Consider the following 57,671-nt stretch of genomic DNA (forward strand, 5'->3'; position numbering starts at 1 on the left):
CCTCATCGTTGCCATACAACTAAGAAACTCCTTTTTTGCTGTCTAATTTTCTTAGTCCATTATAATTGGTACCTTGTCTTACAATTTGTTTTTTGATCAAATTAAGCTCATGTGTTTACTACGTGCTTCTTTAGTCAGTGGGTAGCCATTATATTTCCATCCTTTTATTTCGCAGAATTCATGATTTGTTTTCTATTATAGGCTTTTTAACTTTAAATGTTAAAGATAAATCCCTTAGTACTTTTATGGGAATACAAGAATATACCTTAATCCGAAGCAATAATATAAATATTGCAGTTAAGGATGATAGTAGCTCTTAATTTCAAGCCTGCATACTAGATAGGTCTCATCTTTGCTTTTTTCATGTATTAGGCCTAACCTATCTTCTTTAGGCGGTCAGTATAGTATTTGAGGGGGATGCTCATCGTCATCGAATAGGCTCTCGTTAGTAAGTGTAAGAGTAGACCCGCCTTCCGATGCCTCCCCCAAAACAACCGCATGAGCTCTAGAAAACATTACTTCATCCCCTCACTTTATTTACAAGCCTTATTTTTAACGTGATTCCCCCCCTTGACACCACCAAATAATATGTTACCATTTAACCGACAGGCAGTCGGTCTACAAATTGGGGGTCTACTAATGAGAGTGGTAAAAGAAGCTGATGAGCGAAGGAACGAAATTCTTGATGCGGCGGATGAGCTATTTGGTCAGAAGGGCTTTGACCGCACGAGTACCAACGATATTCTCGAGAAGGTCGGCATTGCGCGGGGAACGCTGTATTATCACTTCAAGTCGAAGGAAGATATTATGGATGCGCTGATTGAGCGGTATAGTGTCCGTCTATTGGGTGCGGCTCGGGAAATTGCCGAAGACCAGAGCATTCCCGTCGTCGAGCGTATTATTCGCGTGGTTAGGGCTATGAACCTAAACGGCGGAAGCAGCCAGGAAATTATGGAGCACATTCACAAGCCGCAGAACGCGCTTATGCATCAGAAAATCCAAAAGGTCATCATTCATGGCGTTCCGCCGATCCTGACGGGCATTATCCACGAGGGAATTGAGCAGGGAATGTTCAGCACGCCGTTTCCGTATGAGTGCATGGAAATGGTTGTGATCTATGCGAATACCGTTTTTGATGATGATCTGGTTACCCCGACGGACGAGGAGCGTTTGTCACGAATGCTGGCATTTATTTGCAATGTAGAAAGGCTGCTCGGTGCCGAAAGCGGAAGCTTGATGGACGCTATGAAGATGTTTGGTACAGGCGATGGAGCAGGGAATGAGTAACTCCGGAAAATCCTTCCGTAAATTTCTTCTATTGTGGTCGGGTCAGTTTGTTTCTGCCATAGGCAACGGGCTTACGGCGTTTGGGCTGGGAATTTACGTTTTCCAGCAGACGGGCAAGGCTTCGGCCATGGCGCTTGTTACCCTGCTTGCGTTTATGCCGTCGCTTCTCTTAAGCTCCTTTGCGGGAGTGCTGGCTGACCGCTATGACCGCAGGCTTTTGATGGTGTTAGGCGACAGTCTTTCCGCCATAGGACTTGTTTTCATCCTAATTTGTATGCTCGGCGGAGAAGCGCAGCTATGGCAAATTTGTGTGGGAGTGACCATTAGCTCCGTGTTCTCATCGCTGCTCGATCCCGCATATAAAGCGACGGTTACGGATTTACTTAGCGAGGAGCAGTATACGAAGGCAAGCGGTCTTGTCCAATTGGCGGGCTCGGCCAAATTTCTGATTTCTCCTATCATCGCGGGATTTTTGCTCGCCGTTTCGGATGTAAAACTGCTGCTTATCATCGATATTTGCACTTTTTTTGTCACCGTTGCAACGACGTTGGCTGTACGCAGCGGCCTGGCTTCCAAGACATACGAACAGGCTAAATCGTTTATCCATGATTTCAGAGAGGGTTGGCATGCCGTTTCTAAAAACAGAGGCGTGCTTGTTCTTGTGATCATCACATCAGCGCTGACCTTTTTCCTCGGATTTATTGAGACACTTTCCATCCCCATGCTGCTGGCTTTTACAGACAGTACCGTCATTGGAACGATTGAAACGATCGTCGCTTCGGGAATGCTTGTGTCGAGTGTGGTCATTGGATTTCTCCCAATAAAAAAGGGTTATGTGAAAATTCTTTCTGCTGCGCTATTTTGTGAAGGGTTGTTTATGGCGGTATTTGGATTTCGCGAAAATCTGATTTTGATCGGTGTTTCCGGATTTCTCTTCTTTGCGATGATGCCTTTGGCCAATGTTAGCCTGGATTTCCTGGTTCGCACCAATATTGATAATTCCGTTCAGGGGAGAGCCTGGTCACTTATCGGAATCATCTCTCAGCTTGGATTCGTTGCCGCTTATGCGCTGTCGGGAGTGCTGGCGGATTATGTGTTCACTCCTTTATTAGTGGAAGGTGGCGTGCTTGCGGACAGTGTCGGAAGGATCATCGGCACGGGCACCGGCAGAGGAACGGGCTTCCTCATTATCATCGCTGGAATGCTGTTATGTGTGACCTCCATAATTCTGTATAACTTAAAGTCGGTCCAAAAGCTTGAATCCAGAGGTGACTTATGTATTACAGAATAATCCGTAATGATCTATCCAAGAGCAAGCTGATCACCTTGACCACTACAATATTTGTTGCTGCTGCAGCTATGCTAGTTTCGCTTGCGGCCATCCTGTTCGTAAATCTTTCAGGAGCGCTAAATGAACTCATGATAACGGCGAAAACGCCGCATTTTCTGCAGATGCACTCGGGGGAAATCGATACTGATCGGCTTCATGCTTTCGCGGAGCAACATCCCGATGTGGATGAATTTCAGGTGCTTGAATTTCTTAATATAGACGGTTCGCAAATTCGATTTGGCGACCGTACGCTTGCGAATAGCGTTCAGGACAACGGATTCAGCATCCAGAGCGAGAAGTTCGATTATCTCCTTGATCTTGACGGTAATGTTATCGACGTATCCGACGGGGAGCTTTATGTTCCTATTAGCTACTTTAAGGACAACATCACCAAGGTCGGCGACAAGGCCGTAATAAGCGGGAAGGAATTTACGGTTGCCGGTTTTCTTCGGGATTCGCAGATGAATTCCGCGCTCGCCTCTTCCAAAAGGTTTCTGATCAGCACCAATGACTTCGAGGAGCTAAAAAATGCCGGAAATATAGAGTATCTGATCGAATTCAGATTAAAGGATTTGTCGAAGCTCAAAGACTTCGAAACGGCTTATGCTGCCGCAGGACTTGACGCGAACGGCCCCACGGTGACCTATCCGCTGTTCAAAATGATCAATGCCATTTCCGACGGGATGATGATAGGGGTCATTCTTTTGGTCAGCGTGCTTGTCGTTGCCATTGCCTTGATGTGCATACGCTTTACGCTCCTGGCGAAAATCGAAGACGATTACCGCGAAATTGGCGTTATGAAGGCTATAGGGATGCGCATCTCCGAAATTAAGAAGATTTATGTGGCGAAGTACGCGGCGATGGCGGCGATAGGCTGCATGCTAGGTTTTGCCCTTTCTTTTGTGTTCCAGGGCACGCTTCTTGAAAATATCCGGCTTTATATGGGGGAGAGCGAAAATTCATCTTTTGCCATGTTTTTCGGAATCATCGGCATTTTGCTTGTATTCCTTGCCATCATTGCCTATGTAAATGGAGTGCTGAGACGCTTTCGGAAAATATCGGCCGCCGAAGCTATCCGGTTTGGCACTTCACAGGAAAAAGCCGCGGGCACAAAGCGTTTTAGCCTGAGTGGAAACCGGCTGCTTCCCCTTAATATTTTTCTCGGGGTCAAGGATGTTCTCGCCCGGAAGAAGCTTTACGCCACCATGCTTGCGGTGCTTGTGATTTCAACATTTCTCATTATAGTTCCGCAGAACTTGCACAACACGATTTCCTCCAAAAGCTTCATCAAATATATGGGGATCGGCAGCAGCGATATACGCATTGACCTTCAGCAGACCGACCAAATTTCGGAAAAAGCGGCTGAAATCATCGAGACTATGAAAAGCGACAGCGCCATTTCGAAGTATGCTGTGCTGACAACCAAAACATTCAAAGTCAAGACGGCGGATGGCTCGGAGGAAAGGTTGAAAATTGAGCTCGGCGACCATTCCATTTTCCCTGTAGAATATTCCGAGGGCAGGGCGCCTGCCAATGAAGATGAAATTGCTCTGTCCACCTTGAACGCTGATGAGCTGAACATAAAGGTCGGCGATGGGATTACACTGCTGATGGAGGGGAAGGAAAAAGATCTCACGGTAAGCGGAATTTATTCCGACATTACCAACGGAGGGAAGACGGCCAAGGCTGTTCTCACCGCTCCTTCGGCGGACATTATGTGGTACGTGATCAGTGCGGAGCTTTCAGATCCGTCTCTAATCGCGAGTAAGGTTTCGGAATATGCGGGTCGATTTGGTTATGCGAAGGTTTCGGACATTGATGAATATATTGCGCAGACCTTCGGCTCTACAATAAGCTCTGTCGCAAAGGCCTCCAATTCAGCCATGGTTGTTGCTTTGGTTATAGCGGTGTTGGTAACCCTGTTGTTTATGAAAATGCTTGTCGCCAAAGACAGATATTCCATTGCCGTCATGAAAGCGTTCGGTTTGACCAGCTCGGATATTCAGGCGCAGTACATTTCGCGATCGGTATTCGTTCTGGTTGTCGGAATTTTCCTCGGGACCCTTCTGGCCAACACTCTCGGAGAGAAGCTTGCGGGCGCGGTGATCTCCTCCTTTGGAGCATCGACGTTTCATTTTACGATCAATCCGCTTGCTTCCTATCTGTTTAGTCCGGTGATGATGATAGGCTCGGTACTGATCGCAACAATCATCGGCACGTTCGGTGCGGGACAAATTAAAATTTCCGAAAATATAAAGGAGTAGGCCTATGAAGAAGATCATTATCGGAGATCGTATCGTCAAAACTTTCGGCGAGGGTGATGAGAAGCGCAATGTTCTCGACGGGGTGTCCGCCTATATAAACGAGGGCGAGTTCGTGGCGGTGATGGGACCCTCGGGTTCGGGAAAATCGACGCTGATGTTTGCGCTGAGCGGGACGGACGGGATTGATGGCGGGAAAGTCGTTGTTGACGGCAGGGATTTATCGGAGATGGGGGAGAATGAGCTTGCGGATTTGCGCCGAACCGAAATGGGATTTGTTTTCCAACAGCCGACGATGCTGAAAACTCTGAATATCCTCGACAACATCATTCTCCCATCCATGCGGGGCAGCAGAAAAAACGCTGCAGCAATTACGAAAAAAGCTAGAGCGCTTATGAGAAGGGTAGGTATTGCGGAGCTGGAAAATCGCGACATTACACAGGTATCCGGAGGCCAGCTTCAGCGTGCGGGCATATGCCGTGCGCTTATGAACAGCCCGAAAATTATATTCGGCGACGAGCCTACGGGTGCGCTCAACTCCAGCTCCGCGCAGGGGATTATGGACCTCTTTACCGAAATCAATGCGGAGGGTACGGCGGTAATGCTTGTAACCCACGACGCCAAGGTTGCGGCCAGGACGGAACGTATTATGTTCATGCGTGACGGAGCCATCGTCAGCGAATTGCAGCTTCCGAAGTTTGATGGGACGGGCATGGATGGCCGGGTCGAGAAAGTCACGATGAAAATGAGGGAAATCGGAATCTAATCTCGCCTCCACCAATACAAACAGAAAAGCGACCGTGCCAGGTCGCTTTTTACGTTCGGATCTGTCTCCAGAGGAGGTGTGTTTACCTTAATTTATCAAGTAAATTATAATAATAGTATGTTTTATAACGTTGTTTTCCATCGGAAAAAATAATTCTGTTCGACTCTAAGATGGATAAATATCTCCTGCATGTTTGCTTCTGAGACTTCCGCTGCAGAGGAGATAGTGTGGACAGTAAAGATAGGCCTTTGGTAAATAGCATCGATGAGTTTGCCAATAAAATTTTGAATCTTTCTGTACTCCCCAGGTGAACGATTACTTCTACGCACTTCATTTGACATAAGGGTTAGATGAATGGATTTAAATAGCCTTGTTGATATTGGAAGTAGGGAAAGTTTAACCCAAAAATGATTATAAATACAGAATTATAGATAACAGCGATCAAAAATAATGAAAAATGCACATTAGATAATGGGTTAGTGGGGTAACTCCCTCTATTCTGGAAGAGTTATGATGAAGAAAGTGGATTAATAAAGGCGGTTAAATGGTAGTGACCGCAATTTTGTGGGAGGGGATTCGTTGGGGAAGAAGAGAAAGAAAAGCGCAAGTACACCGCGAGTCAAAAGAATGAACAGAAACAGCCGGCTGCAGTCAGCTGCAGCAAGTTGGCTCAAGTCTTATAACGGGACTTGCCACATCCGTGCTTATCGCAAATATTTTGGCGTTGACGCAGGAACGGCCATTGCAGAGCTCCGTATACTGGGAGTGCCGCTAACCGATGATGCCGTTCGGAAGGCTAAAGAAAGTGAGAAGGCTTCTACAAGAGCAAAACAAGCCCGCAAGGAAAAGAGGCTGCAACGCCGGCAAGAGCGACAAGGAGGCGAAGATCCGTGGTCTGACGAGACATTTGCATATATTGCCGGGTATACGGGATGGGGGTTTCCGTATGGTATTACATGGGAAGAAATGGAGAGGTTTGCCGATCAGGACAGCCTTGATGCTACTCTCCCTCCCCGAACATGGAAGTCACCGCACCCCCAAACGGATGAGATCTGGTTTATCGCAAGGCCGGAAGAGGAGGTGCCTTTTGACCTTGAAGAGTTTTTGCGGTATCACGCCGAGGCAGACAAATCAGTAACGAAGTTTTGACAAATTAAACGGGAAGGAAAGGAAGAACCTGAAAACCAATGAAAAAACAAATGAAAAATCAAATGAAACCATTGCCGGATCCTGAACTGCGGGCTATTCTGCGAGCGGCCGATGACATCATTGGCGAAGGCGGAAGGACGCTTCTCTCAAAAATTTTGAAAGGTTCAAAGGAACGAAAGCTGCTGGAACTTGGATTAGATCGAAATCCTTCGTATGGTTACTATAAGGACCTTACATTAGAACAGATCATGGATAAAGTGGATCATATGATTCGGACAGGCTTTCTGGCAACGGAGGTCTATGGCAAGTATTCTACAATTGTATTTACTTCGCGTGGATGGGCGATCGAAAGGGAAAGAAGGGCTGAGGAGTTCCTGCAGGAGTGGGATTACTGGCTGGAGAATAGCGTAGCTCCACTCAACATGGAGTACTTGAAAGAACGAAATCGGGGCATGATGTTCTTGTTTTTGTACAAAATTTTATGCTCCAGAAATAAGAAGTATATTCCGTTTTTAACTTTGTGGGAACGCATCGATTTTAAAAAAGTTCAGGCTGAAATTCGTAATGTGATCCAAGCACTGAAACAGAGCGATGATATGGATGATGTGGAATGGAACCAGTTATTGAAGGAACGGGCCCAATCACTAATTATTCGCTCACGCGACCCGATAATATTGGCGTGTCAGTCATGCGGCGGGCCATTTGTATTTGATGAGACGAATCCTGAATATTACACGAGTGAAGGTTTACGGTTTCCAGACGAGTGTCCAAGCTGCGTGGAAGATCGTCTTTAAAACGCCGAAATGATTACATTTTATCTGTCAGTGCTTCTATTTAACAGAAATTCAAGGACCGAATGATTGAATTCATGGGGCTCCTCGATAAATGGGAGGTGTCCGCAGTCCTCCATCATAATTTTAGACGATTGCTTTATGTTCTGGTGTAAGGTTTCAGCCGTCTTTATGTTAAATGGATGGTCTTGATCGGCAATGATGATAAGGGTCGGGATGTTAATCTCATGTAATCGGCTGATGGCGTAAGGTTTAGCAGGAACTGAGAGATTTGGGGAGAATCGACAGAAGTTGTTAGTGTTCCTGACATTGGTGAGGACTCTTCGTAGAGCCTCTTCTTTTTTCTCAGAAGGAAAGAAATATTGCCAGTAATCATTAGTGATGAAGGATTCGATAGCCTTCTCGCGTCCTTTCAGACGAACAAGGATATAATTTTTAATTCCTTGCCACATCATATTCCTGGGATAAGGATGACCGTTTATGGAGGGTGAGACCAGAATAAGGGCTTGAACTAGGTCAGGGTACGTGAGAGTAAAGTCTATAGCAACGCCTCCACCCAAGGAAGAGCCGATTAGAGTAACTTTATGCAGCTTTAAGGAATCAATAAGTGCTTTCAAGTCATCGACATTGGAGAATGAAGATTTTGGCGTGCTGGAAAGACCGTATCCCCGTAAATCATAACGAATGATTTTATAATATGTGGACAAAGCAGCAGCCTGCTCGTTCCAGATTTGAGAATCGTTGAAATTTCCGTGTATCAGAACAACAGAATCGCCCTTTCCCGAAACGGTATAATAAAGCTGCCCATCGTTTAAGTTTAAATAGTCCCTAGCCATAAAATTAATCCTCCCCCACCTAGGCTTTCTTCTATAATGAATAACTATATGATTCCATAGAACGATAGTTACGGTCAATTAATGCTACTTTAATCAAAAAAGGCGGCATTTTACAATGCAAAGGAGCCCGCTAAATCCCCTATTTAAACTGCGAATGTCTGCTTTATGTCCTCAGAAAGATTTGATAAAATGTAAGTATGTTATAAAAGTTATTACTGTTATAAGGTATAACTGTTTGAACGCTGATCATACTATAGAAGCGGAGAATATAAAATGAATGGTGTGGTCAAAATGCCAAACGATAAGCGGAAAATGACTCGTTATACCCGGAAGGTAGGGAGAATGGGAAACAGCTTGGGCGTTAGTTTGCCTAAAAGACTTGCTGAAAGGTTAGAGGTTTCCCAAGGAGATGAAATTGAATTTATCGAGAATGATCATGGTGAAGTTGTGCTAAAAAAAGTAAGGCAAAGTAAATTGCCTGAGAATGTCCGTCCTGAAGTTTTAGAAGCTTTCTTTGATGTATTTGAAGAAGACGAAGGTATTCTTGAAGACCTTAGGGATAGATGATATGACGAAGTTTTTGACGAAAGAAGAGATAATTACAGCACATTATTTCATGATGAAGAGGATGAATGACGCGGAGCAAGCGGGAGTAAAGGACCACGGTCAGCTGGACTCTGCGGTACATAGCCCCCAACAAAGTGTTTTTGGAGAAGATGCTTACCCATCCTTATTTGATAAGGCTGCTGCATTGTTGGAATCCCTGGTCAAAAATCATTGCTTTCATAATGGCAATAAGCGGACAGCCTATCTGGTCACAAAATCATTCCTGCTGTTGAACGGATATCATCTGCGAATGGAACGGAAATATGCAGTAGAGTTTATAGTCGATATTGCCAAAGGAGTGCATACATTAGAGGCTATCACTCACATTCTGGAAGAGCATTCCGTTGACAGGTGATTTTTAAAGGAGTAATGCCCAAGTGACCATCGGTAGAAAGCCTGTGGCATTGGGGCGTTCATTTGGTGCACCTCCGTTTTTAACGAGTTAAGTTTACTAACCGAGCTTATCTTTTGTTCATCACATCAAGCTAAAAAGCCGATTTTACCCTGCGAAAGTTGAGTTATTAAGACAATTTGGCAAAAGGTAATATCACGCATAACTTGAACCTGCTTATATATTTTTGGTGATGCCCTTTAGTCAAAAAAACTGTATCTTTTGGCGGGGGACGTCACGGTACTTTATTTGTACATGAAAAAACCGGCCTTTCGGCCGGCGCGATCTCGTGGAAAAGGTGCCAGGGTGGTTCTCAGACGGACATCTTCTGCAATTGCGCTTCGAGCCGGTCAAGATTTTGCTCGTTGGCTGGAAGTGCGATTTTCTTAATGGCGTTAAATACGGCAGCGTTTTCGAAAAGCTGGCGCCAAGTCAGTCTGGTTTTGCCGCCAATATCCTCGAAGGTTGCCGTGAGCTGATAATAGGGGGCACAAAGATGCCGCAGCACGATTCGTTCGGGCCCAATTTCGACGAATTCGCTTTTGTTGGGATAATTGACTCCGTTCGGTCCGTGCATCACAAACTCCCATATTCCTCCCGGCCGTAAATCAAATACGTGAAAAGTGTTCGTAAATCCGTCCGGACCCCACCACTGTGCCAAATGCTCGGGCTTTGTCCAGGCTTCGTAAACGAGAGCAGGGGATGCATTGATCACCCGCGTTGTTACCAATTCGTATTCTTCCGCTGCACTGCTTTCGTTGTTTGCCGCACGGTTTTCCGTCATGTCCGATCCTCCTTCGCATGTTAAGGTAGGCTAGCCGATCTCCAACTGCACACCAAGCTTATCCAGCATCTCCTTGGTACCGTGCTCGCGCAGATCCGGCGTATCGTGGCCGTCCAGGAAGACGCCTTGCTCGGTGAAAATCAGCTTGGTGCCTCCACCCTCCGGCTTGAACTCGACGGTCGTTGCGGATACGGAAATCCGCGTATCATCCATATCCAAAGTATAGGTGTAAACGATGCGCTCGTCCGGCACAATGTCGTGGTACCGGGCATCGAAGGTAAATACCGGTCCGCCGGGAGGCCCTCCTTGACTGCTTTCTCCACCGCCGACACGGAAGTCAAACTCATCCGCTTTCGAAAACCACTGCCCTTTCAGGCTGGAGTCCGACCAGTAGGCAAAAACCTTAGCCGGCGAGGCTTTATACACCCGTTCGACAACGAAAGTGTTATGAACGGCAGATCGTTCGTTCATGATTTTCAGCTCCCTTGATTCGATTCGTCGGGATCTATGTCGAGGAAGTCGCCCAGCAGGTCCAGGTGATGCTCCCAAGTCATCCGACGTTCGAGGATCATTTTTCCACGGCTCTTCTTCATCATTTCTAATAATGCTGTAAAATCTTCGACGGTCACAGGTTGTTTTAAATGCATCTGATTCGAAACATATTCCAGTTCGGCCAGAAGCTTTTGCTGTATCCGGATAGTTTCTTTCAGACGGGCAATTTGCAGCGACACGATTTCCAGCGGACTGAAGTGTCCGCCGATTACTATGGATTTAATCTCCTCCAGCGATAAGCCGAGCTCCTTTAACGATAAAATTTGCTGCAATCTCGACAGGTCGGCTTCGTTATACAGCCTGTGCCCCGAATCGGAATGTGCCGACGGAGAAAACAGGCCGATCTGATCGTAAAACCTCAATGTTCGTATCGTGAGCCCCGTGAGCTTAGCAAGCTCTCCCACCTTCCAAAGCGGCTTCATAATCACCTCTTTTTGGCTGCGCATCTGTTTACCGGTAACTATACTATAAAACATGACGTTACGTCACGTGTAAGTGTTAAAATACAGTCGCGATTTGCTAGATTTTGTAATAAAATAGGATAGACTGTCATTTTGAGAGAAGGAAACTACCGGATGGTGTGGAAGTATATAGCGAATAAGGAATAAGGGTTGCTACTTAACTAGAAATTTTAACTCTCGATAGAAATACCTTAAGCAGGCTTGTGACGAGGAGGGTTAAGATGAGCTTTTATTCAAGAAAATCAGTGTCGTTTGGTGGAGTTAGATTGACTTTTTCCAAGTCGGGAATAGGGGCTTCGGTGGGCATTAGAGGATTTCGTATTGGGACAGGGCCACGTGGTAACTACATTCGTATCGGTACAAATGGGCTTTCTTACAAAACCATGATCGGAAAAGGGAAAAGTCGGGAGGGGACACGGGATAATCCTGCCTCATACGGCAACGGAACTATCAACCAGCCTTCCGATGTTATCATGCATGAAATTGAAAGCAGGGATGCGCTAGAGATCTTTGACTCCAGTTCTCAGGAAATACTAAGTGAGATTAATCGGAAATATAAAAAGTTTCCTCTGTGGACATTAGGAGTAGCTATAGCGGCCCTGCTTAGCTCGTCATCATATATGTATTTAGGTCTGTTGTCGATTGTTGCCTCTATCTTGCTAGATAGATACAGGAAAACCACCACAATAATATATGATATTGATGAAGCAACAGAATCAAAAATACAAGCATTTTATGATTCGTTCAATGACATTATGAGTGCAGATAGAAAGTGGCATATATCGGCATCTGGGGATGTTACGGATAGGAAATATCATGCAGGAGCTTCTACACTCATTGCGAGAAGTAGTATTTCCATTAATTACTCCATACCCAAGTACATAAGAACGAACGTTAAAGTGCCTTGTATCCCGGTTGGGAAGCAGAAACTCTATTTTTTTCCCGACAAAATCTTAATTGTACAGAGAAGACAAGTTGGTGCTGTTAGTTACGGTCGTATTAGAGTGGAATGCACGGAAACCCGATTTATTGAAGAAGGCGCGGTACCCGGAGATACAACGGTTGTGGATCATACCTGGAGGTATGTAAATAAAAATGGAGGGCCGGATAGAAGGTTTAAAAACAACAGGCAGCTCCCTATAGTCCTTTATTCACAACTTCATTTTAGCAGCAATACTGGATTAAATGAGTTAGTTCACGTTTCGCGGCCTGGTGTAGGTAACGGATTAAAGCAGTATTTGAATGAGTATGACTTTTCTTATACAAAAGATAGATTAAGTTCAGCACACTCTTCGGTCGCGACCCATTAATCAAATCATCATTTATACTATCTATCCGCATCTATCTTCGGCTAGGCATTATGCTATACTGAGAGTATATACAAATCAAGTCTCCGGAGGTGGCCAAGATGCGATGGGAAGAGGTTCGTGAGCAATTTCCTGACGAGTGGGTGGTGTGCGAGGCGATAAAGTCCCGTTCGGAGGACGGATACTGGCTTATCGATGAGGTGGCTGTCATTGACCGATTTGAAGATTCAAGTGTCGCCATGAAACGCTACTATGAGTTGCATCGGGCACAGCCTTACCGGGAGTACGGTTTTTTTCACACATCTCGCAAAAAGCTAAAGCTTCGGGAGAAATGGGCGGGGGTTCGCGGGCCTAGATGAACATTCATGTGAGGTACGGACTACCTTTTATCGAAGTTACCATTTGTTACCGTGGTGAAGATCTTCGTTTAAGGAATGTATTGTTGGATACAGGGTCGGCAGGAACGATTTTCAACGCAGATGTAGTAGGTAACATTGGGGTTAAGATTGAGCCGGGTGACTTTTTAAACAGAATCAGGGGCGTAGGTGGAGTAGAAGTCGTTTATTCCAAATTATTTGATTTTGTAAGGATTGGGGAAGTTACTCTGGAAGGCTTTGAAGTAGAGATCGGAGAAATGAACTACGGCATGGAGATTGACGGCATCCTTGGCTTTGATTTTATCCATTCTGCCGGTTTAGTGATTGATTGCAGAGAATTGACAGTGGCTGAAAGAGATTGAGTTGAGCCACTCTCCAAAACAAAATAAACTACATGCGGAGGCGAATTGTGGATTTGTAATTCACAGATCGCCTCTATTCATAGCAAGAGATCTGTTGCAATTGCACGAAATCAATTCCATTTAGCTTCAAGAAAAAATGATAAGAGCAGTAAAGGTGGTTCTCTTATTTGCTGGAAGGGGTGCTTCTGTCCCAAGGACTCACTCAGGTCAACCACTCCCTACTCCCAAAAATCTAGTCGCAATTTGCTAGATTTTGTAATAAAATAGGATGGACTGTCATTTAGAGAGAGAATACCGGAGCCGATCTGGGAAATAAAAAAGGGTGGAAGTTGTGAGAGGAAAACTGTTTGTTGTTCTGTCGGTTGCTGCTTTGATGTTTACAGGCTGCTCGGAGCCGAAACAGAAGAGCGGGGAGAATGCTCCTGTTGTCGAGGATGGCGCCAATAAGGGGGAAACGGGGAAAGAGAAGGTGGAGAACAAATCCACTACTGTAGAGATTACATTGCCCGCATCCATGTTCCAAGGTGAACAAAATATCGAAAACACCATTGCCAAAGCTAAAGAACAAGGTGTTGACGAGGTAAAAAAGAATGATGACGGATCACTCACTTATACCATGTCGAAGGACACTCATTCCAAGATCTTGGGTGAAATGAGAGATAGTCTTACCCAAAGCATTGAGGAGTTGAAAAGCGGACAAGATTTTAAATCGATCAAAGATGTGATCCCTAATGACTCCTTTTCGGAGGTCACCTTTGTCGTAGACAGGGCTGCTTATGAAAAGAGCTTCGACGGATTCGCATCCATAGGCATTGCTATAGCGGCTATGTACTATCAAATATTCGAAGGCGCGTCAGACGAGAGTAAAGTAGCTATTAAGCTTCAAGACGAGAGTACTAAAGAAGTTTTTAAAACGATAGAGTATCCGGATGCCCTCAAAAATCCGGGTAAATAAATACATTAACCATGTTGAGACGCTCTCTTGGGCGTCTTTTTCCATGTGCTTGCATGAATTTCGGAAGCTGTGCGGAGTTCAATGTTATCATAAATGTTTCATTGACCACAGAAAAACAAATGTTTAACCAGATATCATTCTGCTAAACTATAAGTATATGTTTGAAATCGAAAGAGGGTTTGACTGATATGAAGTTAATGGATGAGCTTGTTGATGCCTACCTGGATAACAACTTCGAGCATCCTTATTACCTGGATCTGTATACCGGACAAGTTATTTTGGATATAGACGAAGCTTATACAGGGGAGCCTGGCATCGACTGGGATGACGAGGAGAATGAAGAACGTTATATCGACATTCCAAAGATCGATTCGAATGAGGCATTTTATGTGATGACGAAATTTGCCCAGCGTACCGAATCCGATCCCGAGGACAGGCTGTTCGACGCTCTTAATGGCCATCGACCTTTTCGCAGGTTTAAGGATGTGCTTTACGAATTGGATCTATGGGACGAATGGAACAAATTCGAATACAAGCATGCGGAAGAAATGATTAAATCCTGGATGGAGAGGCTCGATATCGACTATAATGAACTGAACGAAAAGCACAAGGCCAATCACTAGGATAGCGGATATTCGGAAAATTACCAATCGAGTGATCGACCTAATCATCATACGAAGGGCGGGAAATCTATATGGCAAATACCCATGCGGCCATTAATCCTTTGCTGATCGCTACCTTGACAGGAGAACCCCTTTCAGGTATTCCGCATATTCCGACGGTCAAATGGTTGCCCGGCAAACTTGCGAAGCTTATTGCCAAGCATAAAAAGAAAATAAGCCCCCCGTTTGAGGCTAACAAAATGATGTTAATTTGTGGTCATTGTGGGAGAAAAGGACAATACGATCTCGGATTAATTGCTTTCAATGTGGGACATGGGCAGTCAAATAGTCAAGATCAACATGAAAGCATGTTCGATCATATACAAACTACGGGATATTTTCGATGCAAACAATGTAACGGAGCAGGCCTTTGGGAGACCAAGGATCCGTTTCTTCTATTAAGTTGGTTGTTAAAGGCGACTGCAGGCGAGGAGGAAGATTCCTCTAGCTTCATGATAGGCCAAATTCAACTATATGACGGTACTACTCCTAGATGGGCAACCGACGCGGAAGATAACTTTCTGAAAAAACTTGGTGAAAACAGTCAGGACGGATATTTGTGGAATCGGTTGGGCAACTTGTACTCGAAAGGGGGGAGACCGGAGCTGGCTACTGCAGCTTACGAGAAATCTATTGAAGTAGACCCGACTCAAGTAGAATCTCATTACTCACTCGGCCAATTATTAATTGAGGTGGACGAGCCCGAAGCAGCGGCTTATCATTACAGGATGATGCTGATATACGCTCGGAACTATACCAAGCTCCCCATTCTTGATCTAAGGAAAATGTTAGCGATCGGACTGTGGCACTCATTTGATATTCATATGAAATCAGGCCACAACATTCCATTTATACCGATCAAGGAAGAAATTGAGGCACTGGATTCTTTTAAAGAGGCGGCAGCAGGGGCTGAGCACCAGATATTGGAATTACAGGACCTGGAGGTATTCCCGGACGATCCGGAATCCTTCTACCCAATAGCGGAAATGTATTTGGGGCCCAGAAAGGAAGAAATTCCACCCAGTGAGAGAACTCTGGATACCTATCTTCGGCGAGCGAAGCAGGGGGGGATGAAGCCGGCTTCGGACCGTTTGGCAACTCCGTTAGGTAAGGGCGACAACTCCATCGTCGCCTATGTAAGGTCCGAAGAGAGGGCTGGGAAAATTCTGCGGCTCTGTGACCGATACGGGCTTCCATGCATCGTCGAAATTAATTACATGGAAGACTTATCCGACCTTAGAAAAGCACTAATGCAAAAACTCACCCCATCCAATGTCTATGCTTCATGTCCATGCGGCAGCGGTCAGAAGTTCAAGTTTTGTTGCGCAGCCAAGCTGAAACATTTTGATTTAGAGCAGTGGATAGGGGAATGAAGCGTAATAATAGGATTACAAATATGGAACGGAGAAATTAGCTCGTCGGCAAAAATTGCGATTCAAGCCCCCCTGACCATCTATGGCCGGGGGGCTGTTGCAGGTTAGAACAACCCGGGGTGACCGTGCAGCTTGCCGAGTGCCTCTACAAAATAGTAATCCCCATAAATAATCGGCACGTTAACATGTTTGTTGACGGGATACGATACGGTTCCTTTGGTCAGAATGGCATCCTGCCGGCCGCTGAAGTCGGCGTAGTTGTCATACAGCCCTTTGAGTATAGCCAGTGCCCTTTCGTAGTAGAAGGACTTCTCGGACTCCTCTTCCATCAGGGCACTCAGTTCGAGCAGGCCGCTTGCCGTACAGGCGGACGCTGTGGAATCCCGGGCGAACTTATCCTTGTCTTCCGATCTGAAATCCCAATAAGGGACTTGATCTTCAGGAAGATGGGACAAGAAGTAATTTGCGATATTTTGGGCTGCTAACCGGTATTCCGGTTTGCCTGTTTCGCGCGCCGCAATGGCGAAGCCGTAGATGGCCCAGGCTTGGCCTCTCGACCACGCGGAATCCGGGCCGAGTCCCTGTCCTCCCAGGTTCTCGATTTTCTCACCCGTCTCCGGGTCAAAGCTTACTATGTGAGGGACAGTCCAGTCCTCCCTTACAAAATGCTTGAGCACCGTATCCGCATGCGCCACGGCAATATGCCTGAAGCGGGGATCGCTCGTCTCCTTCGATGCCCAGAACAGCAGCGGCAGATTCATAAGGCAGTCGATAATGGCCCAGCCCGTGCTGTTCGGGTCCACACGATCCGTCCATGCCCGGATAAACTGCCCCTTAAGGTTGAAGCGGCCTGCCAAATGGCTGGCTGCGATCAGGCCCGTTCTCCGGGATTCTTCATTTCCCGTCCACTGATAGTTAACGACAGCCGTCGGCAGGTACATAAATCCGACATCATGATGAATATCATAAAAATCATGCAGCGGAACGTTCAGCTTCTGTTCGATCGTTTCCGCAAGCTCTCTCAAAGACTCCTCTTTCGTTTCGCGATAGGCCAGCCACAGCAAGCCTCCCCAAAATCCGGAAGTCCAGAAGGAGGCTTCCTCACAATTGTAGCTTCCATTCAAGCATACATGCGGGAAGCTCGCTCCGATTTTCCGGCTTACGGTCCGGATCTTGTTCAAGGATTCCGTATATGCATGGTTCAGCCAATCCGGTCTATGGTCCATTGGATGATTACTCCTTTCTTACTGGAAATGATGCCGAGATTGCGCTTTCATTGTAATCCTTAAGGAGGTCGAGGTACATCCTTACTATTGGCTGTAGTCGCCAAAAACGGCACTGCAGCGCGGGTTTTGGGCGAAGAACAGAAATTGAATACGGACTGCAAAAAATCGTGATCCGAATCAGCTTGACAGTTGATTCAGATTTTTCACGTATTCTCCCGGAGAGACACCGATATATTGCTTGAAGATTCGAATGAAGGTGTTGGTATTATTGCATCCGACAATCGCCGCAACTTCATGAACCTTATAATTGCCCTGGTGAAGCAGCTCCTTCGCTCTCTTCACCTTCAACGTATTGACATATTGCTTGAAGTTAATGTCCAGTGAGTTTTTCAGCAGCTTGCTGACGTAGCTTTCGGACAAATTAAAGTGGTTCGCAATATCCGTCAACGACAAATCTTTATCGAAGTGCTTATGGATGTACATGAAGATTTGCGAAGCGGTGGAGCTCTCCAGGCTGAACTTGTCCTTGTTGCAATAATTAAAAATCAATTCGAACAAGGCGAACGTCTTTTCCGAAAACTTCGAAACCGGCACCTCCATAAACTCGTTCAACAGGTCGGGATATTCCCTTGTAAATTGATTCAACGTTTTACCGTTCGAATTCAAGCATCGCTTGAAGGTGGTCAGGAACGAATGCTTCAGATTGGACAGGCTTGCAGGCCCCATCGCGGAATGATTCACATTTTTGTTCAGCAGATGGCTCAGCAAATCGTAGGCTTTGCCCAATTCGTTCGATTGGACGTAATTAATCAGGGACGCTTCCATCTCGATCGGATAATAGCCGACGCTGGCTTCGAGATCTTTCACGCCCTGTGATGTTAACACTTTATTGGCGTTCGCATGCTGGTAATTACTCAACCGAAGCAGCTCCTGCAGAGCGGAAGTCAGCTCATGGAGCCGGTAGGAATCGGACAGGCATGCAGTTATATCGAGCGACAGATCCTGTTCGATGCGGGTAATCACCGTTTCGGCCAATCGCTGCAGGGACTCGGATGAAATGCTGTGGAAGATTACACCATATTTATTTTTGTCCAGCGGCAGAACAAAGAAATCCTCGTACCCGTCCAGAGTCTCCTTGATCAACGTATTGAAAATCAAGAGAAGATTGGAAGCGGGCATCGTCTGATGCAAGGCTTCGATGCCTTCGCATTCCAGCAGCATGAGCTTCAAGTCGTCCTGAAACTGCTCTAATTGCAGGGCGGACAAGTTCTCTCGAATAAAGTCCTCGCTTGCGATTCCGTAGATCACCCTGCGAAAGAAATCCTCCCGCAAATGGATTAAAGAATGATCCAGCTTATGCTGCAATGCATGATTGATGGAATAGACCTGCTCAATGCTGGATTGAATGTAAGCAAGCTCGTGAATTTGTTGATCATGTTCATTCACCGACGCGGTTCCGTTCGATTCCTTCCGCTCATCCAGAAACTGTAGCAGCTGCCGAATCGGCCTATAGCTTGACCTTGTTGCCACATAAGCGAGGATAATGCCCAGCAGCAGCAGAACAACGCCAGGGAACAGCGCTGTCTTCCATATGGCGAAGAAAATCGAGCTGAATGAAGTCGATTCGCTGGTGTAAATATAGTTTAGATTTGGGATCACCTTCGAATGATAAATATAGTTAACGGTCGATCCTGCCTTTATAGGGTTCATATCTTCCTTATCGTTGCCCCACCCGCTTTCGGCCGGAATCTCCGGGTTCAGTTCCTTGTTATGAATATAGGAGCTGACGATCTGATCGGTATACAGATAGAAATTGCCGTTCGTAGATTCCGATGTCCCGGGCAGTAAAGAAGCGCTGTCTACCACGATAAAGAAGTAGAGGGGATCAAGCTTCGAATTAATCGTCTGATGAATCATCACGATTTTGCCGGGCCTCTCGGAAAGCGCTTGCGGAACAACGTAAGTATTGGCCACGAGCGATTCGCCCTGCATTTGTTCGAAACGGTTCAAGACCTCTGAGCGGACCCCGAGTTCGTTTAAATAATCTTTAATGCTATAAGTTCCGGCAGATGTGATCACCAGGTTATCGGTCCACTTCGTAATCCCCAGGGTGAACCCCAACTGGCCAAAGCCTTGAAGCTGATCTATCAGATCATTGTACAGGTTCGCAATGTACAAATAACTCGTTTCATCGCTATAGCGATAATCGATTAAACTTTGCAGCGTGGAAACCTTATATACGAAATCCATGGCAATGCGCAGCTTGAAGTCCGCGTAATTGCTGGCTTGATCCATATATAATTGGTGGTTGTGCTTGTTCTGCGCGTCCGACATTTGGTAGCTTTTGTAAAATATAATGGACGAGGTAATGATCGAATAGATTAGAACAATTACGACAAACAAGCTCAACATCTTGTACAAAAATTTCCTCTTGACCATCAATCTGCTGACTCCCCTTTTAATCATCTCATTCGTCGATCACCCGGCTCTCTATCTGTATGCCCGGATGACTTCATGAATCTGATTAAGCTGTACGTTAATTTCTATGAAAATGCTTTCAGTAGAACATAATCCTAACACATAAACCGGTGTAACAAAAGCTTGTCAGCTTAAGTCTACATCACTTTCCGCTTCGAGTTTAGTTCAAAATTTTGCAGACCGGTCCAATCCTCATTTTTTGACCTCCTCTAAACCATTGCTGGAATGCGCTTTCTCCGGCCTCCGTATCTAGGCATATCGATTTTTTGTGCTCCCCTCGATAAGGACGGGGAATCACGGTTTTTGGTCATCAAGCCAAGAAGTAACGATTACGACAAATATTCAAGATATCTCTTTCGCGGCATCTCCTATAGGATTCAAGTTAAGGCAAGCTCGACAAGCATGAAAGCAAGGGGGGGGTGAAAGATAACTATGAGCAATACCGTAGCTCCAATGAAACCGTCGGCAAAATTCAAAAGAGCGAAGCCAAAGAGAAGCTGGGCAACGTATTTCAGAGAATTGAAAAAAGATATCATTCGAGATCGAATCCTGTACTATTTGCTAATCCCTTTCCTGCTCTGGTTTCTAGTCTTCAAATATTTTCCTATGTGGGGCATCCAAATTGCTTTTAAAGATTTCAGCTTGTTTAAAGGAATCGGCGGCAGCGACTGGATAGGCTTCGAGTACTTTACTGAATTTATTGGAAGCGAATACTTTTCGAGAGTGTTCATGAATACGGTCATCATCAGCTTATATGGACTGATCATTTGCTTCCCGGCCCAAATTATATTGGCCATTATGATTAGCGAGGTGACTCGGCAGGGCTTTAAGAAAGTGGTGCAAACGCTGACTTATTTGCCTCATTTCGTATCCGTAGTCGTCATCGCCGGAATCGTAACGACTTTCCTGGCGCCGAACAGCGGGCTGATTAACCTCATTCTGGAGAAGCTCGGGATGGAGAAGATCTATTTTTTGACCAATCCCGATTATTTCAGAGGAATATATACGGCCATGAATCTCTGGAAGGAGACGGGGTTTGCTTCCATCGTTTTTATCGCGGCGATTGCCGGTATAGATACACAGCTCTACGAAGCTGCTAAAATGGATGGGGCCAACAAGTTCAAACAAATTATCCATGTAACGCTGCCGGGCATACTGCCTACCATTGTCGTGATGTTCATTATGAAGGTCGGCAACCTGCTGAGCGTCGGATATGAGACGATCATTCTGCTCTATCAGCCGGCAACATATGAGAAAGCGGATGTCATCAGCACCTATGTTTATCGCTCGGGGCTTATAGACGGAAGATATGATTTCGCGACTGCCGTAGGATTGTTCAACTCTATCGTAGCCCTTATCCTGGTCATTATGGCGAATAAGCTTAGCAAAAAAGTAACCGATGCAAGCCTATGGTAGGTGATAGTGTGATTGAGTCAAGAGGAGAAAAAATATTTAAGATCATCAATAATATTCTGTTAGCTATTATGGCGCTTGCGGCTCTTTACCCTTTTATATACGTATTATCCGCGTCCATAAGCATGCCGTATAACGTCGTTACGGGCAAAGTGCTCCTGTTTCCCGAAGGGTTTACGCTCGATGCGTATAAACAGGTTTTGGGCAATTCGGAAATATGGGTGGCCTATGCGAACACCATTTTCTATACCGTTGTCGGGACGGCGGTATCCATGCTCTTTACGATATGCGGAGCCTACGCTCTGTCGAAGACACGTCTGAGGGGGAGAAAATGGTTTACGATCTTCGTCACGTTAACTCTCTGGTTTGATGCCGGCATGATTCCGTTCTATCTGACTTTGAGAGATCTGGGGCTTTTGAATACGCGGACAGGCATTATAATCGCTTTTGCTTGTAACGCCTTTAAGGTGATCCTGCTCCGCACCAGCTTTGAAGCCATACCGAAAGAAATGGAAGAATCGGTGAAAGTGGACGGCGGCAACGATCTGCAGGTACTGCTCAAAGTATACTTGCCGCTGGTGAAGCCCGCATTAGCGACAGTCGGCTTGTTCTATGCGATCGAGAAGTGGAACGGATACTTCTGGTCGATGATTATGCTGACCGATATGGACAAGATCCCGCTTCAAGTGCTGTTGAAGAAGATGATTGTCGAGAACGATCTGCAATCGGAGTTTGCCGCCGCGTTGGACTTTACCTCTACGGTATCGGCGGAAACCGTAACTTATGCGACCATCGTCGTCTCTATTCTTCCAATTGTGCTTGTGTATCCCTATATTCAGAAATATTTTATCAAAGGTATGCTGGTAGGCGCGGTCAAGGGATAATGCTACTATTTTAAAAATGGGGTGGAAGGTTTGAAAAAAATCGTCTATTTGTTAACGGCAACCACTATCATTGCGGGTGCTCTGGCAGGGTGTTCGAAGGCTCCGAAAGAAGCTGCACCGTCCGAAGGGGAAACGGCGGCACAGAATAGCCAAAATCCGTACCTGGCTTCGGAGAAGCCGCTTAAATTGAAGGTTCACATGGGAACGAAAGATTCGGGAGTATTTAAAAACGATTGGCCCATCTTCGTGAAGGCTGCGGAGATGACCAATGTCACGCTGGAGGGAACGCTGCCGAGTACGGTCGCGGATTTCAGCGAAACGTTCAGTATTGTCATGGCGTCGGGTTCGCTGCCGGATATTATGCAAGCGCTATCCAAAGATTTCCTGCAATACGGCCAGGAAGGAGCTTTCCTGCCGCTCAATGATTTGATCGACAAGCATGCTCCCCATCTGAAGCAATTCCTTCAGGATAATCCCGATGTAAGGAGTGCGGCCTCCGATAATGACGGGAACATATGGTTTATCCCGTTTGTTGCGGATGGAGAAGCGGAGAAAGGCTGGTTTATCCGCAAAGACTGGCTGGAGAAGCTGGGATTGGAAGAACCGAAAACCGTGGATGAGCTGCATAATGTGTTAACGGCGTTCGTGAATAATGATCCGAACGGCAACAACAAGAAGGATGAAGTCGGCTTTTTCCACAGAAATACGTCTATCGGAATTGAAGGACTCATGGCGCTCTGGAATGCATACCCGGATTATCGGGCATTTGACGGTAAAGTGGTATTCGGGCCGTTGGAGGACGACTACGGCGTTGCCATGGAAAATATCGCCCAGTGGTATAAAGAAGGATTGATTGATAAAGAAATCTTCACTCGGGGAAGCAAGGCGAGAGATATTCTGCTCGCGGATAACGTAGGCGGATTGACGCATGATTTCTTCGCTTCGACGGGGAACTATAACGAGCAGTTGGCGAGCAAGATTCCGGGCTTCCGGTTCGAGCCGATGCTTCCTCCGGCGGACGTCAACGGCGTGGTGAAGGAACCTTCCAAGCGCGATCGTGCCAAAAACTATGGCTGGGGGATCTCGCACAGCAATCCGGACCCGGTGGCCACGATTAAATACTTCGACTTCTGGTTTACGGAAGAGGGCCGCCGAATGGCTAACTTCGGAATGGAAGGCGACACGTATACGATGGTCGACGGCAAGCCGATTTTCACGGATAAAGTATTGAAGTCCGACAAAGCGCCGGTAGATGTCATCCGCGAGACAGGGGCCCAGTCCAACTTCGGTTTCCAGCAGGATTATTTCTATGAAGAGCAATGGACGCTTCCTCTGGCGACAGAAGGCATTGACTTATATAAAGAAAACAATGTATTTATGGACAAATATCCTATTCTGAAATTTACCAATGAGGAGCAGAAGGAAATCCAGAAGATCTTCCCGAAGGTCGAAACTTATATTGTCGAAACGAGGCAGCAATGGATTCTGGGCGCCAAACCGGTAGATCATGCGGCATTTGTGAAAGAGCTCGAGAAGCTGGGTGCCAGCCGTTTGGTGGAAATTAACCAGGCCGCTTACGATCGGTATATGGCCGAGATGAAGCAGTAGGGAGCCGGGTCAGGCTGCAGCCCGCTAAACCTGCAGCCTACCCCTTGAGGAGGTGTAAAGATGAATATCCGGGCTTTGTTGAAAGAGCCGATCTCTTCAAGCGAGCTGTTGGCTAACTTGCGCTCCAGATTGGAGCCTATGGCGGCCAAGAGCCGATACATTGCCGAGAACATGCCGGAGCTCGTGCAGGAAACAATCGCCAACGCAGAGGAAGCTTATAAGGGAATGATCAAGCTTCCGGGTACGGGCGGCGTGCGTGAATTTGTAGGGAACCCGCCGTGCTGGCTGGAACGCAGGCATAACGATAATGAATTCCTGTGGCAGCTCAATCGAATGACGCACTGGCAGGATTTGCTGGAGGCTTATTCTTTAACGCAAGAGGAAAAGTATGGGCGCAAGGTCATCGACGAGCTGCTGAACTGGATTGAAACCGTCGAGATTCATGAAGAGATGATCGATTATCCGATCGACTATTTCTCGAAATGCCATCCGCTGCGGGCGCTTGAGCTTGGTATCCGCAGCTATAAAACGTGGCCGCTCGTATTAGAGCATCTGGGGCATACGGAGCTGTTTACAGAGGAGGTGTTGGAACAATATCTATGGGCGGTTTACAAGCAAATCAAAATTTTGCGAAAGGTATCGCCGATCCTTTGGCCGCAGGCCGATCATAACCATTTTCTGATGGAATGCCTGGGAATTCTGACAACGGCGCTTTATTTCCCGGAGCTGAAGGAAGCGGAGGAGTGGAAAGCCTTCGCCATCGATGGGATTGAAAGATGTGCAGCGGCGCAATTGACCGAAGACGGCGGCCAGATCGAAGGCTGTCCTTCCTATCATAATGGTTGCATGTTCTGGTTTGGTCTTGCTGTCGTTCTGGCCAAGCGCTTTCATTTCAGGTTCTCGGAGAGGTATATGGAGCTGCTCCGCAAGAACCTGGACTATTCCATCTATTCTCTGCGGCCCACCGGGAAATGCGTCCCCGTAGGGGATTCCCATGCGAACCATCTGGCGATTATGGGCGGAGTATACGGATATATGGCGTTGGATGATCTGACCTGGTTAGGGCTCGCGACCAACTTGATCGATACCCGGGAGATCATGCGGGAGGCCGGCAAGCATGTGTGGCGGGCATTGGATGTGCCCCGGTTCTATCACGATTTGAATGCGCTTCAAGGCAAGCGTTACGAGTGCGATAAATTGACGACATTCTGGAACCGGACGCTTCATCAGGCGATTATCCGCAGCGGATGGGATTCGGAGGCGCTCAGCTTCCTGTTTACATGCAGAAGTCCGATACAAAACTTCCATGCCCATATCGATCTCATGAGCTTCGACTTTACGGCGCTCGGCAAAAACATGATCTGCGATCCCGGCGTCTTCTGCTATCGGGAGGATGAGGACCGCAAGCAATTCAAGAGCGCCAACTACCATTCCACGCTTCTGATCGACGAGAGGGACCATTTCGAATATTTGGGCTCATTTGCCTACGGACCCCAGAAGATCGGAGAAATTTACAATGTGGAAGACCGGGGCTTCTACCAAATCGCAAGCGCTTACCATTTGAATTATGAGCCGATTGTCCATCACCGCCATATGGCGCTGGTCGATCAACGGCTGGTCGTGATTGCGGACCGCGTGGAAGGGCTGGAGCAGAACCAAGTGCAGCGGTACTTTCATTTGGATTTTACCGAAGTGGAGATCGTACCGGAGGCGGTCGTCGCCGCAAGCGATATAGCCAATCTTGCGATTTATACGTACCCGCGGGGAGATACGGAGCTTCTGCCGGGGAGGCTGTCCGATGTCAACGATATAGCAAGAGCCTCCACCAGAGTCCGGTTCCAGGGGACTTACAGCGGAACGGCGACCTTCTTGACGGTGCTTGCGCCCTTCCGGGGGGAACATCTCCCGGCCGTATCGATTCGATCATTCGCCGACGGCCATTATGAATTCGACTGCGGCGAACGTTATCAGGTCGTTGTCAAGGAGAGGGAAATGACCATTCATAAACCGGTTTGAGAGGAGCGAACGAGGATGAGTGCAAGGAGAAAATGGTTGCGAAGCATTAGCCTGTTGTTAAGCATTGTCATTGGCTGCAGCGGAATTGTCGGCGTTCTGCCGGCGGCCGCAGCGTCCCCAATCGGCGTCTATTTGTATCAGGATTTCGAGAATTATACCGGGACCGGTACGCCGCCTAGCGGATTTGAAATGACCGGCATATCGGATGTCAAGAAATCGAGCGGTGCTCTTCGGAACGAACATACGGCTCCGAACGGGACCAGCGTGGCCCTGCGGATTGAAGAAGCCGTGGCGGATCAGCCGGATGTCGGCTTGGCGAAACGATTCGGTGCCGACGACTTGACGGGCGAGATCATTTTTGATTTCGATATCAAATCGCTGGACTCCAACGGAAGCAAATTTTTCGAAATCAAAGACAGCGGCAATAAAGGAATTACGCTGGGGAATCTGGGTGCCGACGGCATCTTGAGAGTGGAAGGCAACAAAGTGCCGTTGAATCCAAACCAATGGTACAGGCTGTCCGTTGCGATCGATTTCAGACCGGATGTCCAGACGGTATCCGTCTATGTGGACGGCGTCAAGAAGCTCGATTCGGTTGTTTTGAAAAACGGCAATCAGGCGGTGGGGATCAATTACGTGCGGGTTCGGGCGAAAAGAAGTCCGCAAGCCGATCTGACACCGGACGTTACCGGCAGCAACAACTTCACCACGCTGCTGGATAATATGAGAATGTATTCGGGTACGGAATTGAAGACCATGGAAGAATTGCAGGCGATCCAGGTGCCCGACTCGTTAATGGATTTCGACAACGATCTTGGCATCTCCGTTCAGGATCGGCTGGCCGGCGCCTTGGCGATGGTTGTCGACAGCCCGAACGTGCTGATGGACAATGTGAAAACGGCCCATGCGATCGACGAGCCGAATATACCGAGGAGAATCGAGGGAACGGTTGTCGTGCCGCTTCGTTTTGTAGGCCGGTCCTTCGGCGTGGATGTGGAAGTCCATGGGAAGAGCGCGCGTGTCAAAATGAATGGCCGGAACGTTACGGTGACGAAGAATCATGCCGTAATTGCAGGCGAAGTTTATCCTGATGCCCATATTCAATTTACATCCGATGATGTCATGGTTCCTCTGGACATGGCGGGCAAGATTCTGCAGAAGCAAGTGTATACGGACTATAAAGGCAGGGGGCTCATTGTCATTGGCGATACGGCCCGGCCGTTCGACGATGCGCTCGATAGAGTGGATGAGAGCGTCAAGCCGAAGGACAACGAGAAGTTCTTTATCGAGGAGGCGATCAAAGAGATCGTTTACGACCGTCCGAGCGGAGAAGAAGCGATGGCCCGGTTGAGGAGCAATGATGCGGCTCATCCAAGGATTTTGGCGACATCGTCCGACTTTGCCCGGGTCAAATCGATGGTTCAGTCCGGAGAAGCAACGATCGTCAAGTGGTACGAGGATATTCAGAAGCAGGGGGAGAAGCATCTGAATATGGCACTGCCAACAGACGACCTGCCGGACGGCAGAAGGATGATCGGCTCCAGACAGGTGGGACCGCTCGTTATCAATCTGGGGATGCTGTATCATCTGAGCGACGATGCTGCCAAGAAGGAACAGTATAAGCAGAGGATCTGGGACGAAGTCTACACGGTATCGCAATTCCCGAGCTGGAACGAAGAGAACGAGTTTCTGAACACGGCCGAATTTATGGAGGGCCTTGCCATAGCGTACGATTGGCTCTATGACGCCTGGACGCCGGAGCAGAGGCAAATCCTCGAGGATGCCATTATTAACAAGGGACTTGTCAAAACGTTAGAGGCGTATAACAAAAATGTTTGGTGGATACGTACGTATCCGCGAACGAACAACTGGAATGCGGTATGTAACGGTGCGTCCGTGCTCGCCTTGATGGCGATCGGGGATGTGGAGAAGGAGATCGTGCTGCCGTCCAACGAGAAAGTGACGATGGAGCAATTTGGCGGCAAAATACTGGATATTGCATTCAATGCGCTGGAAGACTTTATTTTGCTGGAGTTCACTCCGGACGGAGCATGGGCGGAAGGGCCGAGCTACTGGAAATATACGCTGGAGTACATTGTACGGTTCATTTCTTCCTTGGAAACGGCGTTAGGGACAAGCTACGGATATGACCAAACGCCCGGACTCAACAAGACGGGGTATTTCCCGACGTATTTGAGCGGGGCGGTGGGCTCGCTGAATTATGGCGATGCCTCGAATAACAAAGTGATGGCCGCAGAAGAATTGTGGATTGCGAAGAAATACGGAGATCGATTGCTGGCCTCCGTGCATCTGGACAATAAAATCAAGTACAGAAATGCCGGTACGGAATTCGAAATGCTGTGGTACGAGCCAGATTTCTATCTGCCGGGACAAACACTGGAGCTGGACCAATATTTCAGCGGGACGGAAGTCGCCACCTTCAGAAGCAAATGGGACGATCCCAATACGAGCTTCCTGGGGTTGAAGGCGGGCAATAACGTGGTCAGCCACGGGCATTACGATCTGGGCAGCTTCGTATTCGAAGCGTTGGGCCAGCAATGGGCCATTGATCTGGGCAAGGACGATTACAATCTTCCGGGCTATTCCAATTACGATAAGGAACGGTTAACCTATTATCGTTTGAACCCGGAGGGACATAACACGTTAGTCATCAATCCCGATGGCGGCGCGCAGCAGAACATTAAGGCATTTGCCAAAATTGAAAAGACGGAAAGCAAGCCGCTGGGCGGTTTTGCGATCGCCAATCTGACGGAGGCTTATAACAAGCATGTCTCTTCGGCGAAGCGGGGCGTGATGCTTGCCTCGAACCGTACGCGAGCGACGATTCAGGATGAGGTTTCCTTCTTGAACCCGTCCACCGCGTACTGGTTCATGCATACAGAAGCCGACATTCAAGTGAGCGACGACGGCCAATCGGCCATTCTGACCAAAGGCGGGGAGAAGCTGTGGGTCGGATTGAACAGCGACGCCCACGACGCTTCGGGCCGTCCGATCGAAGCGAAGCTCGGCGTGATGGATGCCAAGCCGCTGCCGGAATCGCCCAATCCGCCCAAGCAGCATCAGAATGAAGGTATCCGCAAGCTGTTTGTCAAGCTGGATGAAGTGAAGGATATGAGAATAACGGTTACGTTGATCCCGATTGTAGGGGCTCTGGAGGATACGGATACTTCGTTCACCAGCGTTCCGCTCGATCAGTGGACAATTGCGGACGGCGAACTGACGATTCCCGTCGTTCAAAGCGTAAGCATCGACGGCGAGCCTCTGCCAAGCTTTAACGGGCAGACATTCAGCTATGATATCCGGCTGCCGTTAGATCGGACGAATGTGCCTGTCGTGGAAGCGGTCTACGATCATACGCTGTACAATGTGCAGGTCGTTCCGGCGGATGACGTTCCCGGCATCGCTAGGCTTATCGTATCATCGGTGCAAAGTCCCGAGATCAAGAGCATTTACTATTTCAACTTCAAATTAACGCCGCTTGACGGAGAAGAGGAGCGTCTGACCGAGCTGCCGGTTGCGGCCGTTTCCGCCAGTGCCTCGCAAGCCGACAAGGGGAACACGGAGGATAAAGCGATCGACGGTAATTTCGATACTTATTGGGGAGCGGAAGGCGACCAATGGATCATGCTCGATCTGGGGGAAGCGAAAACCGTAAACAGCGTCGGCATCGCCTTTATTCGCGGAAATGAGCGGAGCTTCAAATACGAGATCGAAACCTCGCTGGACGGCGAAACCTGGTACAAGGCGTTCACAGGGACAAGCAGCGGCGAAAGTCTGGATATCGAAAAGACGTATTTGAGGCAGCATGACGCGAGATATGTCCGCATTACCGGACACGGCAACAGCGTAAACCAATGGAACTCCTATGCCGAAGTTCGCGTCTATCAACTGCAGTATATAGAAGAAGGAAGCTTCTGATTGAAACGGACATTATACAGAAATGGCAGCCGTAATGGAATGAGCATTCGGAGGCAGGGGACGATCCCTTGCCTCTTTTTGTATTACAAGACATCTCAAAAAAGGGTCTGCCTCGAGACTTGCCTCCCTGTTGAAATCGGCGGAAAACTGCTCCTACGGTAAGGGTCTGGTTGTCCAATGAAGATAACCTTTCAGCACATGCGCTGCTTGTTAGTTTCATAGAATAGCGGAATTCATAATCCGGCATTATTCGAGCTACTCAGACGCAAGTAATAGAAAGTATAAATGATAATTTATGAGTTTGATTAAGGCTTCTCACTTTAGTGGGATGCTTTTTTTCTTTAAAAGTTCAACCAACCCTCACGAATGCAGCTACCTAAGCACAGTAGAAAATAATGATGCCTTTCGTCGTTGGATGTTCGATTTAAAAGGGGCAGAGCGGGTTTGTAATGAGGGCGGTACCCTGGAGACTACGATGCCGAGAGGATGAAAATTCTACAATTTATATAGCTAGAACTTACATGTATATTTTCTGTAGAGTTTTATTTGCTATCATTCATAATGTTAGGTATTAATGCGAGAATGCTTATTTATCGAACAGTCTGATTCTTCTGTGCAGCGAAGAGCAGCGCTGTTTTTGCGGTATTCAAAATTCCCTTCCAAGCACTGATAAATGGCGGATCGTGGGAATAGAAAGCAGAATGACATGGATTTAACACCATGATAATCAAGGAGAGCACGATGAAGGCGGTCTTAATCGATGATGAAAAGCTGGCTATAGATGATTTGGAGCAACAGCTTCTGAAGATGGCGGACTATCATATCGTAGGCAAATTCACGGATCCGGTGATTGGAAAACGAGTGATTGAAAACAACGATGTTGATATCGTTTTTTTGGACATTCTGCTTCCTGGGTTTAACGGGTTGAAATTGGCTGAACAGCTTCTGGAGAGGAAGCCTGAATTGATTATTGTCTTTGTGACGGCTTATAATCATTTTGCAGTCAAGGCTTTTGAGCTTAATGCATTTGATTATATATTGAAGCCGGTTCGGCAAGAGCGTTTGGTTAAAACCACTCAACGGGCTAAACAAAGAAAGATGGGACTATGCCCGGATTCGTTGCGAAGAACGGAAATATTGCAATTAAACCTGTTTTCGCATGTCACGATTTCAGATGAATCGGGCGGGATATTGCCTTTGCATTGGAGGACGGCAGACATCCAGCAGTTGTTTCTATATCTGCTCCAGCATAGAGGACAGGTTGTCGGCAAATCTGAACTAATCGATTTGCTGTGGCCGGAATTCGAGCTCAAGAGAGCGTATGCCCGTTTGTACACCGGGGTGTATCATATTCGTCAATTGCTTGAGCCGTTCGGCGATCATTTTGCAATCATTAGCTCATCCGAGGGGTATCTGTTGGCATTGAAGGATATCCGGTTGGATGTGGACCAATTTGAACGGTTTGTCCAATCAGAGACACCATTATCCCGCGATACGATCGAACAATATGAACAGGCCATGAGCTTGTTTACGGGAGAATACCTGCAGGAATATAACTATGCATGGGCGGAAAATGAGAGACGGAGGCTGCAGGCAATGTGGATTCGGACGGTTTCCAAAATAGCGGACTGGTATTATTCCAACCATCATCTGGATAAGGCAGTGTCTCATTGTTTGAGCATCTGCCATAAATATCCGCTTGAAGAGAAGGCGTGGTTTACTCTCATGAAATTGTTGGCCGAAGCAGGGGATCGGGCGTCTGTGCTTCATTACTTCAATCAATTGCGGGCCATGTTGAAGGAAAAATTTAATACGCAGCCCAGCCCTGCGATTACGGAGTGGTATCAAGCCTGGAAGAATCAGAGTAAGCCGTTAATTTCAAGCGGAAACAGGTAATTAGCTGCTATATCTGGCCTTCGCGATCATGTGTTTAACTTTAATGGGGCTGTCCCAATAGCGTTTGCATCAAACGAGAACATCTCAAAAACGAAGTAAAAAGGACCTCTAAACCCACTGTGTGTGTGGGAACGGGGTCCTTTTCTAGTAGCCAAATTTAACTCTAGGCGGGGCTTGAAAAATCATAGATCGATTTATGATACAACCCCATTCCTTCCAGCGGTAATAGATGGACCTTTGTTAAAAAAGTAATTTATAAACGGCATACCCTATAACCAATAATAAAATTTAAATCAACGTCTCCTTATACGGCGCGTTATGCGTTTTTTGAATTCAATGCTTCCGTAAGAAGAAACCTAATAAATGACTGCTATATATTTTGCAAAAAGGATTGATTTTAAAAATAATATTTTATATACTTAACTCAAACATGAAATAAAATTTCACAAACATTTCCATTGTAACCAATCGTTATGACCGTAGGTTTTGTCTTGGCGAAAGGGCTTTCGAAGTGGTTTGAATATTCCTTCCGCTGCTGCGGTTATTGGATTTTTCATCATTGTTGGAATCGCTTTCGCTGCGGTTTTCTCCTCATACTTTCAGAGGATTAAATAAATGATAAAGAAAGTTAAATTTAAAAAGGGAGGCAACATAATATGAAACGTTGGACCACCATTGCGTTGACGGCTGCTCTAATATCGGCAACGGCACTGACCGGATGCGGCAAGCAGGATGCAGGGCCAAGCAGTACACCTGACAATAGCGTGCAGCCGGCGCCGGGAGGAGAGAAGGTTAAGCTGACGATCGGAAGTTGGCGTACAGAGGATACAGAGGCTTACAAGAAGATCATCAAGGAGTTCAACAAGACCAATCCGGACATTGAAATCGAATTTAAACCGACGAAGAACACGGAGTATAACACCGTATTGAATACGGCTTTGCAGACGGGCAGCGGTCCCGATATTATCCATCTGCGTCCGTATGCGGCGGGCAGACAGCTGGCCGACGGCGGATATTTGGAGCCGATTGACAACTTGAAAGGAATCGACGTCTTTAGCAAGGATACCTTGCTGGCTGCGACCGGAAGTGATGGCAAGCTGTACGGAGTGCCGACGGTGTTCAGCTCGACACAGATTTTCTATAATAAGAAGATTTTCGAGCAGTATAGCCTGCAGGAGCCCAAAACATGGGACGAACTGATCCAGGTGGCCGAGAAGCTGAAGGAGAATAAGGTAACTCCGTTTGCCTTCGGTTCCAAGGAAGGCTGGATTCTGTCCCTGACTCACGGTGCGTTGGGGCCAAGTGTCTACGGAGGGTCCGATTTCGTGGACAAAGTCACATCGGGCGAAGCGAAGCTGACGGACCCCGCATTCGTGGATTCCGTCAAGATGATGCAGGAGCTGGCCCCGTATTTCCCGGACAACTATATCGGTCTCGGCATGGATGATATGCGCAACCTGTTCGTTACCGAGCAAGCGGGAATGTTCGTGATGGGGGACTGGGAGGTGGCCGTCATGAAGAAGATGAATCCGGAGCTTGAGCTCGATATGTTCCCGGTTCCTCCGAAATCCGCCGACGGCAAAGCGACGGTGACGACATGGGTGGACGGTTCCTTCGCCGTCAACAAGCAATCCCCGCATAAGGAAGCGGCATTGAAGTTCCTGGAGTTCATGACGACCAAAGAATTCGGTACGCTGGTCATTAACGAGCTGCAGAAGCCGAGCACTATTCCGGGAGTTACCGCGGACGATCCGCTCGTTTCGAAGATTGCCGAGAACGCGGATACGATCGCGACGCCATATCTGTTCGTTGTTCATTTCGGAGCGGGCAACCCGACCTCCAAATCTACGCTGGAAACTTCGCTGCAGGGCATGTATCTGGAGAAAATGACGCCGGAGCAAGTGGCGGATGAAGTGCAGAAGAGCGTTGATTCTTGGTTCCAACCGCAAAAATAATTCCGTGAGGTGGCGAGGACATGGGAAATCGGACGAGAAACGTTAAGCAAACGAGGTGGGTGGTGCATCTTTTCCCCCTCCCTGCCCTCGCTGTTTATACCTTGTTTATCGTTTACCCGATTCTGGCTGCATTCAGCTACAGCTTGTATGATTGGCAGGGGTTTCAAAAAGGGGCCTTTATCTGGTTCGACAATTTCGTCAGTCTGTTCACTAAAGAGCCGTTCAATCATTTGTTCTGGAATGCGTTCGGCCATAATGTTTATTACTTTATTCTCGAGATGGTTGTACAGAACGGGATTGCGTTCGTGCTGGCCTATATTATTTATTCGAAAATCAAGGGCGCGGGTTTTTTCAAGATGGCGTACTTTATCCCGCGTCTGCTCTCCGTCATTGTCGTCGGTTTCTTGTGGAAGCTCATCCTGAATCCGAACAACGGTGTTCTGAATACGGTGCTGAAGCAGGTCGGGCTCGATTCATGGGCCAGACCGTGGCTTGGCGATCCGGACACGGCGCTTACGGCCATCATTCTCGTGAATAGCTGGTTCGGCATCGGATTTTCCGTGCTGATCTTCCTGGCGGGACTGCAGGGAATCTCCCAGGAGGTGATCGAGGCGGCCCGACTGGATGGGGTGAAAGGCTTCAAGATGATCCGTACGATGATCATTCCGATGATGATGCCGTCGATCATTATTATAACGGTATATACGTTCATTCATGCTTTCGAAGCCTTCGAGCTGATTTATGCGATGGAAGGCTCGCAGGGGGAACCGTTCAATTCGACGGATACGCTGGCCATCTTCTTCTACCGTATTGCGTTCGGCGGAGCCGGCGGCGGGGATTCTGTGGCTATCGGATTAGGTTCCGCGCTTGCGGTGGTTCTGTTCTTCATCATTGCCAGCCTGTCGGCCTTATTCTTGTACTTCACACGTAAAAATGAGATTCAGCACTAAGGGGGGAGCCATATGAAAACAAGCAGAAGCCTTCGGATTACACAGTATTTCATCGCGTATTTGCTGGCTTTCATTAGCCTCTACCCGGTTTTCTTGATGCTGATCTCTTCGCTCAAAACGAATATTGATATTTTCAAGCATCCTATGGGCTTGACGACGAAGCTGAGCTTCCAGGCGTATGTCAAGCTGATCGATCAGCTTCCATACTTGGACTACTTGACGAACAGTATTTTCGTGAGCGTTGTTTCGGTCGCTCTCATCATAGTCAGCGGATCATTGGCTTCGTTCTATATCGCCAGGTATTCGTTCCGCTGGAACGGGGCGCTGTTTTTCTTCTTCCTGCTGGGCATGATGATTCCGATCAAGCTGGGGATCGTGCCGTTATTCCTTCTGATGAAGCAGTTGGCCATTATCAACACCCAATGGTCGCTCATCTTCGTCTATACGGCGATCGGCATTCCGTTATCGGTACTGATCTTGACCGGCTTTTTCCGCACACTGCCCAAGGAACTGGAGGAAGCCGCCAGAATTGACGGCTGCTCGGACTTGGGAATTTTCCGGAACGTACTGCTGCCGTTGATGAGACCGGCTCTCGGTACGGTGATGATCATGAACTTTATTACCGTATGGAATGACTTCTTCTTTCCGCTCATTTTCATTCAGGACGAAACCCGCAAGACGATTCCTGTCGGAATGCTGACGCTGTTCGGCGAATATTCTACCGATTGGAGCGTGCTCTTCGCCGGTCTGACCCTGTCTTCCCTACCGATGCTGGTTCTGTTCTTCCTGGCCTCCAAGCAATTCATGGACGGATTGACGGCAGGTGCGGTTAAGTAACACAAAGTATTGCCGGAAGCTGAAGAAGCGCAAAGCAATAGCCAAGCGGATGATAGATTCACCGGAGAGTACTTCACAAGAAATGGAGGAACTAAACCATGGAGCAGGCCAACATCAGTGAACTGCTCACCGAGCAGAGAAATGAACGCACCCGGCATTTGGACCGCTTAAGCATAGAAGAGATCGCCGAGCTGATGAATCGGGAGGACGAGACCGTCGCCCTCTCGGTGCGCAAGGCGCTGCCGCAGATTACGGCGGCCATCGAGCGCATTGTGGAGGCGCTTAGGAGCGGCGGCCGATTGATATATATCGGCGCCGGAACGAGCGGCCGGCTCGGCGTTCTGGATGCGTCGGAATGCCCGCCGACATTCGGCGTCAGCCCCGAGCTGGTGCAGGGGATCATCGCCGGAGGGGACCGCGCCATCCGCCACGCGATCGAGAACGCCGAGGACGATGCGGAAGCCGGGCGGCGCGATGCGGCCGCGGTCGTGACCGCACATGACGCCGTCGTCGGCATTACGGCAAGCGGCCGGACGCCGTATGTGATCGCGGCCATCCAGGAGGCGAGGCGAATCGGCGCGGTGACCGCCAGCATCTCGTGCAACAGCGGCACCCCGCTGAGCGCCGCGGCGGAGTGGCCGATTGAGGTGCCTGTCGGCCCGGAGATCGTTACGGGCTCTACCCGGCTCAAGGCCGGAACCGCGCAGAAGCTCGTCCTGAACATGCTCAGCACGGTCACTATGATTCAGCTTGGCAAAGTACACGACAACCTGATGGTCAATGTGCAGGCGACGAACCATAAGCTGAAGCAGCGGGTCGTCCATATCGTCATGGATGCGACGGGTGTCGATCGGCCGACGGCCGCCGATTACTGCGAACGGGCCGGCGGGGACGCGAGAGTGGCGATTCTTATGCAGCGTTACGCGATAGGCAGGGAAGAGGCGCTAGATGCCCTTAAGCGGGCTAGAGACCATTTCGGAGAGGCGGACAAGCTGTTGGCGGGACGTTAGTATAAGAAAATGTTTAGAGGTTTGAGATTCTCGAATGGATAAGCCAGAGGGCCGTAATCGTAACAAAATGGCTCTCTGGCTTATTGTCTTCACGATATTTACTCTTCAATGATAATTCCGTTTAACTTAAGGTTGACGGGGTTCGCGATCGTATCTCCTACCGGACAAGTTTGTTCCAAAAATTGAATAAACTGCTCGACCCGTTCCCGGGGCGCGGAGGTTTTAATATGGAAGGTGTAACGGATGTCGGAATACCCGCGGCGAACATCCGATTTATTCATGAAGCCGTCCGTATCCAGATCCCCCTCCACCTCTACCCGGAAATCATCGAGCTGAACATCAAACTTCCTGGCATACACCCGGGCTACGATGGATTGGCACGCGCCCAGCGAGCAGAGCAGAGCTTCCACCGGATTCATGGCCGTATCCGTTCCTCCCAAGCTTTTCGGTTCGTCTATTAACAGTTCGAAATTTCTGGAACGGGTCTTGACGACCAGTCCGTCCTGCAAATGGGCGGTTGCTTTAAAAGTTTCTACCGGCATTATTAGCACTCCCTTGTATAGTAAATTTAAGTCTTCCGATTAACTATTATCGGTTTATAATACTATAACATATTTTACCCACCTGTTTAGTATGAATTTAATTTTAAATTATATATTTTCTATTTCGTTAATTTTTAATCCGGTGGAACGTTTCTCGGTATATACTTGAAGGAAAACTGACTTTTCCTGTATTTGGATGGGAAGTCGTCAATCAGCGGATTTTAGGGGAATGGATAAGCCTGGGGTTGAAGGCGGTCCTATTTGGGGGACTCGAATAAGATAGGGAGGGACGGTTAATAATGAGCGGCAGACAGATCATTCCAGGTGCCAGACAGCTAGCTTTTCAGGATTGGGAGTATGGGCTGTTTATACATTTTGGCTTGCGTACTTTTTATGAAGGATACGTGGATTTCGATGAGAGGCCCATGTCTCCGTCGGCATTTAACCCCGTCGAGCTGGATTGCGGGCAGTGGATTAGAACGGCCAAGCAGGCGGGAATGAACTATGCGGTGTTTACGGCGAAGCATCACGACGGATTTTCCAACTGGCCATCGGCCTATACGGAAATGTCCGTAGCCCATACCCCATGGAAAGACGGAAAGGGTGATGTCGTCGGCAAATTTGTGGCGGCTTGCCGCAAGTATGGGGTTAAGCCCGGTCTGTACTACTCGCCCTATGATGCTTCAGCCGAGAGCTTCCTGCATGACGGCAAGGCCTATGACGATTATTTCGTCAATCAAATAACGGAGCTGCCGACGAAGTATGGAGAAATAGATATTCTGTGGTTCGACGGCTGCGGCTCGGAAGACCACGAATATGACTGGCCGCGGATTATTGGGGAGATTCGCAGGCTTCAGCCGAATATTTTGATTTTTAATATGGGGGATCCTGATTTTCGCTGGGTGGGCAACGAGGACGGGGTCGCCCCCTACCCCTGCTGGAATACGGTGGATGCCGTCGATTTCTCCATTCAGACGGAGAGGAAAGAACAGTTGGGAGAGAGCTTGTGGCTTCCCGCGGAATGTGACGTCCAATTGCGGGCGAACTGGTTCTACAGCGATCATGACGAACATACGGTCAAAAGCATCGACGAACTGATCGGGCTATATTATTACTCGGTCGGCCGCGGAGCCAATCTGCTGTTGAATATCGGGCCCGACCGGAGAGGGCTTCTGCCGGATAAGGATGCGGAGCGGATTTTGGAGTTCGGCGAAGTGATCCGGCAGCGTTTCGCCAGCCCGATTGCTACGCTCGCGGATTGCGAGAGGGAGGGCAGGTGCTGGACGTTCAGGCCGGAACGGCCCATCCTTCTGGATCATGCAGTGATTCAAGAGGAGCTTGCTCACGGGGAGAGCATTCGAAGCTTCAGAATTTCGGTAATGACTCAGAAATCACAGAGATTAATCCCGGTTTACGAAGGAAAGAGTGTCGGGCATAAGGCAATATGCCGGTTCGCGCCTATCCGCGCACGAGAGGTTGTCATGGAAGTGCTGGAGTCGAACGGCGAACCTATTGTGAGAGAACTATCGTTTCATTATGTCGGGGAGAAGCTATAGGGTAGCGATGACCCTCAGGATTAACGGCAAGCCGTTAGGACGGTACAGGCATCCTTCCATTCAGTGAAATGGCAAAGTCAGGTCCGCAGAGCCCTTCCCGAACTTGTCTTTAGCATAAAGCAAGAGCAGCCCCGTTCTACAGGATCGGGGCTGCTTCTTATTCTATAGGCCCCTTCAGCTGCGTTATGCAATGAAAACAAGTTCTCTGGGGCAGGCCTCCAGGATAGGCTTTCCGGCAGACATCATTCCGGTCATTTTGATATACCATAGCGATGCCGCTTCCCAATAAAGTCCAGAAAGAGTTCAAATCTCCCTTCTTGTCATTAAGTCCGGGATAATGTAACAATAAGATTAACTAGATATGCAGACAGCACGAAGGCGACTCACAAGCAGCTGACGATGTTCGATATAACCAGACAGGTATAGTCCGATTCCCCAAGGAGGAAAAGCTGTGAAAACGGTTATTGTAGATGACGAGCACTTGGCTCTCAGAAGGATGGAGAAATTATTGCAAGAAGAAGGGGGGAGCCGGCCGGCGCTTGAACTGGTAGGCTTCTTTCAGGACCCTCATCTGGCGCTGGAGCTGGTAAAACGCGAAAAGATAGATCTGGTCTTCCTGGATATCGAAATGCCGGAAATCGGCGGCATGGAATTGGCGGAGCGTTTATTAGAGATACAACCGCATCTCCACATCGTTTTTGTTACGGCGTACAATGATTTTGCCGTAGAAGCGTTTGAACTGAACGCACTCGATTATCTGCTTAAACCCGTTCAACGCGATAGGATCATAAAGACACTCCAGCGGTTAAATCACTCGGAAGCGAAAGGCATGTCCGACATGACGGATAAGAAGCCCATGCTTTGTTGTCTGTCCGGTCTTCATTATCTGGATGATCATCAAGCGGCTCAGTCTTTCCAATGGAGGACATTGAAGGCGCAGGAGCTGTTCGCGTATTTGATCCATCACCGCGGTCAAACCGTGCGCAAGGAAGTCATTATGGATTTGTTATGGCCGGACTATGATATGGACAAGGCATCGGCGCTCCTGCATACGACCATCTATCAAATTCGAAGGGTGATCAAGCAGAAGGGGCTCGGCATTAAAGTCACCTATAAGGACGAAGGGTATCGGATAGAATTGGACGGCATGAAGCTGGATGTGGAGGAATGGGAGAAGGGCGTACAGACGACTTCCGCAGTGACTCCCGAAACGATCAGGCAGCATCGGGAACTGTTGATTTTATATCGCGGCGACTACCTGGAGGAGCACCAATACTGGTGGTCGGAAGGGGAACAGGAGCGCATCCGCTTAATATGGTTGGACCACGCCAAGCAAGTAGCCGAATACTTAATGCAGGAAGAGCAATATTCAGAGGCAGTGCCGCTGTATCAAAAAATCCAGGAGAAATTCCCATACACCGAGGATGGGTATTTCGGGCTTATGAAAATTTATGCAAACATAGGTGATTATAGCGGGGTGAAAAATCAATATCAGCTTCTTGTGGAAAATATGAAGGAAGAATTGGGTGTTGAGCCGAGTGAGGAGGTCAATGATTGGTATCAGCAATGGAGACACTGTATTTAAGCATAGGGCTTATTACCAATAAAATGAATTGACGCCCCCGGTACAACTGTAGAATAATAGATTAGAAGACATCATGTAGGAGGTCATAATATGTCTATCATTCCAAGCTTACTCGAGTTTAATAAAAAATTTGTCGAAGAGAAGCAGTATGAGTCTTATCTGACAAATAAATTCCCTGATAAAAAAGTAGCCATTCTTACATGTATGGATACGCGGCTTGTGGAATTGCTTCCGAAGGCGCTGGGACTGAAAAACGGGGATGCGAAATTCATCAAAAATGCGGGCGCCATCCTAACACAGCCGTTCGGCAGCGCCATGAGAAGCATACTGGTGGCTGTTTATGAATTGGGTGCGCGTGAGGTTCTGGTCATCGGCCATCACGGCTGCGGCATGACGAATCTGGACACGCAGGGGATGGTCAATAAGTTTATCGAGAACGGTATTGATCCTGCGGTGATCAGCACATTAGAGAACTCCGGGATTCGTATGGAGAAGTTTCTGCGCGGATTCTCCAATGCGCAGGAAGGGGTTATGCAAAGCGTGAAGATGATCCGCAATCATCCTTTATTTCCCAAGGCGGTTCCCGTTCATGGATTCGTTATTGACCCGGTCACCGGGAAACTGGAAGTCCTCGTGGAGGATTACAGGGAATAGCGTAGTATCAAGAAAAATAGTGCAGCACAGAGATGGGACGCCGGCGGGCGTTCTTTTCCTTGGTTTATTCCTTCCTAATGCTCCATCGTCTCCTTGGATTCGGTCAGAAATTCCTCCGGAGTTTTCCCGATAATCGATCTAAAGTCTCTAATAAAATGCGATTGATCATAGTAACCGAGCTTCAAAGACAAATCAAGCCAATCCGGGGCCCGGCCTTGGTCCAGCGTTTCGGCCGCATTCTGCAGGCGATAAAGCTTAATGACCCATTTCGGGCTCACGCCGACGTATTGGCCGAACATGCGCTGAAGCTTCCGGATATTGATCTGAAAGCCATCGCAGACCTGGTCTACCTTCGTAATACCGCGATCAGCCTGAATCCGGTCGATGATTTGATTAATTCGGACGACCTTCTCATCCCTGTCCGGAAGGTTCCGGCGGATCAAGGCTTCGGCCAGCTCCACCATCTTCTCGGGGCTATCCTGGCTTAAGATTTGCTCCTCGAATGATTCGGTCTCCACATTAAAAATGCTTTCCAGGCGAATGAAACGGCCGGTTAGTCTGGAGATGGGCCGCTTGGCAAAAGGATAGAACCCGCCCGGTTTAAATTTCACACCAAACACCATATCTTTCCCTTCGAGCAGCCGCGAAAATTTATGTTTGGCAGCCCCATAAATCAAAGTCCGGTTCTTTTCAACCACCATATTCACACACGGATTGGGGACGACCTGCTGCAGGTAAGGGGGTTGTCCGCTTAAATCCCAGCGAACCATCCAGAAGTGCTTGACGAAATAGCCGATATCCTCCGAGGGGGGATAACGGGTGAGTTCGAAGAACCGCTTGGTGCCCTCTCTGAAATTCAACACCCCGAGGCTGGGTCTTACTGTGTCCGGGATGGAACTTTGGTTAGAATTCATATGAATCACTCCAGCCTGGCCGATGGTTCGGCAGAATAGGGAATAGGCAAGGCAGACACTCTGTCATAAGGGGCTGTCGCGTTTTTACAATACAACCCTATTCGGACAAGTTACTATTATAGTAGCACAGCCGCAAAGCCGTTCAAATGGTCAACTATTCAATAAGGAGTGAAAGATAATGGATTTGAAATACGAATTTTATATCGGAGCAGCCCCGGAGCAGGTGTGGGATGCGTTCGTTTCCCCGGAGGGGACCCGCCAAACCTTCTTTGGATGTGTCATCCGGTCCACTTTCCGGCCTGGAGATCCTTATGAGTATGTAGGTCCGGGCAATGACGGGGAGGAAACGGTCCATGTATATGGCAGCATACTGGCCTATGAGCCGTATAAAGTGCTCAGCTATACCGAGCATCCCGGCCCATCCTACCATTCCAACCACGCAGAGCTGGAAACGAGGGTAACCTTCACCCTGGAACCGGTGGGCGGCTGCACGAAGCTGACGCTGGTCAACGACCAATGGAAGCCCGGCCATCCGTCTTATGAGAATGCCAAAGGACATTGGTGGATGATCTTGAGCAATATAAAGACGTTGGCGGAAACCGGCAAAACGTTGGACTTTGGTTGGTAAACAACCGGGCTTTGCCGCGATTAAGTAAAACCGATCCTTGTTGGAGGATTGGTTTTTTTGACGTCTTGTCCTTCCGTATGTAAATATAGAGACTAGGCAATGATGTATGCGGAAGAGAGGGACTAGAAGATGGCGAAGCAAAAGTACTATGTCGTATGGGTAGGCCACAAGCCGGGGATCTATACGAGTTGGCCGGAATGCAAAGAGCAGGTGGACGGACGCAAAGATGCGAAATATAAATCCTTCTCCTCCAAGGCGGAAGCGGAGAAGGCTTATCGGGAAGGCTGGACGAAGCATTGGGGTCAAGGGGCCGCTGCGAAGCAGACCGCTGCTGCCCCTTCTCAGGCCGAGATTGATTATGACAGTATCTCGGTAGATGTAGGGACGAGAGGCAACCCGGGACCGATTGAATACAGGGGAGTCTATACGAAAACGGGAGAGGTTCTGTTCTCTCACGGCCCCATCCCTAATGGGACGAATAATTTGGGCGAGTTTCTGGCGATTGTCCATTCCTTGGCGTATCTGAAGAACAAGGGCAGCTCGCAGACGGTCTATAGCGATTCGAGAACCGCTCTGAAATGGGTGAGGGAGAAGAAAGTCGCTACGACTCTGGAGCGCAATGAAGCGACGAAGGAAGTATGGGATTTGGTGGACAGAGCGCTGGCGTGGCTGCAGAACAACAGCTATGACAACAAGGTGTTGAAATGGGAGACCGAGAAGTGGGGAGAGATCAAAGCCGACTACGGCCGAAAGTAATAAGAGTAGACGGCCGACATATACGGATTGTCGGCCGCAGTTTTAACCGAAAATCTTAGCGCTTTTCAGAAAAAGGCATGCCGTAACGCCGTAACGGATGTCTTTTTTCTTTTCACTAAAATAAAAGAAGGTATAAGGAAGGATTTCCCAAATATATATAACATGATATAACATTTACATACGAAGGAATAGAGGATGTGATACAGGGTGCTATCCGATCAAGACTCCAAGCCGATGTATGAGAAAATCTTCGAAATCCTGGTTCAAGATATTAGAAACGGCAAGTACCGGAGAGGACAGCGGATCCCTTCGGAGATGGAGCTGGCCGAGAAATATAACGTGAGCCGGATCACGAGCCGGAAGTCGCTGGAGATGATTGCAAGCCAGGGACTAATTGCCCGCAAGCCCGGTAAGGGGTCTTTCGTCGTCGATGCCATGGAGCAGACACCTGATGATCAAGCCTCCTCATACATGCCGGTTAGGCGTACCGATGTGCCCGTGCTGGGGTTGATCATGACGGATTTCGGCGAGAGCTATGGGATCGATCTTCTTCGCGGGATAGAGAGCGCCGCCGAACAGCACGGCGTCTTCCTGCTGCTGCGGCGTTCTTTCGGCAAGCCGGAGCGGGAAGAAAGGGCGATTCGGGAATTTACGGAACTAGGAGCGAACGGATTTATTATTTTTCCTGGCCACGGCCGATATATCAACACGGAAATTCTGAAGCTGGTGATTAACAAAATCCCGCTAGTATTGATCGACCGTTATCTGAAAGGGGTGGAGGCTGCATCGGTCAGCACGGATCATGCGGCCGCCGCCAGAGAGGGGGCGAAGCACCTGCTGGAATGGGGGCATCGAAGGATCGGCCTGCTTTCCCCGCCGCCCGTCGACACTTCGGCAACGGAGGAACGGATGGAAGGGTTCGTTCAGGCCCATGCGGAGCAAGGAGTCGCCATCGAGAAGAACTATTGGCTGAATGATATTACATCTACGCTTCCGGGTTCTTTTACCAAGGAAAATATAGAGCGGGATATCGACAAAATAAAAAACCATCTTCAGCAGCATCCGGACATGACGGCCATATTTGCAACGGAGTACAATATTGCTTTATTGGCCAAAGCGGCCATCGGGCAACTGGGCTTGACCGTACCCGGGGATATTTCCGTCGTATGCTTCGACTGCCCTCCTTCCAACCCGGGCAGCGGCTATTGGTTCACCCACTTGCTTCAGCAGCAGGAAGAGATGGGAAGGCGGGCGGTAGAAACGGTTTTAAAGCTCCGGAAGGGAGAGCCGGTCGATATGACCGTTCGGCTGGCGGCCAGGCTGGTGCAGGGAGAATCAACGGCCGCAGCGAATAAAAAATAGTTCATTCCCGGTTATTTATGCAATTGATATAACATATATTGTATTGATATTGATATGCCGGAAAGCCGTCATTCCCGTAGTTCGGCTTCTGCCGGCCGGAGCGCCCGCGGTTCATCCCATCGGTCATCCCTTGCTGCTTTTCATCGTTTATTTTCACCGCTTTCTTTTCACAATCCTGGTTATGACGAATGGCGCGCACTTCGCCGCTCCGAACCAAGGTAAGTAAAAAGAAAAACAGTATGCGCTTTCATCATTAAGGGCGTTCGATTTTGTCATCGGAGCCGCTTCTGCAGCTTGCTGGCGGCCGCTTATTCCTCGGCGATGATTTAACAATGAAGTGGGAGGATGTGAACATGAAGACGATGAGAAGGCTTGGGATGGTAATTATGTTGCTGATGGCCGTGGTATTATTAGGGGCCTGTACCGGAACGGAACCGGTTAACGAGGGGCAGCCTGACCGGAAGCAGGAACCGACGCAGACGGACGGGGCAAGGGCGGCGGAACAGGAACAGCAGGAGCCGGTCACCTTGAAAGTAGCTACCTTATGGCCGGAGGACATGTTTAACGAGAGGATCAAAAAGATCGTCGAGGAGAAATACCCTTATATGACTATGGAATTGCTGCACGTGAACAACTTTGACCGTAGCAAGCTGGAGGAGTTGTTCAGCCTGGGAGAAACACCGGATATTTTCTTTACCCTGTCACAAGATGTTATGGAGTATCTGGAGCTGGACTTTGACCTGACGGAACCGCTGGCCGAGAATGGATATGATTTGAGCCATATTCAACCGACGCTGCTGGATACGATCCGGGCACGCGATAAACAAGGCAGGCTGTTGGGGCTGCCCTATGAAACCTCTTACTATGTGTTGATGTATAACAAGGATATTTTTGATCAATTTGGAGAGCCCTATCCTTCGGATGACCTGACCTGGGACGATGCCGTCCGGTTGGCGCAGCGATTAACCAAGACGGAGAACGGGGTTCAGTATCGCGGCCTTGATTTTCGTGACCGGGATGTGCCTCTCTGGCAATTTTCCGTCAATGCGACCGATCCGGACACCGGCGAGGTTCTAATTCTGGAACGGCCGGAGTATCGCCGTTTTCTCGAGCTTTACAAGAAAATTATCGATATCCCCGGGAACTATGACGAAACCTTCTTTAATGCCAACGACCGGTTTACAGGAGACCGGACCACCGCGATGCTGATCACGAATGCCCAGGGGCTGAATTGGTGGGGAAATGCCGAAGGGCTCAACTTCGATGTGGCCTCACTGCCGACGTGGCCGGATCAACCGGGCATTACCCATCGTTTGGATTTTCACTCCTTCCATGTCAATCCTAACAGCAAGCATATAGAAGAAGCGCTGCGTGTCATTTATTATTTGACAACCCCCGAGGTTCAGGAGTGGACGGCCCGCAACGGAATCGGTCCCATTACTCAGGATACCTCCGTTCAGGAGAAGTTTTTCTATGACAACGAAAGTACCCATGGAAAGAATATAACGGCTATTTTTAAGCATAAGCCTGCCCCTGTTCCTGAGCGAATCAGCTTATGGGACCGGTTTGTAGAGTTGGATGTCGGGAAATTTGCGGAGTCCGGCATGGATGCCTCCGAATTCTTGCGTGTAGTTAAAGAGGAAGCTGAAATCCGGATTAAAGAAGAAAGAAGCAAATCGGAGTAGGAAGAGTAGCCGCTTGCCCACCGGCAGAATGGGCCGCAGGAGGGATTGCATGCGGAGGAGGAGCGGGATATTCGTTGGCCTGTGCGCGTTACTCATCTTCATTGGGGGAGGGAATTTGTTTATGGCGGAAAAGAAAAAGGAAGAGGAAACGATGCAGGAATCTGTATGGGCTTGGAGGGCAGAGCAGGCACACAAGACATTGGATTCATCCTACTGGAACCGGCAGACCGGATTGTATGACACCCAATTTCCCTGTCACGATTGTAATCGGCAGTTCCATTATTGGTGGCAGGCTCATGCGATCGATGCTCTTGTGGACGGATATGAAAGAGCAGGAGATGCTGCATATTTGCGCCAGGCGGATGAACTATTCGGAGGGGTCATTCGGAAGAGGGGCGGGATAACGATCGATTATTATGACGACATGCTGTGGATGGCGCTGGCCCTGCTCCGGCTTTATGACCATACCGAAGAAGAAAAATACAAGAATGCCGTACAAATCTTGTGGAAGGACATTCAAGGCGGCTGGAATGAAGAGATGGGAGGAGGCTTTGCATGGCGCAAATCGCAGCCGGACTATAAAAATACTCCGTCCAACGCCCCGGCCGTCATTCTGGCCGCCCGATTATACCAGAGGTGGGGGCAGGAAGAGGATCTGAACCGGGCCAATCAAACGTATGATTGGCTGCGGAGCCATATGGTAGATCCGCAGACAGGCATTGTCTGGGATGGCATGAATCGCACCGGGGATGGGAGAATCGACAAGGATTGGATCTTCTCCTATAACCAAGGGACCTATATAGGCGCCTCGGTAGAGCTGTACCGGATCACTAAGGAGCGAAGCTTTCTGGATTCGGCCATACGAACGGCAGAGGAGGCCATGCGAAGATTAACGGACTCTTCTTCCATGCTCTTGCGCGATGAGGGAACCGGGGACGGAGGGTTGTTTAAAGGGATTTTTATTCGTTATTTGGCGGAATTGGCAGCAGCCGATCCTGCGCAGGAAGCGTTGACGCCGTTCATCTTGCATCATGCGGAACAGGCGTGGGAGCATGCGCAAGAGGGGGAGCGTATCTTATTCGGGACCTATTGGGGACTTCCACCTGTCTTACCGCTGGATCTCAGTGCCCAGTTAAGCGGCGTCATGCTCTTGGAGAAAGCGGCTGCTATTCAATCAGAGTAAGGCAGTTTACCCGTTGGAACTATTGGGTAAAGACACCGGTCAGGTGTCTTTTCTTCAAATATAAAGGACAAGTTTCACCTTATGTATTTCATCGGTAAACGCGCCTGTCCAAAGGACGGCGATAGCGGTTTAATGATATTTCATCGAGAAACGGTACCTTCTTGCACAACGACGGTGACGGCCGTTTCTTCTTCGGGTCCGGTATGGGCGAGCAGAGGCTAGACCTATCTGAATAGGAAGGTGAATGGATGATGGAGAAGGACAAGAAGCAGTGGCTTAACGATTATCTTTCCAAGCTGCGGATTGAATTGCTTCATGCGAAGCTTTCTGTTTGCGGACGTGATTGGAAGCGTTTTAATTATGCTCCGTCCTATAACAAGCTGTACTATATTTGCGACGGCGAAGGCTGGATTCAGTTCGGGAATGAGCAGTACACTCCCCGGCCGGGGGAACTGATGTTTATCCCGGGGGGAGTCCTGCAGTCGTTTTCCGTGACGGAAGGCACCCCTTATACGATGTATTGGTGCCATTTCCGATCGAATATCCAGTTTGTGCATTTATTTAATCTGTTCGACCTTCCGAAAGTCGTAAAGGCGGATCCCTCCGCAGGGCTGCAGCAGCATTTCCGGCAGTTATCCGATCATCGTGCCAACGGCGGTCCGGCCACTACCCTCAAAATATACTCCGCACTGTTTGCAATCATCGCGTATTTTATCGATCAAGCTTATGAGGAGAAGGACGATACCCCTCAGATGATGTCCGTTCGAAAGCTGCTGGATACGATTCACTATATCGATACCCATTTGACTCAGGAACTGACGATAGAAGAATTGGCACAGACCGCCCACTTCCACCCCAACTATTTTATTCGGTTTTTCAAGAAGCATTTGGGGATGCCGCCGAAGCGCTACATTTATGAAAGAAGGCTGGAGGAAGCGAAGCATTTGCTGGCCTTTACCGACCTTGCGGTGAATGAAGTCGCCTGCCGGGCGGGATTTAACGACGGCTCTTATTTTTCGGCGGCGTTCAAGAAGAGTGTCGGTTTCTCTCCCTCGGAATATAGAAACCGGGTGAGTATTGATGAGCGGACAAACCCGTAAGCCGGGTATGAACAAGTTAATTTAACAACAAAAAAGGTTAGGATAGCTAATTTATCCGTGCGGGAAAGCGCCATACAATGGAGGAGAAGAAAGACGGCACTCAGTTTGGACGGGGAAAGGAGGACGATTCATAACGGTTTGGAAAAACCGTTGAACGGAGGTACATTACCGAAAGAGGAGAGGTGGGATCTTATGAAAGACAAGCTGTTGTTAAAGGGTCTGGTTCTGTTTACGGCATTGTGCGCTATTTTTGTGGTTAGCGGTCCAGGCGAATCCGCCCTGGCGAAGGATCATGCGGCGGTTCGTTTCTTTGTAGCCAAGGATGGAAAAGACGCCAACGATGGCTCTATCGGTCATCCGTTTGCGACTCTGGAGAAAGCTCGGGATGCGGTTCGCGCTTTGAAGAGCGGGGAGGGACTCCCTGCAGGAGGGGTTGAAATTGTTATCCGGGAGGGGGTCTATCGTTTCACGCATACCTTCCAATTGGATGAGCGCGATTCGGGAGCTTCGGGAGCGCCGATCGTATACAAAGCGTATGAAGGAGAGAAGGTGATCTTCACCGGAGGGGATACCCTGGATGCGGCCCGGTTCAAGCCGGTAACGGATGCGGCTGTGTTGGAGCGAATTCCGCAAGGAGCGAGAGAGCATGTCCTTCAGTTGGACCTACAGTCTATCGGTATAACCGATTATGGTGTACTGGGGAACAATCTGGATGTGGCTCCGGAACTGTTTATTAACGGAAATGTGATGGGACTGGCCCGCTGGCCCAACCATGGATTTACCCAAGTAGATCAGGTGCTGGTTAAACCGGATGAAGCTAACCCGGGCTATACGTTTACCTATAAAGATCAAATTCCTAATCCATGGATTAATAATAGTGACGTATGGATGCTCGGTTATTGGGGAAATGACTGGTTCGCCAATGACCTGCATATCAAATCGATAGATTTCGAGCGGAAGACGATTGAAACCGATAACACCTCGAGCTATGCCATGAAAGCAGACCAGCGGTTTTATTTTTATAATATTTTGGAACTGTTGGACGCGCCCGGAGAATGGTATCTGGACAGGGAAACGGGCATTTTGTATCTTTATCCGCCCACCCCGCTGGGAGAAGGGAAAGTTCAGCTCTCGCTTATGAAAGACAGTTTAATTCGGATGGACCAAACGTCGAATATCGTCTTTAGCGGACTGAATATGGAAGTGAGCCGTGGCAACGGCATTGAGATCACCGGAGGAGAAAACAATCGTATCGAATATAGCGAAATCAGCAAAATGGGCGGGTACGCCGTCAGAGTTTATGGAGGAAAGAATAACGGCGTATATGGCAGCTTGATTTACAGCATGGGGAACGGCGGAATCCGCTTGGACGGGGGCGATTTCGAGACGTTGACGCCTGCTGAGAATTATGCGGTCAACAATGACATCTCGAATTATTCGCGAATCAAGCTGACGTATACCCCTGCCGTAGAGTTGAACGGCGTCGGCAATCGTGTGGCTTATAACAACCTGCATAATGCCCCTCACTTTGCGATTCAATTCCGGGGCAACGACCATGTCATCGAATATAATGATATCTTTGATGTGGTCAAAGAAACGGCCGATGCGTCCGCCATCTATTCCGGCAGAAGCTTCGTATGGCGGGGCAACATCATTCGCTATAATTATTTTCACGACATGGTGGCCAGCCAATTGCGGGTTTCCACGGCAGCCATTTATCTCGATGATTACATGAGCGGCGTGGAGATGCGCGGTAACGTGTTTCATAATATCGGCAAGCAGGCCTTCAAGCTGGCTAACGGACGGGAGAACGTAGTGGTTAACAATATCGTTCTCGACAGCGGGACCTTCATTGCCTTCATGAACCGGGGCTATAAGCCGGGCGAGAAAAATTACGAATCCTTAATGAGCAAATTCAATCAGGTTCCTTACCAAGGGGAAATCTGGAGCGCGAGATATCCGACCCTTCCCAATATATTGGAGGACGATCCTCTGCTTCCCAAGCGAAATGTCGTCCGCAACAATGTATATGTGAATACGGGTGATATCACCGGCGACAGCCGGAATATGGAGATGGGAACGTTCGAGAATAATATCGCCTATGCGGATAAAGAAGGACTGGGCTTTGTGGATCCGGCTAACGGTAATTTCGGATTGCGGGACGATTCTCCGATCTATGCACAGTTACCGGAATTCGAGAAGATCCCGTTTGACGAAATCGGGGTGATTGGGGACGGTCTGCCTCCCGCCCACGCGGAAATAAGCACCCCCTTTGTGGAGTACCCGCAAAATAACGGTGATCAGACCATCCGCATGAGACTTTACGGGCACAATCTCGTTTCGATAGCTAACGGAACGCATAAGCTGACCGAAGGGCGGGATTATATCGTAAGCGGAGAGACGGCTGTGCTGACGAAAGCTTACTTGAGTTCTCTGCCTGTCGGGGAATATGCGTTGAAATTCTCCTACTCTCAAGGCAATGATGCTTTCCTGAGCCTCAGTGTCATGCCGCCGAAGAAGGCGGAGCTGGAAGTATCGGCCATTATCTATCCCCGGAATTCGGGAGACCGTGTGATTCCAATGAAGTTAAACGGAAATACACTTATCGCTATTCAAGGAGAGAATGGTGAATTAACCGAAGGGATCGATTACATCGACAATGGCCCGGCGGTGACCTTAAAGCAGGAATACTTGGCGTCGCTTCCGCTCGGCCTGCATACGCTCACTTTTGAATTCAGCTCCGGCAGCGTTGAACTGACTGTGGAAATCCGCAATGAGAATCTTGCAGCGAACCGAAGCTATTTTGCCTCTTCTGTGTGGAACGAAAGTTATGGGGCAGCGAAGGCATTCGATTCGAATGCCGGTTCCCGCTGGTCGGCAGGGCGAGGGGAAACCGCCGATCAATTTCTGGGCATAGACTTCGGGGAAGACGTGACTTATAACATGGTCATCATTAAGGAGATCGATTATCCTCGGGTTAATTCCTATGTGCTGCAGTATTCCGAGGACGGCATCAATTATATCGATATTCCCGGCACCGAGGGGACCACCATCGGCCAGAGCAAGACGATCGAATTCGCCCCGGTGACTTCGTCCTATTTCAGACTGTGGATGAATTCTACCACGGAGAAAGAGCCGACGATTAATGAAATAGAAATCTATCATTCGGTACAGCCGCCCGAGCCGGAAATATTGGAAGCTTCGGTCGAGATCCATCCGCGCACTTTGAACCTGAAAAGCCAGGGAGGGGCGAATTCCATGACGGTGTACGTAGAATTGCCGTCTTCCCATGAAGTGTCCATGATTGATCCGTCCTCTGTCAGTCTGAACATAGGAGGAGTCAGCATCGCGGCGCAAGCCCACCCAATTGAAATTGGAGACAGGGACCGGAATGGAGTCCGGGATCTGATGCTCAAGTTCGACCGGCAGAAAGTGATCGCCACGCTGGGAGAGACAGAAGGGGAAGCGGAGATGGTGCTGAACGGTCAACTGCAGGACGGCACACGCTTTACAGGCCGTGATACGATCCGGGTTAAGAAATGAATAATCGAAACGGACTCTCGCTTGGCGGGGGTCCGTTTTTTTCTCCTTAAAGAACTTAAAGATACCTATGTGGTAATCCAGGTATTAGAGATTGCTTTTTCATGCCAATAAGATAGCTTCGGAAATTAAAAGCCTGCAATTCTGCATGCTTTTGGTCGGTTGACTCCGTGTCCAGTAACAAGCCTGCAAAAATACATCTTTTTTCTTGTTCCAGGGGTGAGCGGGTGATTTGAGACCGAAATGGATGTATTATCGCAGGAATTCGTATCCGATGGATCGATAAGCCCGCGTTATGGCCCGAAGCTTATCGGCAACCTAACAGAGTCGTGTGTTCCAATTACGACCCTCCCTCAGCTATACTTCGAGGGCTTCCGCCTTGTGCACATCGCCCATAGACTCGTCATAAACTAAACCTACAGAAAACTCAACGGAGGGGTGAATCCGATGTACGGTTATGCTAACGGTTTAGTCTACAGGCGACCGGAGCCCGATCCGACCGCTGCCATGCGGATATTGGATCAGAAGGTCGGGGACGTCAACGGGGATCATGTGCCCGATAGAATATTTTTGGCGGGCAGCAAAAGCCCGGATAGTCCGTTTATCCAGCATATTACGCTACTCATTCAAGACGGGAGGACAGGAAGAAGCCGTCCCATTCCGCTCCAACAGAACGCAGGGTATAACCCTACCCTGGCATTGGCCGATTTTACCGGGGATGGTGTGGAAGATATATTGATCCGCATTGATTCGGGAGGATCCGGCGCTTTTACCTACGACTATGTGTTTTCTTATGTTAATAATCAGCCCCGCAAATTATTTGATGCCATGGAATACAATGAGCAGTACAAATATGACGTTCAATATCTGGATGGTTACAAGGCGCAAGTGAGGAGCCTGATTCCGCAGCGTACGTACATTATCGATTTGACCTACAAAGGTCGAGAATATTTGTCCGAAATTTACGATGCCAATGGAAAATTGAAAGAGCCCATCCGAGGGGATGTCAATCCGCTAAGCGGGCTCTATCCGGCAGATATGGAGCGCGACGGGCAATACGAGCTGATGGCCCTGCAGCGTATTACGGGCAGATATAACGCCGACGGCCTGGGCTATGTTATGAATATATTGAAATGGAACGGCAGCCGATTCATTCCTTACCAGCAGTGGGTTTGGATAACGGGGAAGGACTAGAATAGAAGGACGCCTTGGAGGTGTTTTTCTAAAATATAAGAAAGCGAAAGTTTCACCTTATACCTGCTCTTATATTTCATCGGTAAACGGCCTGTCCCAAGGACGGCGATAGCCGTTTATCCTTGCACATAGGAATCTTTATAGTGTTAATGTGGCGAAGAACGAAGACTCCTATTGGCATTTGTAGGGGGTAGGGGATTTATAGGGCTCCGATAGGAGTCTTTTTTATATCTTTTATGGGGCTAAAATCCCGATTTTTCCCGGGTTGCGGAAATTTTAAATTTTTCCCGGGAGGGATGTGCTATAGTTTTCTAGGAGGGAGTTTGACATTCTGGTAAAGCGAGGTATAGAGATTTGAAAAATAACCAGTATTCGGGCTTTCTGAATGTTTCTTTCGATTACGGTCTATTTGAAAATCACTTAGACGCTATTTATGTCACGGGCCTCCAAGGCGACATTATTTATGCCAATCCGGCTGCATCCGACCTGTTCTGTTGTCCGAAAGATGAGCTCATGTGCCGCAGCTACAGGGAAGTTATGGTGTCCGGGGAAATGGAAGCCTTTCATTATTACTTTCAAAAAGCAGCTGAAGGGGAAACTAATCAGTTTGAACTGGCTATGAGCGGCAGCGATAGGAACCGTTTAATTCTCCAGGTGATGATGGTACCTAATGAAATAGAGGGTCGGGTAGTTAGTATTGCGGTATACATGAGGGATATTACAGACCGCAAGCTTCTGGAGGAAAGACTGGAGCGCATGGCTCTAGAGCGGACGTTCTCCAACGAGTTAAGCAAAGTGGAGCATTTGCAAACGGTCAGCCAGTTGGCGGCCAGCATTTCCCATGAAGTCCGAAACCCGCTTACGGTGACCAGAGGATTCATTCAATTACTGCGGGATACGGTAGTCAGTGAAGAAAAGAAAAAGCAATATATCAATATAAGCTTGGCCGAATTGGACCGTGCGGAGCATATTATTACGGACTATCTTAATTTCGCCAAGCCTTCTATGCAAAATGCAGAGCTGTTGGAGTTAAACCGCGAGCTGGAATACATTGTCCAAGTTATCCAGCCTTATGCCAGTATGGGGAATATTGGTGTACATACGATCAAAAACGATGAAAAAGACATCTATATTTTAGGGCAAGGGAAGAAGTTCCATCAGTCGCTTATTAATATTATCAAAAATGGAATCGAAGCCATGGAGCAGGGTGGAGATCTTACGATTCGTTTAACGGAGAAGGATGACAAAGCGGTCATCATTATTCAGGATACCGGGAAGGGGATGAGTGCCGAACAAATCCGCATGCTGGGAACCCCTTTCTACACGACCAAAGAACAGGGCACCGGGCTCGGCATGATGGTTTCCTTCAGCATTATTAAAGCTATGGAGGGAGAATGCGAGGTTGAGAGCACACCCGGTAGAGGGACTTGCTTCACGATAACCTTTCCCGCTATCCCGTTTCCCCAAGCTGATAGCGCTTTAACTTAACGTACAAGGCCCCCGATCATCGAGGGCCCGCGAAGATTTAATGGATAAGTCCCACAAGAGTGGTAATTGACTTACTTTGGTGCGGTTTAGGCGGCTGCAATAGGTTCCGGTCTATCAAATGCTTTAAGATATATGGAATCAGTTGGCCGTCGAAGGCGTTTATTTTGCTCATATAATCGACCTGGGGGGCAATATGTTTAGGTTTATTGCGCATCGTAATTTCGTACATCTTTTCATGGATCCGACTTACTATAGGCCTGTATTCCTTGGACAAATCAGGAATAACCTTCCGCAAGCGGGCGATGATGTCCGGATGGTCGATCCATACCGCATTGAAAGAATAGCCTCTATCCTGTTTTAAGACATATTGCTTGGCCAGAAGTAGTGCCAGCTGCTCGTTAGATGCTGTCTCATCCCGCAGGTCCCCCTTCCAGAAAGCATGGCAGAGCTCGGCGTCTTGAAAATGCAGATGCTTCCAGCCCGGCCTATTACTCCAGTAAGAATCTAGTTGCCATAGGGCTAGCTCTCCTCCCCCGTTTCTTATCATAGGTCCGCAGATCTCATAGTGACGCAGGTCGAAAGGCAGCTCCTCCCGGCTCCAATCTTGTGGAGCTATTGTTGCTGTCGCAATATACCGGCCTCCATCCTTCCGGAGCGGAATCTCCTCCTGCTTCAGCTCGAAGGCTTTGGCTGCGGCTCCTTGTTCTCCAATGTTTTTGGGCAGCAGGGTCCACAGCAGAAAGTTATAGTCCTTGTCCGGATAGTAAATTCCGGTTTCCTCTACGGAACGGCGGACATCCATCAAAGCCTGGAAATGAAGATCAGCAACTTCGGCTGCACACTCCTTGTACAAACTATAGGTTTCTTCTAGCTGCTCCCGCGTCGTATTCCATAGAATCATGTTGGTTTGAAACTTGCCGGGACTAACCTCGGTCAGGAAATCATATTCCGCAAGGTATCTGACTTCATCCTCGATGAAAGGGGGCGGAGTTCCCAGCTCGTCGGCCAGTTCGTGTACAGTTACGGGCTTGTGATAAGCGGCGTAGACGATGTTCTGCGAAATGGCGCTTCGGAGGAACTTTCCGGTTTCTCCATCGGGTCCGGGCTGTCCGGTATGCCCCGTTCCGGTGAAACTAATGGGGTTAAAGCTGAGCTCACCTTTGACACGCATAAGATTCATTCCTTTCTTCAATTCTCTTCTGGCCTCATGAAGATGCCATTTTACCGTTCCGACAGGAAGGTTCAAGGCGGCGGCTATTTCTCTTTGCTTTAAACCATCGTAATAATGCATTACGAGTACTCGGCGCTGAAGCTCGGATAGGTAAGCGATCTCCCGCCGCAATTGGTCGAAGGCCTCGTGATGGACCAATTGATCCAGAGGTTCGGCGGTGCCGTCAGCCAGAAATTCGGGAAGACCATTGCTTACGATGGAGTGCTTCCCCTTATGCTTCAGCCAGTTAATCCAAGTGTAGCGGGCAACTGTCCAAACATAGGCTTCCAGATGATTAACCGATGTTCCCGAGGCCAGTGTCTTCAATAATTGCAGAAAGATTTCTTGAGTCAAATCTTCAGCCGTTTGGCGGTTTCCCGTCCGGTTCAGCGCATAGCCAAATACGGGCTTGACATAATCTTGCAAGCGTTCACTCCATGTTTGCTCAAGCATGAAATCCTCTCCCTTAAGCTTCCTGTCATCCATAAAGTGGGCGTAATAAACAAAAGGTTGGAAAGAAGTTTAGAAAAAATTTTTGAAAAATAACCATATATTGTTCAGTTATTGTTCAGTTTGATATGTTTTAATGCAAATCGTGGAACTCTCCTCTACATGCATTAGAATTAGAATGGCTGTACACTTGCGCATTTCATGATTAACTACATAATGTTCCATGTCAATAGCAAACCATTCGAAAGGATGGGACGCAAAGTCTGAGTCTAACGTACCTAAGGTACTATGATCGTTCGACTGCCATGAATTTATTAAATTCTGGCAGTCATAGATCAAGAATGAAATTTTGTTCAGATTTTGTTCAGAATGGCGTGGTAAACCAAGGAAGGCCAAACCTATACGTATAATTTACTTAATTCCCAAGAAATAGAGTGGTTCCCACTGCAATTAGGCAATGGCACCTATAATATTTCGATGATGGAGAATATATCCGGGAATAAATATAAGACAATTCAATCGGCTTCCGTTCAATTAGAAGTGGAAGATTCGAAGATCATCTACCTGAATTCTATCCAAAATGTTTTTTGGAAGGAAGCGGAACTTGCGGTTAAGAAGGCAGAAGAATTAACGCGGAATCTTAAGACCGATGAAGAGAAAGTAATAGCAATCTATGACTATATAATTAATAATGTTAGCTATGATCACGAATTGGCTGGCCAGATTACGGCCGGTTACATCCCGGATATTGATGATACCCTACAACGGGTAAAGCCATCTGTTACGGTTACTCTTCTCTATTTGCGGCTATGCTGCGAAGTGTGGGGATCCCTGCCAAATTGGTTATGGGTCATTCGCAGTACGTAACAGAATATCACGCTTGGAATGAAGTTTATTTAAATAACGAATGGGTGACTATTGATACTACAATAGATTCGAGTAAGAGCAATGCGGCAGCGGTTTATAAAAATTCGGACAAGTATGAAGCCATGAGAGTGTACTAGGTTTCCGGCATATCGACTAAATTTTATAACCATTTCATTAATAACCAGCTGAATGTTCCAGCGGGTTATTTTATTTTGTTCAGTTTTTGTTCAGAGGACCTTGATACTATATGTCGATATATTACCGGATTGGGAAAGGAGCGGATATTGGAAGCTACCTTTATCTTAAAGAGTGGGAAGGTGAGACAAAATAACTAAAAATAAATGGATAAGCGGGGCAATTTTACTGCTTTTTATGGCGGGAATCGTGCTTATTCTCTATCCGTGGTGGGACCGGCATATTCAAGAGAAGAAACAATTGGAAATGTTGGCTCAGTGGGATCTGCTGCAAGAGAAATCTTCTGAACCCTTATCCTCA

General features: G+C 48.2%; 47 protein-coding genes and 1 riboswitch (1 of these 48 running past the window's edge). Of the genes, 38 read left to right on the forward strand and 9 right to left on the reverse strand.

Annotated elements, in window-relative coordinates:
* The first annotated feature begins 639 nt into the window (after nucleotides 1–639).
* From ACFQ03_RS13680 to ACFQ03_RS13705, 6 genes are all read left to right on the forward strand, one after another.
* Nucleotides 640–1,287, forward strand: a complete 648-nt coding sequence (locus ACFQ03_RS13680; RefSeq protein ID WP_379288770.1) for a TetR/AcrR family transcriptional regulator — start codon at nucleotides 640–642, stop codon at nucleotides 1,285–1,287.
* Nucleotides 1,280–2,578, forward strand: coding sequence for an MFS transporter (locus tag ACFQ03_RS13685; protein ID WP_379288772.1), 1,299 nt, complete (start codon nucleotides 1,280–1,282; stop codon nucleotides 2,576–2,578). Before ACFQ03_RS13680 ends, ACFQ03_RS13685 begins: the two co-directional genes overlap by 8 nt.
* Nucleotides 2,563–4,881, forward strand: coding sequence for an ABC transporter permease (locus ACFQ03_RS13690; RefSeq protein ID WP_379288774.1), 2,319 nt, complete (start codon nucleotides 2,563–2,565; stop codon nucleotides 4,879–4,881). The genes ACFQ03_RS13685 and ACFQ03_RS13690 overlap by 16 nt, the downstream gene beginning before the upstream one ends.
* A 4-nt stretch (nucleotides 4,882–4,885) precedes the next feature.
* Entirely contained in the window at nucleotides 4,886–5,644 is a 759-nt protein-coding gene (locus ACFQ03_RS13695) for an ABC transporter ATP-binding protein (RefSeq protein WP_379288776.1), read from the forward strand.
* Nucleotides 5,645–6,223: 579 nt separating this feature from the next.
* Nucleotides 6,224–6,793 carry a hypothetical protein gene (locus ACFQ03_RS13700; RefSeq protein WP_379288778.1) on the forward strand — a complete coding sequence of 190 codons (570 nt, stop codon included), beginning with the start codon at nucleotides 6,224–6,226 and terminating at the stop codon, nucleotides 6,791–6,793.
* Between the two features lie 38 nt (nucleotides 6,794–6,831).
* On the forward strand, nucleotides 6,832–7,587 hold the full coding sequence (locus ACFQ03_RS13705) for an RQC domain-containing protein (protein ID WP_144940061.1): 756 nt from the start codon (nucleotides 6,832–6,834) through the stop codon (nucleotides 7,585–7,587).
* 20 nt (nucleotides 7,588–7,607) lie between these two features.
* Here the strand turns inward: ACFQ03_RS13705 and ACFQ03_RS13710 are convergent, their stop codons facing one another.
* Entirely contained in the window at nucleotides 7,608–8,420 is an 813-nt protein-coding gene (locus ACFQ03_RS13710; protein ID WP_222126724.1) for an alpha/beta fold hydrolase, read from the reverse strand.
* Between the two features lie 273 nt (nucleotides 8,421–8,693).
* Between ACFQ03_RS13710 and ACFQ03_RS13715 the strand changes: the two genes are divergently transcribed.
* Complete coding sequence (locus ACFQ03_RS13715) at nucleotides 8,694–8,987, forward strand: AbrB/MazE/SpoVT family DNA-binding domain-containing protein (protein ID WP_379288781.1); 294 nt, start codon at nucleotides 8,694–8,696, stop codon at nucleotides 8,985–8,987.
* 1 nt (nucleotide 8,988) lies between these two features.
* Nucleotides 8,989–9,381: a type II toxin-antitoxin system death-on-curing family toxin gene (locus ACFQ03_RS13720; RefSeq protein ID WP_144940065.1), complete on the forward strand. Its 393-nt coding sequence runs from the start codon at nucleotides 8,989–8,991 to the stop codon at nucleotides 9,379–9,381.
* 349 nt (nucleotides 9,382–9,730) lie between these two features.
* Here ACFQ03_RS13720 and ACFQ03_RS13725 read toward each other — a convergent pair whose 3' ends face one another.
* Genes ACFQ03_RS13725 through ACFQ03_RS13735 form a run of 3 tightly spaced genes read right to left on the reverse strand, consistent with a single transcriptional unit; the run spans nucleotide 9,731 to nucleotide 11,175 of the window.
* On the reverse strand, nucleotides 9,731–10,201 hold the full coding sequence (locus ACFQ03_RS13725; protein ID WP_144940066.1) for an SRPBCC family protein: 471 nt from the start codon (nucleotides 10,199–10,201) through the stop codon (nucleotides 9,731–9,733).
* A gap of 30 nt (nucleotides 10,202–10,231) precedes the next feature.
* Nucleotides 10,232–10,672, reverse strand: coding sequence for an SRPBCC family protein (locus ACFQ03_RS13730; protein WP_379288784.1), 441 nt, complete (start codon nucleotides 10,670–10,672; stop codon nucleotides 10,232–10,234).
* A 5-nt stretch (nucleotides 10,673–10,677) separates the two neighbouring features.
* Nucleotides 10,678–11,175: a MerR family transcriptional regulator gene (locus ACFQ03_RS13735; protein ID WP_379288786.1), complete on the reverse strand. Its 498-nt coding sequence runs from the start codon at nucleotides 11,173–11,175 to the stop codon at nucleotides 10,678–10,680.
* Nucleotides 11,176–11,435: 260 nt separating this feature from the next.
* On the opposite strand from ACFQ03_RS13735, the gene ACFQ03_RS13740 reads away from it, so the two are divergent.
* The 6 genes from ACFQ03_RS13740 to ACFQ03_RS13765 all read left to right on the forward strand — a co-directional run bounded on the left by ACFQ03_RS13740 (nucleotide 11,436) and on the right by ACFQ03_RS13765 (nucleotide 16,250).
* Complete coding sequence (locus ACFQ03_RS13740; protein WP_379288788.1) at nucleotides 11,436–12,524, forward strand: DUF4236 domain-containing protein; 1,089 nt, start codon at nucleotides 11,436–11,438, stop codon at nucleotides 12,522–12,524.
* Nucleotides 12,525–12,622: 98 nt separating this feature from the next.
* Nucleotides 12,623–12,880 (forward strand): hypothetical protein, encoded by a 258-nt coding sequence (locus tag ACFQ03_RS13745; protein WP_144940076.1) that lies wholly within the window; start codon nucleotides 12,623–12,625, stop codon nucleotides 12,878–12,880.
* Nucleotides 12,877–13,260, forward strand: coding sequence for a retropepsin-like aspartic protease (locus ACFQ03_RS13750; protein WP_144940078.1), 384 nt, complete (start codon nucleotides 12,877–12,879; stop codon nucleotides 13,258–13,260). The genes ACFQ03_RS13745 and ACFQ03_RS13750 overlap by 4 nt, the downstream gene beginning before the upstream one ends.
* Before the next feature lie 331 nt (nucleotides 13,261–13,591).
* Nucleotides 13,592–14,215 (forward strand): hypothetical protein, encoded by a 624-nt coding sequence (locus ACFQ03_RS13755; RefSeq protein WP_144940080.1) that lies wholly within the window; start codon nucleotides 13,592–13,594, stop codon nucleotides 14,213–14,215.
* Between the two features lie 188 nt (nucleotides 14,216–14,403).
* Nucleotides 14,404–14,838, forward strand: coding sequence for a UPF0158 family protein (locus tag ACFQ03_RS13760; RefSeq protein WP_379288791.1), 435 nt, complete (start codon nucleotides 14,404–14,406; stop codon nucleotides 14,836–14,838).
* A 71-nt stretch (nucleotides 14,839–14,909) separates the two neighbouring features.
* Nucleotides 14,910–16,250 carry a tetratricopeptide repeat protein gene (locus ACFQ03_RS13765; RefSeq protein ID WP_144940084.1) on the forward strand — a complete coding sequence of 447 codons (1,341 nt, stop codon included), beginning with the start codon at nucleotides 14,910–14,912 and terminating at the stop codon, nucleotides 16,248–16,250.
* 104 nt (nucleotides 16,251–16,354) lie between these two features.
* On the opposite strand, the gene ACFQ03_RS13770 is transcribed toward ACFQ03_RS13765, so the two are convergent.
* Together ACFQ03_RS13770 and ACFQ03_RS13775 are read right to left on the reverse strand one after the other, a co-directional pair.
* Nucleotides 16,355–17,476: a glycoside hydrolase family 88 protein gene (locus ACFQ03_RS13770; RefSeq protein WP_144940086.1), complete on the reverse strand. Its 1,122-nt coding sequence runs from the start codon at nucleotides 17,474–17,476 to the stop codon at nucleotides 16,355–16,357.
* Nucleotides 17,477–17,653: 177 nt separating this feature from the next.
* Complete coding sequence (locus ACFQ03_RS13775; RefSeq protein WP_379288793.1) at nucleotides 17,654–19,942, reverse strand: AraC family transcriptional regulator; 2,289 nt, start codon at nucleotides 19,940–19,942, stop codon at nucleotides 17,654–17,656.
* A 444-nt stretch (nucleotides 19,943–20,386) separates the two neighbouring features.
* Between ACFQ03_RS13775 and ACFQ03_RS13780 the strand changes: the two genes are divergently transcribed.
* The 10 genes from ACFQ03_RS13780 to murQ all read left to right on the forward strand — a co-directional run bounded on the left by ACFQ03_RS13780 (nucleotide 20,387) and on the right by murQ (nucleotide 36,462).
* A complete protein-coding gene (locus ACFQ03_RS13780) occupies nucleotides 20,387–21,370 on the forward strand; it encodes an ABC transporter permease (protein WP_379288795.1) in 984 nt (327 codons plus the stop codon).
* Between the two features lie 8 nt (nucleotides 21,371–21,378).
* On the forward strand, nucleotides 21,379–22,251 hold the full coding sequence (locus ACFQ03_RS13785; RefSeq protein WP_222126726.1) for a carbohydrate ABC transporter permease: 873 nt from the start codon (nucleotides 21,379–21,381) through the stop codon (nucleotides 22,249–22,251).
* A 30-nt stretch (nucleotides 22,252–22,281) separates the two neighbouring features.
* Nucleotides 22,282–23,859 (forward strand): extracellular solute-binding protein, encoded by a 1,578-nt coding sequence (locus ACFQ03_RS13790; RefSeq protein WP_379288798.1) that lies wholly within the window; start codon nucleotides 22,282–22,284, stop codon nucleotides 23,857–23,859.
* Between the two features lie 60 nt (nucleotides 23,860–23,919).
* Entirely contained in the window at nucleotides 23,920–25,875 is a 1,956-nt protein-coding gene (locus ACFQ03_RS13795) for a heparinase II/III family protein (RefSeq protein WP_379288800.1), read from the forward strand.
* A gap of 15 nt (nucleotides 25,876–25,890) precedes the next feature.
* The gene (locus ACFQ03_RS13800; RefSeq protein WP_379288802.1) at nucleotides 25,891–29,814 is read left to right on the forward strand and encodes a discoidin domain-containing protein; all 3,924 of its coding nucleotides are present in this window, start codon (nucleotides 25,891–25,893) and stop codon (nucleotides 29,812–29,814) included.
* 741 nt (nucleotides 29,815–30,555) lie between these two features.
* On the forward strand, nucleotides 30,556–31,710 hold the full coding sequence (locus ACFQ03_RS13805) for a response regulator (RefSeq protein WP_379288804.1): 1,155 nt from the start codon (nucleotides 30,556–30,558) through the stop codon (nucleotides 31,708–31,710).
* A 656-nt stretch (nucleotides 31,711–32,366) separates the two neighbouring features.
* Entirely contained in the window at nucleotides 32,367–33,665 is a 1,299-nt protein-coding gene (locus ACFQ03_RS13810) for an ABC transporter substrate-binding protein (RefSeq protein ID WP_379288806.1), read from the forward strand.
* 20 nt (nucleotides 33,666–33,685) lie between these two features.
* Entirely contained in the window at nucleotides 33,686–34,615 is a 930-nt protein-coding gene (locus tag ACFQ03_RS13815) for a carbohydrate ABC transporter permease (RefSeq protein ID WP_379288808.1), read from the forward strand.
* Between the two features lie 12 nt (nucleotides 34,616–34,627).
* The gene (locus ACFQ03_RS13820; protein WP_379288810.1) at nucleotides 34,628–35,452 is read left to right on the forward strand and encodes a carbohydrate ABC transporter permease; all 825 of its coding nucleotides are present in this window, start codon (nucleotides 34,628–34,630) and stop codon (nucleotides 35,450–35,452) included.
* Nucleotides 35,453–35,550: 98 nt separating this feature from the next.
* Nucleotides 35,551–36,462 carry an N-acetylmuramic acid 6-phosphate etherase gene (murQ, locus tag ACFQ03_RS13825; RefSeq protein ID WP_379288812.1) on the forward strand — a complete coding sequence of 304 codons (912 nt, stop codon included), beginning with the start codon at nucleotides 35,551–35,553 and terminating at the stop codon, nucleotides 36,460–36,462.
* 98 nt (nucleotides 36,463–36,560) lie between these two features.
* On the opposite strand, the gene ACFQ03_RS13830 is transcribed toward murQ, so the two are convergent.
* Nucleotides 36,561–37,004: an OsmC family protein gene (locus ACFQ03_RS13830; RefSeq protein WP_144940112.1), complete on the reverse strand. Its 444-nt coding sequence runs from the start codon at nucleotides 37,002–37,004 to the stop codon at nucleotides 36,561–36,563.
* Nucleotides 37,005–37,303: 299 nt separating this feature from the next.
* Between ACFQ03_RS13830 and ACFQ03_RS13835 the strand changes: the two genes are divergently transcribed.
* From ACFQ03_RS13835 to ACFQ03_RS13845, 3 genes are all read left to right on the forward strand, one after another.
* Entirely contained in the window at nucleotides 37,304–38,560 is a 1,257-nt protein-coding gene (locus ACFQ03_RS13835) for an alpha-L-fucosidase (RefSeq protein ID WP_379288814.1), read from the forward strand.
* 451 nt (nucleotides 38,561–39,011) lie between these two features.
* Nucleotides 39,012–40,145 (forward strand): response regulator, encoded by a 1,134-nt coding sequence (locus tag ACFQ03_RS13840; RefSeq protein WP_144939141.1) that lies wholly within the window; start codon nucleotides 39,012–39,014, stop codon nucleotides 40,143–40,145.
* A gap of 90 nt (nucleotides 40,146–40,235) precedes the next feature.
* The gene (locus ACFQ03_RS13845) at nucleotides 40,236–40,799 is read left to right on the forward strand and encodes a beta-class carbonic anhydrase (RefSeq protein ID WP_379288816.1); all 564 of its coding nucleotides are present in this window, start codon (nucleotides 40,236–40,238) and stop codon (nucleotides 40,797–40,799) included.
* A 74-nt stretch (nucleotides 40,800–40,873) separates the two neighbouring features.
* Here the strand turns inward: ACFQ03_RS13845 and ACFQ03_RS13850 are convergent, their stop codons facing one another.
* Nucleotides 40,874–41,713: a DUF6597 domain-containing transcriptional factor gene (locus ACFQ03_RS13850; protein WP_379288818.1), complete on the reverse strand. Its 840-nt coding sequence runs from the start codon at nucleotides 41,711–41,713 to the stop codon at nucleotides 40,874–40,876.
* 178 nt (nucleotides 41,714–41,891) lie between these two features.
* Here ACFQ03_RS13850 and ACFQ03_RS13855 point away from each other — a divergent pair, with 178 nt between their 5' ends.
* From ACFQ03_RS13855 to ACFQ03_RS13895, 9 genes are all read left to right on the forward strand, one after another.
* On the forward strand, nucleotides 41,892–42,341 hold the full coding sequence (locus tag ACFQ03_RS13855) for an SRPBCC family protein (RefSeq protein ID WP_379288820.1): 450 nt from the start codon (nucleotides 41,892–41,894) through the stop codon (nucleotides 42,339–42,341).
* Nucleotides 42,342–42,470: 129 nt separating this feature from the next.
* On the forward strand, nucleotides 42,471–43,097 hold the full coding sequence (gene rnhA, locus ACFQ03_RS13860) for a ribonuclease H (RefSeq protein ID WP_379288822.1): 627 nt from the start codon (nucleotides 42,471–42,473) through the stop codon (nucleotides 43,095–43,097).
* A 207-nt stretch (nucleotides 43,098–43,304) separates the two neighbouring features.
* Nucleotides 43,305–44,459 (forward strand): GntR family transcriptional regulator, encoded by a 1,155-nt coding sequence (locus ACFQ03_RS13865; protein WP_379288824.1) that lies wholly within the window; start codon nucleotides 43,305–43,307, stop codon nucleotides 44,457–44,459.
* A gap of 353 nt (nucleotides 44,460–44,812) precedes the next feature.
* Nucleotides 44,813–46,144 carry an ABC transporter substrate-binding protein gene (locus tag ACFQ03_RS13870; protein ID WP_379288826.1) on the forward strand — a complete coding sequence of 444 codons (1,332 nt, stop codon included), beginning with the start codon at nucleotides 44,813–44,815 and terminating at the stop codon, nucleotides 46,142–46,144.
* A gap of 121 nt (nucleotides 46,145–46,265) precedes the next feature.
* Nucleotides 46,266–47,327 (forward strand): glycoside hydrolase family 76 protein, encoded by a 1,062-nt coding sequence (locus ACFQ03_RS13875; protein WP_379288828.1) that lies wholly within the window; start codon nucleotides 46,266–46,268, stop codon nucleotides 47,325–47,327.
* Between the two features lie 248 nt (nucleotides 47,328–47,575).
* On the forward strand, nucleotides 47,576–48,427 hold the full coding sequence (locus ACFQ03_RS13880) for a helix-turn-helix domain-containing protein (RefSeq protein ID WP_379288830.1): 852 nt from the start codon (nucleotides 47,576–47,578) through the stop codon (nucleotides 48,425–48,427).
* Between the two features lie 192 nt (nucleotides 48,428–48,619).
* A complete protein-coding gene (locus ACFQ03_RS13885) occupies nucleotides 48,620–51,970 on the forward strand; it encodes a X2-like carbohydrate binding domain-containing protein (protein ID WP_379288832.1) in 3,351 nt (1,116 codons plus the stop codon).
* Nucleotides 51,971–52,414: 444 nt separating this feature from the next.
* The gene (locus tag ACFQ03_RS13890; protein ID WP_379288834.1) at nucleotides 52,415–53,161 is read left to right on the forward strand and encodes a VCBS repeat-containing protein; all 747 of its coding nucleotides are present in this window, start codon (nucleotides 52,415–52,417) and stop codon (nucleotides 53,159–53,161) included.
* A 354-nt stretch (nucleotides 53,162–53,515) separates the two neighbouring features.
* Entirely contained in the window at nucleotides 53,516–54,649 is a 1,134-nt protein-coding gene (locus tag ACFQ03_RS13895) for an ATP-binding protein (RefSeq protein ID WP_379288836.1), read from the forward strand.
* Nucleotides 54,650–54,686: 37 nt separating this feature from the next.
* Here the strand turns inward: ACFQ03_RS13895 and ACFQ03_RS13900 are convergent, their stop codons facing one another.
* Nucleotides 54,687–56,312 carry an RNA polymerase sigma factor gene (locus ACFQ03_RS13900; RefSeq protein ID WP_379288838.1) on the reverse strand — a complete coding sequence of 542 codons (1,626 nt, stop codon included), beginning with the start codon at nucleotides 56,310–56,312 and terminating at the stop codon, nucleotides 54,687–54,689.
* Between the two features lie 218 nt (nucleotides 56,313–56,530).
* Nucleotides 56,531–56,617: riboswitch (cyclic di-GMP riboswitch) on the forward strand.
* A 468-nt stretch (nucleotides 56,618–57,085) separates the two neighbouring features.
* Between ACFQ03_RS13900 and ACFQ03_RS13905 the strand changes: the two genes are divergently transcribed.
* Both ACFQ03_RS13905 and ACFQ03_RS13910 read left to right on the forward strand, forming a co-directional pair.
* Nucleotides 57,086–57,313, forward strand: coding sequence for a transglutaminase-like domain-containing protein (locus ACFQ03_RS13905; RefSeq protein ID WP_379288844.1), 228 nt, complete (start codon nucleotides 57,086–57,088; stop codon nucleotides 57,311–57,313).
* 247 nt (nucleotides 57,314–57,560) lie between these two features.
* Nucleotides 57,561–57,671, forward strand: the 5' portion of a protein-coding gene (locus ACFQ03_RS13910) for a class D sortase (RefSeq protein ID WP_379288840.1). Its footprint extends 465 nt past the window's final position; only the first 111 of its 576 coding nucleotides appear in the window; the start codon lies at nucleotides 57,561–57,563; its stop codon lies off the right edge, out of view.

This window comes from Paenibacillus residui, from assembly GCF_042677205.1.
Classification (GTDB): Bacteria; Bacillota; Bacilli; order Paenibacillales; family NBRC-103111; genus Paenibacillus_L; species Paenibacillus_L residui.

Coding starts and splice junctions, on each gene's coding strand:
- ACFQ03_RS13680 (WP_379288770.1), top strand. CDS start 640: ATGAGAGTGGTAAAAGAAGCTGATGAGCGAAGGAACGAAATTCTTGAT.
- ACFQ03_RS13685 (WP_379288772.1), top strand. CDS start 1,280: ATGAGTAACTCCGGAAAATCCTTCCGTAAATTTCTTCTATTGTGGTCG.
- ACFQ03_RS13690 (WP_379288774.1), top strand. CDS start 2,563: ATGTATTACAGAATAATCCGTAATGATCTATCCAAGAGCAAGCTGATC.
- ACFQ03_RS13695 (WP_379288776.1), top strand. CDS start 4,886: ATGAAGAAGATCATTATCGGAGATCGTATCGTCAAAACTTTCGGCGAG.
- ACFQ03_RS13705 (WP_144940061.1), top strand. CDS start 6,832: ATGAAAAAACAAATGAAAAATCAAATGAAACCATTGCCGGATCCTGAA.
- ACFQ03_RS13710 (WP_222126724.1), bottom strand. CDS start 8,420: ATGGCTAGGGACTATTTAAACTTAAACGATGGGCAGCTTTATTATACC.
- ACFQ03_RS13715 (WP_379288781.1), top strand. CDS start 8,694: ATGAATGGTGTGGTCAAAATGCCAAACGATAAGCGGAAAATGACTCGT.
- ACFQ03_RS13720 (WP_144940065.1), top strand. CDS start 8,989: ATGACGAAGTTTTTGACGAAAGAAGAGATAATTACAGCACATTATTTC.
- ACFQ03_RS13725 (WP_144940066.1), bottom strand. CDS start 10,201: ATGACGGAAAACCGTGCGGCAAACAACGAAAGCAGTGCAGCGGAAGAA.
- ACFQ03_RS13730 (WP_379288784.1), bottom strand. CDS start 10,672: ATGAACGAACGATCTGCCGTTCATAACACTTTCGTTGTCGAACGGGTG.
- ACFQ03_RS13735 (WP_379288786.1), bottom strand. CDS start 11,175: ATGAAGCCGCTTTGGAAGGTGGGAGAGCTTGCTAAGCTCACGGGGCTC.
- ACFQ03_RS13740 (WP_379288788.1), top strand. CDS start 11,436: ATGAGCTTTTATTCAAGAAAATCAGTGTCGTTTGGTGGAGTTAGATTG.
- ACFQ03_RS13745 (WP_144940076.1), top strand. CDS start 12,623: ATGCGATGGGAAGAGGTTCGTGAGCAATTTCCTGACGAGTGGGTGGTG.
- ACFQ03_RS13750 (WP_144940078.1), top strand. CDS start 12,877: ATGAACATTCATGTGAGGTACGGACTACCTTTTATCGAAGTTACCATT.
- ACFQ03_RS13760 (WP_379288791.1), top strand. CDS start 14,404: ATGAAGTTAATGGATGAGCTTGTTGATGCCTACCTGGATAACAACTTC.
- ACFQ03_RS13765 (WP_144940084.1), top strand. CDS start 14,910: ATGGCAAATACCCATGCGGCCATTAATCCTTTGCTGATCGCTACCTTG.
- ACFQ03_RS13770 (WP_144940086.1), bottom strand. CDS start 17,476: ATGGACCATAGACCGGATTGGCTGAACCATGCATATACGGAATCCTTG.
- ACFQ03_RS13775 (WP_379288793.1), bottom strand. CDS start 19,942: ATGATTAAAAGGGGAGTCAGCAGATTGATGGTCAAGAGGAAATTTTTG.
- ACFQ03_RS13780 (WP_379288795.1), top strand. CDS start 20,387: ATGAGCAATACCGTAGCTCCAATGAAACCGTCGGCAAAATTCAAAAGA.
- ACFQ03_RS13795 (WP_379288800.1), top strand. CDS start 23,920: ATGAATATCCGGGCTTTGTTGAAAGAGCCGATCTCTTCAAGCGAGCTG.
- ACFQ03_RS13800 (WP_379288802.1), top strand. CDS start 25,891: ATGAGTGCAAGGAGAAAATGGTTGCGAAGCATTAGCCTGTTGTTAAGC.
- ACFQ03_RS13805 (WP_379288804.1), top strand. CDS start 30,556: ATGAAGGCGGTCTTAATCGATGATGAAAAGCTGGCTATAGATGATTTG.
- ACFQ03_RS13810 (WP_379288806.1), top strand. CDS start 32,367: ATGAAACGTTGGACCACCATTGCGTTGACGGCTGCTCTAATATCGGCA.
- ACFQ03_RS13815 (WP_379288808.1), top strand. CDS start 33,686: ATGGGAAATCGGACGAGAAACGTTAAGCAAACGAGGTGGGTGGTGCAT.
- ACFQ03_RS13820 (WP_379288810.1), top strand. CDS start 34,628: ATGAAAACAAGCAGAAGCCTTCGGATTACACAGTATTTCATCGCGTAT.
- murQ (WP_379288812.1), top strand. CDS start 35,551: ATGGAGCAGGCCAACATCAGTGAACTGCTCACCGAGCAGAGAAATGAA.
- ACFQ03_RS13830 (WP_144940112.1), bottom strand. CDS start 37,004: ATGCCGGTAGAAACTTTTAAAGCAACCGCCCATTTGCAGGACGGACTG.
- ACFQ03_RS13835 (WP_379288814.1), top strand. CDS start 37,304: ATGAGCGGCAGACAGATCATTCCAGGTGCCAGACAGCTAGCTTTTCAG.
- ACFQ03_RS13845 (WP_379288816.1), top strand. CDS start 40,236: ATGTCTATCATTCCAAGCTTACTCGAGTTTAATAAAAAATTTGTCGAA.
- ACFQ03_RS13850 (WP_379288818.1), bottom strand. CDS start 41,713: ATGAATTCTAACCAAAGTTCCATCCCGGACACAGTAAGACCCAGCCTC.
- ACFQ03_RS13855 (WP_379288820.1), top strand. CDS start 41,892: ATGGATTTGAAATACGAATTTTATATCGGAGCAGCCCCGGAGCAGGTG.
- rnhA (WP_379288822.1), top strand. CDS start 42,471: ATGGCGAAGCAAAAGTACTATGTCGTATGGGTAGGCCACAAGCCGGGG.
- ACFQ03_RS13870 (WP_379288826.1), top strand. CDS start 44,813: ATGAAGACGATGAGAAGGCTTGGGATGGTAATTATGTTGCTGATGGCC.
- ACFQ03_RS13875 (WP_379288828.1), top strand. CDS start 46,266: ATGGCGGAAAAGAAAAAGGAAGAGGAAACGATGCAGGAATCTGTATGG.
- ACFQ03_RS13880 (WP_379288830.1), top strand. CDS start 47,576: ATGATGGAGAAGGACAAGAAGCAGTGGCTTAACGATTATCTTTCCAAG.
- ACFQ03_RS13885 (WP_379288832.1), top strand. CDS start 48,620: ATGAAAGACAAGCTGTTGTTAAAGGGTCTGGTTCTGTTTACGGCATTG.
- ACFQ03_RS13890 (WP_379288834.1), top strand. CDS start 52,415: ATGTACGGTTATGCTAACGGTTTAGTCTACAGGCGACCGGAGCCCGAT.
- ACFQ03_RS13900 (WP_379288838.1), bottom strand. CDS start 56,312: ATGCTTGAGCAAACATGGAGTGAACGCTTGCAAGATTATGTCAAGCCC.